Source organism: Streptomyces sp. NPDC127092 (assembly GCF_042722475.1).
GTDB lineage: Bacteria > Actinomycetota > Actinomycetes > Streptomycetales > Streptomycetaceae > Streptomyces.
On sequence record NZ_JBHXFE010000007.1, the window covers coordinates 88,919 to 144,272 of the forward strand.

Annotated in this window: 56 protein-coding genes, 4 tRNA genes and 1 pseudogene (1 of these 61 only partly in view); 27 read left to right on the top strand and 34 right to left on the bottom strand. The window is 70.9% G+C overall.

Translation table 11 applies throughout. The annotated features are described in order from the left end of the window. Window positions 1–921 (bottom strand): annotated as a pseudogene (locus ACFWJO_RS08400) (hypothetical protein); the annotation flags it as partial. A 255-nt stretch (window positions 922–1,176) separates the two neighbouring features. Between ACFWJO_RS08400 and ACFWJO_RS08405 the strand changes: the two are divergent. The 15 genes from ACFWJO_RS08405 to ACFWJO_RS08475 all read left to right on the top strand — a co-directional run bounded on the left by ACFWJO_RS08405 (window position 1,177) and on the right by ACFWJO_RS08475 (window position 13,689). Next, the gene (locus ACFWJO_RS08405) at window positions 1,177–1,371 is read left to right on the top strand and encodes a hypothetical protein (RefSeq protein ID WP_386863988.1); all 195 of its coding nucleotides are present in this window, start codon (window positions 1,177–1,179) and stop codon (window positions 1,369–1,371) included. Window positions 1,372–1,380: 9 nt separating this feature from the next. Further along, complete coding sequence (locus ACFWJO_RS08410) at window positions 1,381–1,782, top strand: hypothetical protein (protein WP_386863989.1); 402 nt, start codon at window positions 1,381–1,383, stop codon at window positions 1,780–1,782. Window positions 1,783–1,909: 127 nt separating this feature from the next. Beyond that, window positions 1,910–2,569 (top strand): hypothetical protein, encoded by a 660-nt coding sequence (locus ACFWJO_RS08415; protein ID WP_386863990.1) that lies wholly within the window; start codon window positions 1,910–1,912, stop codon window positions 2,567–2,569. A gap of 45 nt (window positions 2,570–2,614) precedes the next feature. Next, window positions 2,615–3,817, top strand: coding sequence for a phage tail protein (locus ACFWJO_RS08420; protein WP_386863991.1), 1,203 nt, complete (start codon window positions 2,615–2,617; stop codon window positions 3,815–3,817). Then, window positions 3,814–5,055: a tape-measure protein gene (locus tag ACFWJO_RS08425; RefSeq protein WP_386863992.1), complete on the top strand. Its 1,242-nt coding sequence runs from the start codon at window positions 3,814–3,816 to the stop codon at window positions 5,053–5,055. The genes ACFWJO_RS08420 and ACFWJO_RS08425 overlap by 4 nt, the downstream gene beginning before the upstream one ends. 129 nt (window positions 5,056–5,184) lie before the next feature. After that, a complete protein-coding gene (locus ACFWJO_RS08430) occupies window positions 5,185–6,111 on the top strand; it encodes a phage distal tail protein (protein WP_386863993.1) in 927 nt (308 codons plus the stop codon). Window positions 6,112–6,231: 120 nt separating this feature from the next. Further along, on the top strand, window positions 6,232–7,437 hold the full coding sequence (locus ACFWJO_RS08435) for a hypothetical protein (RefSeq protein ID WP_386863994.1): 1,206 nt from the start codon (window positions 6,232–6,234) through the stop codon (window positions 7,435–7,437). Between the two features lie 161 nt (window positions 7,438–7,598). Next, window positions 7,599–8,780, top strand: coding sequence for a hypothetical protein (locus tag ACFWJO_RS08440; RefSeq protein WP_386863995.1), 1,182 nt, complete (start codon window positions 7,599–7,601; stop codon window positions 8,778–8,780). 31 nt (window positions 8,781–8,811) lie between these two features. Then, window positions 8,812–9,945, top strand: coding sequence for a hypothetical protein (locus tag ACFWJO_RS08445; RefSeq protein WP_386863996.1), 1,134 nt, complete (start codon window positions 8,812–8,814; stop codon window positions 9,943–9,945). An 11-nt stretch (window positions 9,946–9,956) separates the two neighbouring features. After that, window positions 9,957–11,132 (top strand): hypothetical protein, encoded by a 1,176-nt coding sequence (locus ACFWJO_RS08450; protein ID WP_386863997.1) that lies wholly within the window; start codon window positions 9,957–9,959, stop codon window positions 11,130–11,132. After that, window positions 11,132–11,707, top strand: a complete 576-nt coding sequence (locus ACFWJO_RS08455; RefSeq protein WP_386863998.1) for a hypothetical protein — start codon at window positions 11,132–11,134, stop codon at window positions 11,705–11,707. The genes ACFWJO_RS08450 and ACFWJO_RS08455 overlap by 1 nt, the downstream gene beginning before the upstream one ends. Before the next feature lie 31 nt (window positions 11,708–11,738). Next, on the top strand, window positions 11,739–12,131 hold the full coding sequence (locus tag ACFWJO_RS08460) for an ATP-binding protein (protein ID WP_386863999.1): 393 nt from the start codon (window positions 11,739–11,741) through the stop codon (window positions 12,129–12,131). Window positions 12,132–12,225: 94 nt separating this feature from the next. Then, window positions 12,226–13,137 (top strand): peptidoglycan-binding protein, encoded by a 912-nt coding sequence (locus ACFWJO_RS08465; RefSeq protein ID WP_386864000.1) that lies wholly within the window; start codon window positions 12,226–12,228, stop codon window positions 13,135–13,137. A gap of 68 nt (window positions 13,138–13,205) precedes the next feature. Next, entirely contained in the window at window positions 13,206–13,439 is a 234-nt protein-coding gene (locus ACFWJO_RS08470; protein ID WP_386864001.1) for a hypothetical protein, read from the top strand. Further along, complete coding sequence (locus ACFWJO_RS08475; protein WP_384411975.1) at window positions 13,426–13,689, top strand: hypothetical protein; 264 nt, start codon at window positions 13,426–13,428, stop codon at window positions 13,687–13,689. The genes ACFWJO_RS08470 and ACFWJO_RS08475 overlap by 14 nt, the downstream gene beginning before the upstream one ends. A 57-nt stretch (window positions 13,690–13,746) precedes the next feature. Here ACFWJO_RS08475 and ACFWJO_RS08480 read toward each other — a convergent pair whose 3' ends face one another. The 10 genes from ACFWJO_RS08480 to ACFWJO_RS08525 all read right to left on the bottom strand — a co-directional run bounded on the left by ACFWJO_RS08480 (window position 13,747) and on the right by ACFWJO_RS08525 (window position 26,964). Then, the gene (locus ACFWJO_RS08480; protein ID WP_384411977.1) at window positions 13,747–17,646 is read right to left on the bottom strand and encodes a DNA-directed RNA polymerase subunit beta'; all 3,900 of its coding nucleotides are present in this window, start codon (window positions 17,644–17,646) and stop codon (window positions 13,747–13,749) included. A 100-nt stretch (window positions 17,647–17,746) separates the two neighbouring features. Continuing rightward, the gene (gene rpoB / locus ACFWJO_RS08485) at window positions 17,747–21,229 is read right to left on the bottom strand and encodes a DNA-directed RNA polymerase subunit beta (RefSeq protein ID WP_384411979.1); all 3,483 of its coding nucleotides are present in this window, start codon (window positions 21,227–21,229) and stop codon (window positions 17,747–17,749) included. A 545-nt stretch (window positions 21,230–21,774) separates the two neighbouring features. Then, on the bottom strand, window positions 21,775–22,161 hold the full coding sequence (gene rplL, locus ACFWJO_RS08490; protein ID WP_384411981.1) for a 50S ribosomal protein L7/L12: 387 nt from the start codon (window positions 22,159–22,161) through the stop codon (window positions 21,775–21,777). Between the two features lie 119 nt (window positions 22,162–22,280). Then, window positions 22,281–22,811, bottom strand: coding sequence for a 50S ribosomal protein L10 (gene rplJ / locus ACFWJO_RS08495; RefSeq protein WP_386864002.1), 531 nt, complete (start codon window positions 22,809–22,811; stop codon window positions 22,281–22,283). 257 nt (window positions 22,812–23,068) lie between these two features. Then, entirely contained in the window at window positions 23,069–23,995 is a 927-nt protein-coding gene (locus ACFWJO_RS08500) for a hypothetical protein (RefSeq protein WP_386864003.1), read from the bottom strand. Between the two features lie 167 nt (window positions 23,996–24,162). Next, the gene (gene rplA / locus ACFWJO_RS08505) at window positions 24,163–24,891 is read right to left on the bottom strand and encodes a 50S ribosomal protein L1 (protein ID WP_384411987.1); all 729 of its coding nucleotides are present in this window, start codon (window positions 24,889–24,891) and stop codon (window positions 24,163–24,165) included. A gap of 81 nt (window positions 24,892–24,972) precedes the next feature. Beyond that, entirely contained in the window at window positions 24,973–25,407 is a 435-nt protein-coding gene (rplK, locus tag ACFWJO_RS08510; protein ID WP_128980827.1) for a 50S ribosomal protein L11, read from the bottom strand. A gap of 159 nt (window positions 25,408–25,566) precedes the next feature. Then, window positions 25,567–26,454, bottom strand: a complete 888-nt coding sequence (gene nusG / locus ACFWJO_RS08515) for a transcription termination/antitermination protein NusG (RefSeq protein WP_386864004.1) — start codon at window positions 26,452–26,454, stop codon at window positions 25,567–25,569. Window positions 26,455–26,498: 44 nt separating this feature from the next. Continuing rightward, the gene (gene secE / locus ACFWJO_RS08520) at window positions 26,499–26,786 is read right to left on the bottom strand and encodes a preprotein translocase subunit SecE (RefSeq protein WP_382532579.1); all 288 of its coding nucleotides are present in this window, start codon (window positions 26,784–26,786) and stop codon (window positions 26,499–26,501) included. Window positions 26,787–26,891: 105 nt separating this feature from the next. Next, window positions 26,892–26,964 (bottom strand) — tRNA-Trp (locus tag ACFWJO_RS08525). Window positions 26,965–27,202: 238 nt separating this feature from the next. On the opposite strand from ACFWJO_RS08525, the gene ACFWJO_RS08530 reads away from it, so the two are divergent. Together ACFWJO_RS08530 and ACFWJO_RS08535 are read left to right on the top strand one after the other, a co-directional pair. Next, a complete protein-coding gene (locus ACFWJO_RS08530) occupies window positions 27,203–28,429 on the top strand; it encodes a pyridoxal phosphate-dependent aminotransferase (protein WP_386864005.1) in 1,227 nt (408 codons plus the stop codon). Window positions 28,430–28,562: 133 nt separating this feature from the next. After that, window positions 28,563–29,597 carry an adenosine deaminase gene (locus ACFWJO_RS08535; protein WP_386864006.1) on the top strand — a complete coding sequence of 345 codons (1,035 nt, stop codon included), beginning with the start codon at window positions 28,563–28,565 and terminating at the stop codon, window positions 29,595–29,597. A gap of 31 nt (window positions 29,598–29,628) precedes the next feature. Here ACFWJO_RS08535 and ACFWJO_RS08540 read toward each other — a convergent pair whose 3' ends face one another. Further along, window positions 29,629–30,255 (bottom strand): TetR/AcrR family transcriptional regulator, encoded by a 627-nt coding sequence (locus ACFWJO_RS08540; RefSeq protein ID WP_386864007.1) that lies wholly within the window; start codon window positions 30,253–30,255, stop codon window positions 29,629–29,631. A gap of 89 nt (window positions 30,256–30,344) precedes the next feature. Between ACFWJO_RS08540 and ACFWJO_RS08545 the strand changes: the two genes are divergently transcribed. Then, a complete protein-coding gene (locus ACFWJO_RS08545; protein ID WP_386864008.1) occupies window positions 30,345–30,977 on the top strand; it encodes an NAD(P)-dependent oxidoreductase in 633 nt (210 codons plus the stop codon). 41 nt (window positions 30,978–31,018) lie between these two features. On the opposite strand, the gene ACFWJO_RS08550 is transcribed toward ACFWJO_RS08545, so the two are convergent. The 6 genes from ACFWJO_RS08550 to ACFWJO_RS08575 form a co-directional block, all read right to left on the bottom strand. After that, complete coding sequence (locus ACFWJO_RS08550; RefSeq protein ID WP_386864009.1) at window positions 31,019–32,125, bottom strand: UDP-N-acetylmuramate dehydrogenase; 1,107 nt, start codon at window positions 32,123–32,125, stop codon at window positions 31,019–31,021. Window positions 32,126–32,138: 13 nt separating this feature from the next. After that, on the bottom strand, window positions 32,139–32,567 hold the full coding sequence (locus ACFWJO_RS08555; protein WP_386864010.1) for a MaoC family dehydratase: 429 nt from the start codon (window positions 32,565–32,567) through the stop codon (window positions 32,139–32,141). A gap of 2 nt (window positions 32,568–32,569) precedes the next feature. Continuing rightward, window positions 32,570–33,022, bottom strand: coding sequence for a MaoC family dehydratase N-terminal domain-containing protein (locus ACFWJO_RS08560; protein WP_128980841.1), 453 nt, complete (start codon window positions 33,020–33,022; stop codon window positions 32,570–32,572). Between the two features lie 128 nt (window positions 33,023–33,150). Further along, window positions 33,151–33,315 carry a 50S ribosomal protein L33 gene (rpmG, locus tag ACFWJO_RS08565; RefSeq protein WP_003956487.1) on the bottom strand — a complete coding sequence of 55 codons (165 nt, stop codon included), beginning with the start codon at window positions 33,313–33,315 and terminating at the stop codon, window positions 33,151–33,153. Between the two features lie 89 nt (window positions 33,316–33,404). Then, a tRNA-Met gene (locus tag ACFWJO_RS08570) sits at window positions 33,405–33,477 on the bottom strand. A 43-nt stretch (window positions 33,478–33,520) separates the two neighbouring features. Further along, window positions 33,521–33,593: transfer RNA gene (locus ACFWJO_RS08575), tRNA-Thr, on the bottom strand. Between the two features lie 196 nt (window positions 33,594–33,789). Between ACFWJO_RS08575 and ACFWJO_RS08580 the strand changes: the two genes are divergently transcribed. Then, entirely contained in the window at window positions 33,790–35,070 is a 1,281-nt protein-coding gene (locus ACFWJO_RS08580; protein ID WP_386864011.1) for an amidohydrolase family protein, read from the top strand. A gap of 2 nt (window positions 35,071–35,072) precedes the next feature. After that, window positions 35,073–35,729, top strand: coding sequence for an SDR family oxidoreductase (locus ACFWJO_RS08585; protein ID WP_386864012.1), 657 nt, complete (start codon window positions 35,073–35,075; stop codon window positions 35,727–35,729). 51 nt (window positions 35,730–35,780) lie between these two features. Here ACFWJO_RS08585 and ACFWJO_RS08590 read toward each other — a convergent pair whose 3' ends face one another. Together ACFWJO_RS08590 and ACFWJO_RS08595 are read right to left on the bottom strand one after the other, a co-directional pair. Beyond that, window positions 35,781–35,924 carry a hypothetical protein gene (locus ACFWJO_RS08590; RefSeq protein WP_386864013.1) on the bottom strand — a complete coding sequence of 48 codons (144 nt, stop codon included), beginning with the start codon at window positions 35,922–35,924 and terminating at the stop codon, window positions 35,781–35,783. A 121-nt stretch (window positions 35,925–36,045) separates the two neighbouring features. Next, window positions 36,046–36,127 (bottom strand) — tRNA-Tyr (locus tag ACFWJO_RS08595). A gap of 169 nt (window positions 36,128–36,296) precedes the next feature. Here ACFWJO_RS08595 and ACFWJO_RS08600 point away from each other — a divergent pair. The 3 genes from ACFWJO_RS08600 (at window position 36,297) to ACFWJO_RS08610 (ending at window position 38,039) form a co-directional block, all read left to right on the top strand. Then, the gene (locus tag ACFWJO_RS08600) at window positions 36,297–36,788 is read left to right on the top strand and encodes a YajQ family cyclic di-GMP-binding protein (protein WP_386864014.1); all 492 of its coding nucleotides are present in this window, start codon (window positions 36,297–36,299) and stop codon (window positions 36,786–36,788) included. A 66-nt stretch (window positions 36,789–36,854) separates the two neighbouring features. Next, the gene (locus ACFWJO_RS08605) at window positions 36,855–37,358 is read left to right on the top strand and encodes a methylated-DNA--[protein]-cysteine S-methyltransferase (protein ID WP_386864015.1); all 504 of its coding nucleotides are present in this window, start codon (window positions 36,855–36,857) and stop codon (window positions 37,356–37,358) included. 48 nt (window positions 37,359–37,406) lie between these two features. Next, a complete protein-coding gene (locus ACFWJO_RS08610; protein ID WP_386864016.1) occupies window positions 37,407–38,039 on the top strand; it encodes an alpha-ketoglutarate-dependent dioxygenase AlkB family protein in 633 nt (210 codons plus the stop codon). Between the two features lie 4 nt (window positions 38,040–38,043). Here the strand turns inward: ACFWJO_RS08610 and ACFWJO_RS08615 are convergent, their stop codons facing one another. After that, complete coding sequence (locus tag ACFWJO_RS08615; protein WP_386864017.1) at window positions 38,044–38,313, bottom strand: GlsB/YeaQ/YmgE family stress response membrane protein; 270 nt, start codon at window positions 38,311–38,313, stop codon at window positions 38,044–38,046. Between the two features lie 57 nt (window positions 38,314–38,370). Here ACFWJO_RS08615 and ACFWJO_RS08620 point away from each other — a divergent pair, with 57 nt between their 5' ends. Beyond that, window positions 38,371–39,603, top strand: coding sequence for an APC family permease (locus ACFWJO_RS08620; RefSeq protein WP_386864018.1), 1,233 nt, complete (start codon window positions 38,371–38,373; stop codon window positions 39,601–39,603). A 76-nt stretch (window positions 39,604–39,679) separates the two neighbouring features. Here the strand turns inward: ACFWJO_RS08620 and ACFWJO_RS08625 are convergent, their stop codons facing one another. The 13 genes from ACFWJO_RS08625 to ACFWJO_RS08685 form a co-directional block, all read right to left on the bottom strand. Further along, entirely contained in the window at window positions 39,680–40,087 is a 408-nt protein-coding gene (locus ACFWJO_RS08625; protein WP_386864019.1) for a YccF domain-containing protein, read from the bottom strand. Beyond that, window positions 40,084–40,947 carry a zinc metalloprotease HtpX gene (htpX, locus tag ACFWJO_RS08630; protein WP_386864020.1) on the bottom strand — a complete coding sequence of 288 codons (864 nt, stop codon included), beginning with the start codon at window positions 40,945–40,947 and terminating at the stop codon, window positions 40,084–40,086. The genes ACFWJO_RS08625 and htpX overlap by 4 nt, the downstream gene beginning before the upstream one ends. Before the next feature lie 196 nt (window positions 40,948–41,143). Further along, window positions 41,144–41,614, bottom strand: coding sequence for a large conductance mechanosensitive channel protein MscL (mscL, locus tag ACFWJO_RS08635; RefSeq protein ID WP_386864021.1), 471 nt, complete (start codon window positions 41,612–41,614; stop codon window positions 41,144–41,146). Between the two features lie 58 nt (window positions 41,615–41,672). Continuing rightward, the gene (locus ACFWJO_RS08640; protein WP_386864022.1) at window positions 41,673–43,190 is read right to left on the bottom strand and encodes an NADH-quinone oxidoreductase subunit N; all 1,518 of its coding nucleotides are present in this window, start codon (window positions 43,188–43,190) and stop codon (window positions 41,673–41,675) included. Continuing rightward, window positions 43,187–44,740, bottom strand: a complete 1,554-nt coding sequence (locus tag ACFWJO_RS08645) for a NuoM family protein (protein ID WP_386864076.1) — start codon at window positions 44,738–44,740, stop codon at window positions 43,187–43,189. Before ACFWJO_RS08645 ends, ACFWJO_RS08640 begins: the two co-directional genes overlap by 4 nt. Before the next feature lie 27 nt (window positions 44,741–44,767). Next, entirely contained in the window at window positions 44,768–46,792 is a 2,025-nt protein-coding gene (locus ACFWJO_RS08650) for an NADH-quinone oxidoreductase subunit L (protein WP_386864023.1), read from the bottom strand. Beyond that, window positions 46,789–47,148, bottom strand: a complete 360-nt coding sequence (gene nuoK, locus ACFWJO_RS08655; RefSeq protein ID WP_386864024.1) for an NADH-quinone oxidoreductase subunit NuoK — start codon at window positions 47,146–47,148, stop codon at window positions 46,789–46,791. The genes ACFWJO_RS08650 and nuoK overlap by 4 nt, the downstream gene beginning before the upstream one ends. Further along, window positions 47,148–47,699 (bottom strand): NADH-quinone oxidoreductase subunit J, encoded by a 552-nt coding sequence (locus ACFWJO_RS08660; protein WP_384412032.1) that lies wholly within the window; start codon window positions 47,697–47,699, stop codon window positions 47,148–47,150. Before ACFWJO_RS08660 ends, nuoK begins: the two co-directional genes overlap by 1 nt. Continuing rightward, window positions 47,696–48,367, bottom strand: a complete 672-nt coding sequence (locus ACFWJO_RS08665; RefSeq protein ID WP_386864025.1) for a NuoI/complex I 23 kDa subunit family protein — start codon at window positions 48,365–48,367, stop codon at window positions 47,696–47,698. Before ACFWJO_RS08665 ends, ACFWJO_RS08660 begins: the two co-directional genes overlap by 4 nt. Next, window positions 48,367–49,335, bottom strand: coding sequence for an NADH-quinone oxidoreductase subunit H (locus tag ACFWJO_RS08670; protein ID WP_386864026.1), 969 nt, complete (start codon window positions 49,333–49,335; stop codon window positions 48,367–48,369). Before ACFWJO_RS08670 ends, ACFWJO_RS08665 begins: the two co-directional genes overlap by 1 nt. Next, window positions 49,332–50,807 carry an NADH-quinone oxidoreductase subunit C gene (locus ACFWJO_RS08675; RefSeq protein WP_386864027.1) on the bottom strand — a complete coding sequence of 492 codons (1,476 nt, stop codon included), beginning with the start codon at window positions 50,805–50,807 and terminating at the stop codon, window positions 49,332–49,334. The genes ACFWJO_RS08670 and ACFWJO_RS08675 overlap by 4 nt, the downstream gene beginning before the upstream one ends. Continuing rightward, complete coding sequence (locus ACFWJO_RS08680; protein ID WP_386864028.1) at window positions 50,804–51,391, bottom strand: NADH-quinone oxidoreductase subunit B; 588 nt, start codon at window positions 51,389–51,391, stop codon at window positions 50,804–50,806. The genes ACFWJO_RS08675 and ACFWJO_RS08680 overlap by 4 nt, the downstream gene beginning before the upstream one ends. After that, window positions 51,382–51,798, bottom strand: coding sequence for an NADH-quinone oxidoreductase subunit A (locus ACFWJO_RS08685; protein WP_386864029.1), 417 nt, complete (start codon window positions 51,796–51,798; stop codon window positions 51,382–51,384). Before ACFWJO_RS08685 ends, ACFWJO_RS08680 begins: the two co-directional genes overlap by 10 nt. Window positions 51,799–52,011: 213 nt before the next feature. Here ACFWJO_RS08685 and ACFWJO_RS08690 point away from each other — a divergent pair, with 213 nt between their 5' ends. The 3 genes from ACFWJO_RS08690 to ACFWJO_RS08700 form a co-directional block, all read left to right on the top strand. Beyond that, window positions 52,012–53,181 (top strand): sensor histidine kinase, encoded by a 1,170-nt coding sequence (locus ACFWJO_RS08690; RefSeq protein WP_386864030.1) that lies wholly within the window; start codon window positions 52,012–52,014, stop codon window positions 53,179–53,181. A 114-nt stretch (window positions 53,182–53,295) separates the two neighbouring features. Beyond that, window positions 53,296–54,582 (top strand): sensor histidine kinase, encoded by a 1,287-nt coding sequence (locus tag ACFWJO_RS08695; protein ID WP_386864031.1) that lies wholly within the window; start codon window positions 53,296–53,298, stop codon window positions 54,580–54,582. A 218-nt stretch (window positions 54,583–54,800) separates the two neighbouring features. Then, window positions 54,801–55,354: the 5' portion of a LuxR C-terminal-related transcriptional regulator gene (locus ACFWJO_RS08700; protein WP_384412142.1), read on the top strand. It continues 106 nt past the right edge of the window; only the first 554 of its 660 coding nucleotides appear in the window; it begins with the start codon at window positions 54,801–54,803; the stop codon falls past the right edge of the window.

Here is a 55,354-nt window from a genome sequence, read left to right on the forward strand (position 1 = left end):
AAGAGAGAAAGGGTGGTCTTCCCCTTGGTCCCTTCCTTGTTTTTGTGTTGAGTCCTTCCAAACCCCCCCCCTACCCCCGGGACCCCTTCCCCGCAGGGAACGGGCCTCCGGGGGCGCTTCCTGTGCTCGCTCGGCGGCCAGCTCCTCCTCCAGGGCCCTGGCCCGTTCGGAGAGCCGACGCCCACGCGCGCCCGCGCGCGCGTCCGGCTCGCCGGTCTCGGCGCCACGGCGGTCCTGGCCGGCGCCGGGCTGTACGGGGACGCCGTCGAGCGGCGGCACGATGGGGCGGCCGCCCTTGCCGCGGACGACCTTCCGCACCGGCTGGACGTTCCGGCGGGCGCGGCTCTCCTGGGCGGTCAGCAGGACGTCCGCCTCGGGTTCGGCGGCGGATTCGGGTTCGGGTTGCCGTTCCGGCGCCGGCTCCGTCTCGCGTTCCGGTACGGCCGCGGGTTCGGGCTCCGCCGCGTACGTGTGCTCGGACCGCTGCTCGAACATCTCGCGCTCCCGGCGCACGCGCTCCTCGGCCTGCACGACCACGGCCGGTGGTTCGAGGAGCCGGGCGAAGGGCAGCGGGATGACCCGGGCGCCGTCCGGGTTCACGTTCGCATCCGTACGCCGCTGGGGTCGCCGGATTCCACGCGCGTCACCCTGGCCCTGAGCGTAGGCGTCGGCCACGCGCTTCTCGTACTCGCGGCGGATGCGCGGCAGTTCGTCGGAGACGGCTTCGGCCCAGCCGGCGGTGAAGGCGGCGGTCTCGCGGCGGTCCACCTCGGCGCGGGGCATCACGACGAGGTCCTCGGGGGCGTACCCGGTGACGTGGACGAGCTCCGCCAGTCGTGCGAAGAGATGGGGCAGGTCCGGATGGGACTCGAGCCAGTCGATGACTCGCTCCCGCCGGTTACCGCCCGGCTCGGTGTCCATGCGTCAGCACTGCCTTCCAAACCCCCTGGGGTTCCCCCGCGCGCCCCTCGCGCCCCCTCCCTGTTCCCCGAATGTGTCAGGCCCGGGGAACGCGTCTTCCAGAGTACCCCGGTCGAACACACGCTCCGATAGAGGATCAACCCCTGCGCGAACCTGACGAGAAGACACGCCGTCAGGGGGTTCTCGCTCGACAAGTTCGAACCAATGTTCGAGAATGCTTCGCACACCAGTTCGACAGCCGGAAGGCAGGGCACCATGACGTCTCAGACCGGGGGAAGCCGCACCGAGAGCACGCTCCACGACCGCCTCGACGCGTTGCTCCAAGGCCCCGGTCCCCTCGACAAGCGCGCACTGCTCGCCACCCTCGACGCCGAGGTCGCGGCTCGCGAGATCCGCGCGTACAAGGCGGGCTGGAACGACGCCCTGGCCGAGTTCCGTAGCGCTTCGTAGGATGCCGGCGTGAGACATCCGTGGTGGATCGCTGCTGTTGGTGCGATCGCGTTCAGCGCGTTCTTCTGGGCAGTCGGCGGAGCCGTCGACCTGGGTCTCGAGCAGCATGCCCGGGGGCGCTACGGCCTACCCGACGGAGGTCAGCGCTATACCTACGCCTTGTTCGGCGGGGCCGTAGTCGCTCTGGGCTCCACGCTGACCCTCGCGGGTCGGCGCGTACCAGGCTGGAAGACCGCACTGCTTCCCGCTGCCGGCCTTGCGGTCGGCGCCGCCTCGGTCCTCGTCCTCGGGCAGGAACTCCGGCACTGGATCGCCGCGGGTTCGATGGCCCTCGCCGGAGTGGTGGTGGTCCTCGTCGCCGTCAGGCGCGGGTTCGCCGACCCGCGCGGAAGCGAGCGCGCCTCACGCTGACCCGACAGGATCCGATCCCGGCCCGCCGACACACCGAACCGCATGCGAGAAGCCCCTGCCCTTTTCGGCAGGGGCTTCTCGCATGCCTGCCGAGTGCCGAAAGGCGCTCAGAACCGAAGGAGGCCCGATGGCGAAAAGCCTTGAGCAGTTGACCACTGACGTGGGAAACCTACAGGCGGCCCTTGATCCGAAGAATGAGGATTACGTCCTCAAGGGCACGGCCAAGACCGCGGACATCAGCAAGGGCGCCCTCACGTCGACGACGGGCGACGCCCAGTTCGCCACCAAGACCTGGACGAAGGCCCACGTCACGCAGGCGACCGAGACCAAGCTCTTCGACTGGATCAAGACACCGGAATTCCTGGCGCTCCTGACCGCCGGCGCGTTCGCGCAGATCGGAGGCGCGCTCTTCAAGTTCGAGATCATGCCCTTCCTCAACTTCGACCCGGCGATCGAAGCCTGGTTCAAGAAGAAGGGCTTCGAGCGCAATAGGTGGGGCGTCCTGTGGAAGCTGTCGGAGCAGGAGCTCCGCAAGCGGGAGCGCGAGTCTCCCGAGTACGCCATCCGGCGCCTCCAGGACCTCGTCGTGAGCGCGCACACGAAGATCGGGAACTCCAACAAGCGCATCAGTGTGCTGGAGAAGAAGGTCGGACGGCTCACCACCCGAAGCAACACTTCGCGCCAGCAGATCCGTCACATGGAGTCCAACCCCGCGCTGCAGGGCACGACCGACCAGGTCACGCTGCTCCAGCGCCGCGTCGACCTGCTCGCCCAGGCCCTGTCCTGACCTCCGCCCCACAACATCCCCATCCAGTAGCAGAGGTGGACAGCCATGTCCCTCGTCAGTTCACTGAAGAACGCCAACGGATCCCTGCAGCAGTTCAGATCGGCCACGTCCAACGCCGAACGCGCCACGCAGACCCTCGGTCAGCGCGCCTCGTCGGCCGGCAGGAACATCAGCGGCATCAAGGGCGCTGCCCAGGGGTCCGCCAAGGAGCTCAAGAACCTCAAGACCGCTTCCGACCAGGCCGAGCGCTCCATGGCCAAGGCCGGCCAGACCGGCCAGTCCGCCGGCGGCAAGCTCGGCAAGTACGAGTCCGGTGCCGGTAAGGCCGCCAAGGGCCAGGACAAGCTCAACAAGTCCATGAAGGGCAACTTCCTCGCCCGCCTGATCGAACTCTTCATGCCGCTCATCGAGAAGGTCGTCGAGATGGCGACCCGCTCGAAGACCATGCAGAAGATCATGAAGAAGGCCTTCAGTGCCATCAAGACCGTGATCAGCTCGGTCATGAAGGCCGTCGGCCCGATCATGAAGAAGGCTGGCCAGCTGATCAAGACGGTCTGGAACGGCATCAAGAAGGCCATCTCCACCGTCGTCAAGGCGGTAGCCACCGTCATCAAGACCTACGTGAAGATCTGGAAGACGGTCATCACCACGGTCATGAAGGCGATCAAGACGGTCGTCGGCGCCGTCTGGAGGGGCATCAAGGCCGTCATCACCCCGGTGGTGAACTGGATCAAGACCGCGATCCCGAACGCCTTCCGGGCCGTCAAGGACAAGATGTCCTCCATCTGGAACGGCCTCAAGGACATCGCGTCCCGGGCCTTCGAGGGCATCAAGAGCGGTGTGTCCGGCCCGATCAACGCCGTCATCGGCCTGATCAACCGGATGATCCGCGCCGTCAACGGCGTCAAGGTCAGCGTCCCCGGCTGGGTGCCGATCGTCGGCGGCAAGACCTTCGGCGTCAACATCCCGACCATCCCCATGCTCGCCACCGGTGGTGTTGTCATGCCGCGCACCGGCGGTGTCCCGGCGATCCTCGCCGAGGCCGGCGAGGCCGAGGCCGTGCTGCCGCTGTCCAAGCTGGACCGTCTGCTCGCCATGACCGCCCGCCGCGCTCGCATGCAGGCGCAGATGCGGGGCGGCAAGGGCGTGGGGGCAGGGCTGCACATCGAGCACTACCACGCGGCCCGCGGCAGTGACCCGCAGTCCACGGCGGACGCTCTGATGTACCTGGCGAAGGCACGCGGATGAGTGCCCTGGCCCTCAATCCGCTCGCCGGATCGAGACCCGGTTTCAGCGCCCTGGCTGGTGGAGCACGCCAGGCCGCGGACTCGGTACAGCGGGTACTCGGCGCGGTGCGGCGCGCCGCCGCCGGTGTCGACCGCATCAGGGACGGCGCCAGAACGGCCGCGGGCTCCGTAAGCACCTTCGGTCAGAACGCCGGATCCGCTGCCACCGGCGTGGCGAAGATCAGCCAGTCGCGTGCGGCCAAGGGCGTCAAGTCCTTCGGCGACAAGGCCCGCAAGGCCCAGTCGAAATTCGGCAAACTCGCCACCGGCGTGGGCGGCATCCTCGCCATCCTCGTGCCGCTGCTCCCCATCACCGACGTCATCACCGGCCTGATGGGCACCTTCGGCACCGTCATGACCGTCGCCTCCGTCGCCATGACCGGCGTCAACCTCGCCATGCGCGCCAACCCGATCGGCTTCCTCGTCGGCATCCTCGTCCCCGTGGCCGCCTGGTTCATCGAGTACGCGATGCAGACCGAGACCGGCCAGAAGATCATGAAGCAGGTCTTCCAGGCGGCGCTGAAGGGCTTCCAGTCCGTCTGGAAGTTCCTGCAGCCGGTCATCAAGCTCATCGGCAAGGCCGTCGGGACCTACTTCAAGGCGTATCTGGCCCTGTTCAGGGCCGCGTTGAGAGGCATCGGCGCCGCCATCGACGGCATCAGGAAGATCGGCAGCGCCGTCAGCTCCGCCGCCAACGCCATGCGCGGGATCGCCTCCCGCACCATGGGCGCCATCAAGAGCGCGGTGAAGCCGATCCTGACCTTCATCACGGACAAGATCCCCGGCTTCTTCCGGCACGCGAAGGACGCCGTGGCCAAGGCCCTGCGCGGCATGGGCGAGCTGATCAAGGGCGCCCTGAGTGCCGTGCTCGGCGTCGTCAAAGGCCCCATCAACGGCCTCATCGCCTTCGCCAACTGGATCATCGACGGCCTCAACAAACTGAGCGTCAACATCCTCGGCAAGAAGTTCGGCGTCGACATCGACAAGATCCCGATGCTCGCCGAGGGCGGTGTCGTCTTCCCCGGCTCCACCGAAGGCTGGCGCATCGACCCGCTCACCGTCCTGGAGACCCGCAGGGTCCCGGCGATCACCGAGGCCCCCCGGCAGCCGCACCGCATCCGGGACTTCCACGAGGAGCCGGGCGCCGGCCCGCGGGCGACCGCCGAGGACCTGCTCTTCCTCGCGCGCGCCCACGCCTGACGGCAGAACCGCCCGACGGCCCGACCGCGGCCACCGGCCACCCGGCCACCCGACGGCCCGCCCGCCGCCGAGCCCCGCGCACCGACGCCCGCTCACCCGACACCCCCTCAGAAGTGAGGTGACGGCCCCATGGCCGAGACCACAACCGCATACGCCGGAAACAACGGCTTCACCGCAGACCTCGCGCCCGGCTCACTGATCACCCAGGACGGGCAGATCCAGTGGGCCGGGCTTCTCATCGGCCCCGGAACCCCGTTCTCCGTCGACCGGAGCGGCCTCCAGGGCTGGGAGGACCTGCCCGAGTACGACTCCTCCGACGCCGAGCGGCCCACCTCGCACGGCGCCTGGCCCGGCTCCCGTTACGCCAAGCCGCGCAAGATCGGCGGCACCGTCGTCCTGATGCCGGAGTACGACGGCGTCCCCGAGGCCCTGCGCGCCCTGCGCCAGGCGCTCGCGCTGCTCGACCAGGAGCGCTGGCTCACCGTCCGGCTGCACGGCGAACTGCTCGCCGTGCGCGCCCGGATCGCCCAGCGCGTCGTCCCGGCCGACCAGGGCTTCGCCACCCAGGGCAGCTCGAAGATGTCCATCCAGTGGCTGGCCTCCGACCCGCGCCGCTACGCCGTCAACGAGCAGTCCGTGACCACCGGCGCCCCGCAGCCCGAGTCCGGTCTGACCTGGCCGCTGACCTGGCCGCTCGACTGGGGCAAGGCCACCTCCACCGGTGACGCCGTCGCCGAGAACACCGGCTCGGCGTCCACCCACCCGGTGATCACCTTCCGCGGCCCGTGCTCCATGCCGAGCATCACCGACCGCACCAGCCGGCGCCGGCTCCGGTACGCGATCGACCTGACCGCCGGCGACCAGCTGACCGTGGACACCGCCAACGGCACGGTGATGCTCAACAACACCGCCTCCCGCCGCCACACCGCGATGGCGGACTCCAGCCCGGAGGAGCTGTTCACGCTCGACCCCGGCCGCACCGAGCTGTCCTTCCGCCCCGACTCGGCGGCCCCGGAGGCCCAGATGACCGTCTCCTGGCGCAGCGCCGAGTGGTGACCTGACCGGGCGAACAGGTGAACCCACGACCTGACGCCGCGACGCCGCGACGCCGCGGCCCCGTGACCCCGTGACCCCGTCACCCCCGTTCCCTCCGCTTCCCACCGAGAGGTAAGAACCATGACCGTACGGGCCGCCTGGCTCCAGTCCACGGGCCAGACCCGCGAGGACACCCGCCTCACGCTCGCCGCCCTGCTCACGCCCAGCGGACAGAGCGCCGACGAGACCCCGCTGCGCTCCCGCCCGGGCATCCTGCCGGGCGGCTTCCTGCTCACCAGCGCGTCGCCGATGCAGTGCACCATCGGCACCGGCCGCGCGATCGTCCAGGGCAAGGACACCAGCCAGGGCGCCTACCTGGTGGCCGTCACCGCGCCCGAGACGCTGACCGTCGAGGACGGCAACGCCCAGTACGACCGGATCGACCTGATCGAACTGGTCGTCCTGGACGACCAGTACGACAAGACCGGCGTCACCGAGGCCAAGATCCGCCTGGTCAAGGGCACGCCCGCCGCCGTTCCGGCCGCGCCGGTGAGCCCGGACGGCAGCACGCTGCCGCTCTACACCGTCACGGTGAAGAAGGGCACCTCCGCCGGCACCGGCGGCATCGTCTGGACCGGTGCCGGCACCAACGTGACGGCCCAGCACTGGCCGGTCGTCGCGCTCGGCGGCATCCTGCCCACCAGCGGTTTCAAGGGCGCGTACGCCGGCCAGTACCGCGATGCCGGCAGCGTGCTGCAGCGCTGGGACGGCGCCACCTGGGTCTCGTACCCGAAGGCAATCGGAGGCATCGCTCCCAGCGGGACGACCTCCGGCGGCTACGCCGGCCAGTACCGCGACAGCTCCACGGGCCTGCAGCGCTGGGACGGCTCGGCCTGGCAGTACACCGAGGGCGCGGCGAAGATCCTGTTCGGCGCCACCCAGTACCTGTCGACCCAGCAGCAGAGCGTGCCGTCCAACACCTGGACCGCGATCAGCCTGCCGACCGTCGAGATGGACGACGCCGCCGGGTGGAACAGCACCAACAACACCTACGTCATCCCGCGCACCGGCTATTGGCGCCTCGGCGGCCACGTCACCTGGGCGAACGACTCCCAGACCGGCATGCGCGGCGCGCGCATCCTGGTCGGCGGCACCAACCAGCCCCGGCTGACCTGGCTGATTTCGGCCGGCAACGGCGCCATCTCCGTCGGCGGCCAGGGCCTGATGAAGCTCACCGCCGGTGCCACCGTCCAGCTCCAGGGCTACCAGTCGCACACCGCGGCCGTGAAGACGCTCGGCGGCTCCGGCTACGGCTGCACCCTGCACGCCGAGTGGGTCAAGGCCTGACCCGGCGCCCGCCACGGCGCGTACGACCCGGCGCCCAGCGCCGCGCGGGCGCGCCCGGTGCCCAGCACCCCGCGCCCCGCGCACGGCACCCCGCGCCCGACGCCAGGTGCCCCACCCGCCTTCCGCTCCCGCCCCTCCCGTAATCCCGAACGGAGAACCCCATGAACCTGCGCAGCAGCTGGGTCGCCGAGACCGGCCAGACCCGCGAGGACACCCGCCTCAACCAGATCGGCGCGACCACACCCGTCAACCCCGTCCAGGTCCGCTCCGGCATCCTGCCGGGCTCGTACGGCGGCCTCCACCGCCTGTCCGGCTTCTGGACCGAGGGCACGGCGCTCATGTCGGTGACCGTGCACGAGGGCCGCGCCGTCGTCCAGGGCGACATCTCCCAGGGCGTCTACCCGGTGGCCCTCACCAGCCCCGTGGTGCTCAACGTCGCCCCGGGCACCGACCAGCCCCGCCGGGACCTGCTCGTCATCCGGATCTACGACAACCTGTACGACGGCCAGCTCCGCCAGGAGGCGAAGGTCGAGATCATCCAGGGCGTACCAGGCAGCCCGGACCGCCCGGTCGCGCCGCCGCGTTCCCTGCAGCTGTACGAGATCGCCGTCCCGGCCAACGCCAGCGCGGGCACCGGCGGCATCCCGTGGAACTCCGCCCTGAAGGACCTGCGCACCCCGGTCGTCTCGATCGGCGGCATCCTGCCCGTGGAGGGCGAGATCCTGCCGGGCGGCTACCCGGGCCAGTACCAGGACACCGCCAACAACCAGCTGCAGCGCTGGGACGGCGGCAAGTGGGTGGCCTACCCGGAGGCGGTCGGCGGCATCGTCCCGACCAGCGCCGGCAACATCGCGGGCAGCTACGTCGGCCAGTACCGCGACTCCAACGGCCTGCTGCAGCGCTGGGACGGCACCGCGTGGAAGCCCGCCGTGCCGGGGCCGTACTTCAGCGACAACAGCGACTTCGGCGACACCGCGTCGAGCACCTACACCTCGACGCTCGGCGGCCGCGCGAACAACCCGTTCTCGCTCACCTTCGTCGCCCCTCCGTCGAAGAGCGTCCTCGTCACCTTCGGCTCCCGGATCAAGTCCCGCAACGACCTCTACGGGTACATGGCGCTCCGGCTCACCCAGGGCACGACCCTGATCCAGGACCTCGATGACGAGTGGGCGGTGATCGCCGCGAGCGACAACTCCGTCTCCGCCTCCAGCACCCGGCGCCTGTCCGGTCTGACCCCGGGCGCGAGCTACACCCTCACGGCCTTCTTCCGGATCGTCACCAACACCGCCGGCGTCAAGGCCGGATTCGACAACACCTTCATCCGCGTCGACCCGCAGTACTGACCGGCAGTCCACCCCTCTGAGAGGAGACATCATGGCCTTGCGCAGCGGCTGGCTGCAGCCCACCGGTCAGACCCGGGTGACCACCCGCCTCACCGACGTCGGCGCCACCACCCCGACCGGTCCGCTCACGTCCCGCTCCGGCATCCTGCCCGGCTCGCCGGAGGGCACCTACCGGGTCGGCGGCTTCTCGCTGAACTCGAGCGGCCCGATGACGGCCAACCTGGGCCGCGGCCGCGCCGTCCTCCAGGGCCCGGGCGGCCAGGGCGCGTACCCCGTGTGCCTCGACGCGGACATGCCGCTCGCCTTCGGCGACGGCGACCCGCTCAACCCGCGCATCGACCTCGTCGTCCTGCGCGTGTACGACGCGGAGTTCGACGGCCAGACGCGCAGCGAGGCCGCCGTCGAGGTCGTCCCGGGTCAGCCGAAGGCGGTGCCGGAGCCGCCCACGGTCTCCGGCACCTCCCTGACGCTGTTCCAGGTGCGCGTGCCCGCCGCCGCGTCGGCGGGCAACGGCGGCATCCCGTGGGCCTCCGCCCTCACCGACCTGCGCACCACGCTCGTCGGTGTCGGCGGCATCCTGCCGGTCTACAACAACGCCACCGTGCCGGGCTCGTACCCCGGCCAGTACCAGGACAACAACAACGCGCGCCAGCTCCAGCGCTGGGACGGCACCGCCTGGGTCCCGTACCCCAAGGACGTCGGCGGCATCGCCCCCAGCGGAGCGATCTCGGTCGGCAGCTACACCGGCCAGTACCGGGACAGCTCCGGTGTGCTCCAGCGCTGGAACGGCACCGCCTTCGTGAACTACCAGCCGCCGGTCGAGGTGGAGACCATCGCGACCGGCACCACCGCGGCGGCCAACTGGTCGGTCACGTACTTCTACGCCCGCCGGACCCGCGGCATCGCCACCGTCAACGTGAACGTGACCCGGACCGGCGCCGACATCACCGCCCCGGCCAGCGGCAACATCACCGACGAGACGGTCTGCTCGCTGCCCACCGGCTGGCGCACGATCGTCAACCTGGAGACCTCGGCCTCCGACGGCGTGGGCGCCGGCAGCGCCGCCCTGCTCTCCACCGGCGAGGTCATCCTGCGCACCTGGACGCCCAACGGCGTCCTGACCTCGACGCGTCCCATCCGCATCACCGCCACCTACGTGCTGTAAGGAGGCCCGTCATGGCCATCGACACGCCCTACCGGGCCATCTTCTGCGATCTGCTCACCGACCAGACGCTCGACATCCTGCCCCTGCGGGACGTCTCCTTCGACGACTACATCGGCAAGGCCGGCTCGCTGTCCGGCACCATCCCGATCCCCGACAAGGAGATCGCCGACCGGGTCAAGAAGGTCCGCGAGGGCCGCACCGCGGTCTACCTGGAGCGCGGTGGCGACCTGTGGTGGGGCGGCATCGTCTGGACCACCACCCTGCAGTCCAGCGGGCGCGGGGTGCTGACCCTCGGCATCCAGGCGGCGACCTTCGACTCGTACGCCGGTCGGCGCCGGATCCGTACGGACGCCATCAAGTTCACCACGCCCACCGACCAGCTCGACATCGCCCGCCGGCTGTGGCAGGAGCTCGACCTCCAGGAGGACCCGACACCCGAGGACCCGACGGTCCCGGCGGACCCGAACGCGCCCGCGAAGGAGCCGCGCCGGCTCGGGATCACCTTCGGCGACGAGAAGTCCCCCGACAAGGAAACCGCCATGCGGACGGCCGCCTGGCGCGAGGGCGACGAAACCGTCTACCAGGAGGCACTCGACCAGCTCGCCTCGATGAAGGGGGGCTTCGAGTACCAGATCCTGGTCTACCGCGACCCCAACGACGGCAAGCGGGTCCGGCGGCTCCGGCTCGGCTCCCCCAAGATCATCAACGGTGCGGCGGACCTGGTCTTCGACCGGCCCGGCAGCATCCTGTCCTACTCCTTCCCGTACGACGCGACCCGCGGCGGCACCACGGCGCTGGCACGCGGCGCGTCCACCAACACCAACGCGGGCACGGAGTCCCGGCCGATCTTCTCCCGGCAGCAGATCGCCAGCGATCTGCTCGCGGACGGCTGGCCGCTGCTCGACCTGTCCTCGGACCACAACGAGGTCACCGACACCCTCACGCTCGAGTCGCTCGCCAAGCGGACGCTCGACGAGTCCCGGGGCGCCGTCGTGATCCCCGCGATCAGCATCCACCTCGGCGGCATCGTCCCGCCGGCCCTCATCGGCCGCTTCGCCCGCATCCGCATCCGGGACGAGTGGTACTCCGAAGGCCTCGACCACCGCTACCGCATCATCGGCGTCAAGGTCACTCCCCCGGAGCGCGGCCGTCCCGACACCGCCGAGCTCTACCTTGAGGAGGCCTGATGCCCCAGCTGCCCGAGGACATCATCGACCGGCTGAACCAGATGGAACGCCGGCTGAAGGCCCTGTCCACCGCCGTCAACACGCGGCCGGCCGTCAGCGAGATCCGCCCGGCCGCGCCGAGCGGCAGCGTCACCGTCAACCGGCCGCTGTTCCGGATCTTCGACGGCTACGGCCACGAGATCTTCGCCGACGACATCATGACCGGCGGCCTCGCCCGGCCCTGGCTCCAGCTGCTCCCGCCGCAGCCCGTCGACAAGACCAAGTGGCCGTCCACCACCAGCGCCTCCTTCGTCACCATCGCCCGGTCCTTCAACGTGGTCTGGCAGCCCAAGCTGCGCCTGTCCATCCACACGGACGTCTCCTCCACGAGCACCACCGGCCAGATCAAGGTCCTGGTCGACGGACAGCAGTTCGGCCCCACCGTCACCGCCGGCTCGACTTACGACTACACCGGGCTGCTCCCCGTCGACATGAAGACCAAGTTCGGCCAGACGATGGACATCCAGATCCAGGCCTACGCCAACGGCGGCACCGTCTACGCGCAGCCCGTGCTGATGTTCGGCACCCAGACCTGACCGGCCACCCGAACCGTACGAGGAGCACCTCATGAACACCGATCCCACCCAGCCGTGGGGCGTGGCCATCGACTACGCGGGCCGCGCCACGGTCACCGAGAACGGCCACACCCTCACCGTCCGCGTCTACGACAACAGCTACGGCTCCGGCCTGGAGCGCGACCCGGTCACCGGGCAGTACCCGCCGGTGTACGTCAGCGCCGAGTGCGCCGAGAAGGGCACGGGCGACGCCGTCCTGCGCGGCTCCGGCACGGTCACCGTCCTCGCGCAGAACGGCGTCCCCGCCGTCCCCGACCCGACCGCCGTCCAGCGCGCCGTCGCCGCCGCGCTCGCCGACTTCGAGGCCCGCCGGGCCGCCTACGCCGCGCTCTGCGCGACCTGGGCCCCGGCCGCCCCGGCGCCGGACCCCGCCCCCGTGCCGTAACCCCCACCCCGTCCCGTACGCCCCGCCCCGCCCCGCGCCGACGAGAACCGGCCGGGGTTTTCTCATGCCCGGAATCCCTGCCCGGAGGACACACATGGCAGCCCCCCTCTCCGCGGACCGGCTCGTCGCCGCGCTCCGCGCCGAAGGCGTCAAGGTCGTCGAGCACGACGGCTGGCGCACCCACAACCGCAACGGCCACGGCGCCTGGGGGCCCGTGGTCGGTGTGATGATCCACCACACCGTCTCCAGCGGCACCGAGCACACCGTCGGCCTCTGCTACGACGGCTACGCCGGACTGCCCGGGCCGCTGTGCCACGGTGTCATCGCCAAGGACGGCACCGTCCACCTGGTCTCCGCCGGCCGCGCCAACCACGCGGGCGGCGGCGACCCGTCCGTCCTCCAGGCCGTGATCAGCGAGACGTACGGGGTACGGCCGCCGCTGCCGCGCGAGCACCAGGGCAGCGCCGGCGCCGTCGACGGCAACTCCCGCTTCTACGGCTTCGAGTGCGTCAACCTCGGCAACGGCAGCGACCCGTGGCCGGCCGAGCAGCTCGACGCCATCGAGCGGGTGTCGGCGGCGCTCTGCCGTGCGCACGGCTGGGGCGCCAGGTCCGTCATCGGCCACTCCGAGTGGTCCGACTGGAAGAACGACCCGCGCGGCTTCGGCATGCCGGGCATGCGCGACCGGGTGCAGAAGCGGCTCGGCAAGGCCCCCGCGGCGAAGCCGACCGCGCCCGCCCAGCCGGCCGCGCCGCGCTACCAGCCCTTCCCCGGCACCGCCTTCTTCCGCACCACGCCGAGCTCCCCGATCGTCACCGCGATGGGCCGCCGGCTGGTCGCCGAGGGCTGCGGCCGCTACCAGGTCGGTCCGGGCCCGCGCTGGTCCGAGGCCGACCGCCAGTCGTACGCCGCCTGGCAGCGCAAGCTCGGCTTCCGCGGCTCCGACGCCGACGGCTGGCCGGGTGCCGCCTCCTGGAACGCGCTCAAGGTCCCGTACGTGAGGTAGCCCGCCCCGTACGGGAACCGCTCCCCCCTCGCACCGCTCCCCCACGCTCACCGCAAGGAGAACCACCCATGTCCGAAGCCGCCAAGCGCACGATCCGAACGATCGTGCAGACCGCCGTCGGCATCGCCGTCGTGCTGCCGGCGATCGTCGACGCCTCCGGTGTCCCCGAGACCCTCCCCTGGGTCGCGGGGGCCCTCGCCGTCGCCGGCGCCCTCACCCGGGTCATGGCCTTCCCGGCCTTCCAGGCCCTGCTGCCGTCCTGGCTGCGGGTCACCCCGGAGGCGGCCGATGACCGAGCCTGACCCGAACGACCCCGTCGCGGTGGCGCTCGAACTGGAACGGCTGCGCGGGACCCTCGAGGCCGGCTTCGCCCGGGTCGACGGCTCCCTCGCGCTGCTCGTCCAGCGCAGCGACCAGACCGACAAGCAGCTCGCCGACCACGAGTCCCGGCTCGACGCCCTGGAGCGCGCCCGCTGGCCCCTGGCCTCGGTGGCCGCGCTCACGGCGGGCGCCGGAGTGCTGCTCGCGGCCTGGGAGCTCGCCTCCCGCTAGCACGCCGAAGGGCGGCACCCCTCGCGGGGTGCCGCCCTTCTTTCGCGCAGTTGCGCCTTACTGGTTGTACGGACCGTAGTCGTAGTCCTCCAGCGGAACGGCCTGGCCGGAGCCGGTGCCGAACGGCGAGTAGTCGATGTCGTCGTAGCCGACGGCCGAGTACATCGCGGCCTTGGCCTCCTCGGTCGGCTCGACCCGGATGTTGCGGTAACGGGACAGACCCGTACCGGCCGGGATGAGCTTACCGATGATGACGTTCTCCTTGAGGCCGATGAGGCTGTCGGACTTGGCGTTGATCGCCGCGTCCGTCAGAACTCGGGTCGTCTCCTGGAAGGAGGCGGCCGACAGCCAGGACTCCGTCGCCAGCGAGGCCTTGGTGATACCCATCAGCTGCGGACGGCCGGAGGCCGGGTGGCCGCCTTCCTGGACCACGCGACGGTTCTCCTGCTCGAAGCGCGAGCGCTCCACGAGCTCGCCCGGCAGCAGCTCGGCGTCACCGGACTCGATGATCGTCACGCGGCGCAGCATCTGCCGGATGATGATCTCGATGTGCTTGTCGTGGATCGACACGCCCTGCGAGTTGTAGACCTTCTGGACCTCGCCGACCAGGTGGACCTGGACGGCGCGCTGGCCGAGGATGCGCAGCACGTCGTGCGGGTTGGTGGCACCCACGGTGAGCTTCTGGCCCACCTCGACGTGGTCGCCCTCGCCCACCAGGAGACGGGCACGCTTCGAGATCGGGTAGGCCGTCTCGTCGGTGCCGTCGTCCGGGGTGACGACGATCTTCTTGGTCTTCTCGGTCTCCTCGATGCGGACGCGACCGGCCGCCTCGGAGATCGGGGCGACACCCTTGGGCTGACGGGCCTCGAAGAGCTCGACGACACGCGGCAGACCCTGGGTGATGTCGTCACCGGCCACACCACCGGTGTGGAAGGTACGCATCGTCAGCTGGGTACCGGGCTCACCGATGGACTGGGCGGCGATGATGCCGACCGCCTCACCGATGTCGACCAGCTTGCCGGTGGCCAGCGAGCGGCCGTAGCACATGGCGCAGGTGCCGACGGCGGACTCACAGGTCAGGACCGAGCGGGTCTTGACCTCCTCGACGCCCGCGTTGACGAGCTGCTCGATGAGCACGTCACCGAGGTCGACACCGGCCGGGGCCAGCACCTTGCCGTCGACGACGACGTCCTCGGCGAGGCAGCGCGCGTACACGCTGGTCTCGACGTCCTCGGCCTTGCGCAGCACGCCGGCCTCGTCCTTCGCCGCGATCCGCAGCTTCAGACCGCGGTCGGTGCCACAGTCCTCCTCGCGGATGATCACGTCCTGCGAGACGTCCACCAGACGACGGGTCAGGTAACCCGAGTCGGCGGTACGCAGGGCGGTGTCGGCGAGACCCTTACGGGCACCGTGGGTCGAGATGAAGTACTCGAGCACGGAGAGGCCCTCGCGGAACGAGGCCTTGATCGGACGCGGGATGGTCTCGTTCTTCGCGTTCGACACCAGACCACGCATACCGGCGATCTGCCGCATCTGCATCATGTTTCCTCGGGCACCCGAGTCAACCATCATGAAGATGGGGTTGGTCTTGGGGAAGTTCGCGTTCATCGCCTCGGCGACCTCGTTGGTCGCCTTGGTCCAGATCGCGATGAGCTCCTGCGTGCGCTCTTCCTTGGTGATCAGACCGCGCTCGTACTGCTTCTGGACCTTCTCGTCCTGAGCCTCGTACCCGGCGACGATCTCCTTCTTCGCCTCGGGGACGACGACGTCCGAGATGGCGACGGTGACGCCGGAACGGGTGGCCCAGTAGAAGCCGGCCGCCTTCAGGTTGTCGAGCGTCGCCGCCACGATGACCTTGGGGTAGCGCTCGGCGAGGTCGTTGACGATCTCGGAGAGCTGCTTCTTGCCGACCGAGTAGTCGACGAACGGGTAGTCCTCGGGCAGCAGCTCGTTGAAGAGCGCGCGGCCCAGGGTCGTCCGCAGACGGAACGAGTCACCCTGCTGCCACTCCGGCTCGCCCTCCTCGGCGACCGGGGGAACCCAGCCGCGCGGCGGAACGGTGCCGATCGGGAAGCGGATGTCGATCTGCGACTGCAGCGACAGCTCGCCGGCGTCGAACGCCATGATCGCCTCGGCCGTGGAGCCGAACGCGCGGCCCTCGCCCTTGACGTCACGCAGCTCGCCGTCGGTGGTGAGGAAGAACAGACCGAGGACCATGTCCTGGGTCGGCATCGTCACCGGACGGCCGTCGGCGGGCTTGAGGATGTTGTTCGAGGACAGCATCAGGATGCGGGCCTCGGCCTGCGCCTCCGCGGAGAGCGGCAGGTGGACGGCCATCTGGTCACCGTCGAAGTCCGCGTTGAACGCGGTGCAGACGAGCGGGTGGATCTGGATGGCCTTGCCCTCGACCAGCTGCGGCTCGAAGGCCTGGATGCCGAGGCGGTGCAGCGTGGGAGCACGGTTCAGCAGGACCGGGTGCTCGGCGATGACCTCTTCGAGGACGTCGTACACGACCGTGCGGCCGCGCTCGACCATCCGCTTGGCCGACTTGATGTTCTGCGCGTGGTTCAGGTCGACCAGGCGCTTCATCACGAACGGCTTGAAGAGCTCCAGCGCCATGGCCTTCGGCAGACCGCACTGGTGCAGCTTGAGCTGCGGGCCGACGACGATGACGGAACGCGCGGAGTAGTCCACACGCTTGCCGAGCAGGTTCTGACGGAATCGACCCTGCTTACCCTTCAGCATGTCGCTGAGGGACTTCAGCGGACGGTTGCCGGGGCCCGTGACCGGGCGACCACGACGGCCGTTGTCGAAGAGGGCGTCGACCGCCTCCTGGAGCATCCGCTTCTCGTTGTTCACGATGATCTCGGGGGCACCGAGGTCGAGCAGACGCTTCAGACGGTTGTTGCGGTTGATCACACGGCGGTACAGGTCGTTCAGGTCGGAGGTCGCGAAGCGGCCACCGTCGAGCTGCACCATCGGACGGAGGTCCGGCGGGATGACCGGCACGCAGTCGAGAACCATGCCCTTGGGGCTGTTCGCGGTCTGCAGGAACGCGGAGACGACCTTGAGGCGCTTGAGCGCACGGGTCTTCTTCTGGCCCTTGCCGGTACGGATGATCTCGCGGAGCTTCTCGGCCTCCTCCTCGAGGTCGAAGGACTCCAGGCGCTTCTGCAGCGCCGCGGCACCCATCGAGCCGTCGAAGTACGTGCCGAAGCGGTCACGCAGCTCGCGGTAGAGGAGCTCGTCGCCCTCCAGGTCCTGGACCTTGAGGTTCTTGAAGCGGTTCCAGACCTCGTCGAGGCGGTCGATCTCGCGCTGCGCGCGGTCGCGGAGCTGCTTCATCTCGCGCTCGGCGCCCTCGCGCACCTTGCGGCGCACGTCGGCCTTGGCACCCTCGGCCTCGAGCTCGGCCAGGTCGGACTCGAGCTTCTTGGCGCGGGCCTCCAGGTCGGAGTCGCGGCGGTTCTCGATCTGCTGGCGCTCGACGGAGACGTGCGCCTCCAGCGAGGGCAGGTCGCGCGTACGGCGCTCGTCGTCGACGTACGTGATCATGTACGCCGCGAAGTAGATGACCTTCTCCAGGTCCTTCGGGGCGAGGTCGAGCAGGTAGCCCAGACGCGACGGAACGCCCTTGAAGTACCAGATGTGCGTGACGGGGGCGGCCAGCTCGATGTGGCCCATCCGCTCACGGCGCACCTTGGCGCGGGTGACCTCGACGCCACACCGCTCACAGATGATGCCCTTGAAGCGGACGCGCTTGTACTTGCCGCAGTAGCACTCCCAGTCCCGGGTCGGACCGAAGATCTTCTCGCAGAAGAGTCCGTCCTTCTCGGGCTTCAGGGTGCGGTAGTTGATGGTCTCCGGCTTCTTGACCTCGCCGTGGCTCCACTGACGGATGTCGTCAGCGGTGGCCAGACCGATCCGGAGCTCGTCGAAGAAGTTGACGTCGAGCACTATGCGTCAATCCCTCTCAGGGTTGTAAGGCTGTGGGTCTGATACGGGGGTCCTGGGGCCGGCCGGGGGCTCATTGCTGAGCCCCCGTACCGGACTCCCGTCAGACCTCTTCGACGCTGCTCGGCTCGCGCCGGGACAGGTCGATACCGAGCTCCTCCGCAGCGCGGAAGACGTCCTCGTCGGTGTCGCGCATCTCGATGGACATGCCGTCCGAGGACAGCACCTCCACGTTGAGGCACAGGGACTGCATCTCCTTGATGAGCACCTTGAAGGACTCGGGGATGCCGGGCTCAGGGATGTTCTCGCCCTTGACGATGGCCTCGTAGACCTTCACGCGGCCGGTGACGTCGTCGGACTTGATCGTCAGCAGCTCCTGGAGGGCGTAGGCGGCGCCGTAAGCCTCGAGCGCCCACACCTCCATCTCACCGAAGCGCTGACCACCGAACTGGGCCTTACCACCCAGCGGCTGCTGGGTGATCATCGAGTACGGGCCGGTCGAGCGGGCGTGCAGCTTGTCGTCGACCAGGTGGTGGAGCTTGAGGATGTACATGTACCCGACCGAGATCGGGTCCGGGAACGGCTCGCCGGAGCGGCCGTCGAACAGACGCGCCTTGCCGGAGGGGAGCACCATGCGCTCGCCGTCGCGGTTCGGGATGGTGTGCTGGAGCAGACCCGCGAGCTCGTCCTCACGCGCACCGTCGAAGACCGGGGTGGCGACGTTGGTGCCGGGGGCGACCTTGTCGGCACCGATGGCCTGGAGGCGCTGCGCCCACTCGTCGGCGAGGCCGGAGACGTCCCAGCCGCGGCTGGCGAGCCAGCCGAGGTGGATCTCCAGGACCTGTCCCGGGTTCATTCGGGACGGCACACCGAGCGGGTTGAGGATGATGTCGACCGGAGTTCCGTCCTCGAGGAACGGCATGTCCTCGATGGGCAGGATCTTGGAGATGACACCCTTGTTGCCGTGGCGGCCGGCGAGCTTGTCACCGTCGGTGATCTTGCGCTTCTGGGCGACGTAGACGCGGACCAGCTGGTTCACGCCCGGGGGAAGCTCGTCGCCCTCCTCGCGGTCGAAGACGCGGACGCCGATGACCTTGCCGGTCTCGCCGTGCGGGACCTTCAGCGAGGTGTCACGGACCTCACGGGCCTTCTCACCGAAGATCGCGCGGAGCAGGCGCTCCTCCGGGGTCAGCTCGGTCTCACCCTTCGGGGTGACCTTGCCGACCAGGATGTCGCCGGCGACGACCTCGGCACCGATGCGGATGATGCCGCGCTCGTCGAGGTCGGCGAGGACCTCCTCGGAGACGTTCGGGATGTCCCGGGTGATCTCCTCGGGGCCGAGCTTGGTGTCACGGGCGTCGACCTCGTGCTCCTCGATGTGGATCGAGGAGAGGACGTCGTCCTGCACGAGGCGCTGCGACAGGATGATCGCGTCCTCGTAGTTGTGACCCTCCCACGGCATGAACGCGACGAGCAGGTTCTTGCCGAGGGCCATCTCGCCCTCTTCGGTGGCGGGACCGTCGGCCAGGACCTGGCCCTCGATCACGCGGTCGCCCTCGGAGACGACGACCTTCTGGTTGACCGAGGTGCCCTGGTTCGAGCGGGAGAACTTGGCCAGGCGGTACGTGATGTAGGTGCCGTCGTCGTTGGCCACGGTGATGTAGTCCGCGGACAGCTCCTGGATGACACCGTCCTTCTCGGCCTTGAGCACGTCGCCGGCGTCGGTGGCGCAGCGGTACTCCATGCCGGTGCCGACGAGCGGGGCCTCCGCCTTGATGAGCGGAACGGCCTGGCGCATCATGTTCGCGCCCATGAGGGCACGGTTGGCGTCGTCGTGCTCGAGGAAGGGGATCATGGCGGTCGCGACCGACACCATCTGGCGCGGCGAGACGTCCATGTAGTCGACCTCGGACGGCTCGACGTAGTCGACCTCGCCGCCACGCTTGCGGACCAGGACGCGGTTCTCCGTGAAGCGGAGGTTCTCGTCGAGGGTCGCGTTCGCCTGGGCGATGACGAAGCGGTCCTCCTCGTCGGCGGTGACGTAGTCGACCTCGTCGGTGACCTTGCCGTCGACGACCTTGCGGTACGGCGTCTCGATGAAGCCGAACGGGTTGATCCGGCCGTACGAGGCGAGCGAACCGATCAGACCGATGTTCGGGCCTTCGGGGGTCTCGATCGGGCACATGCGTCCGTAGTGGGACGGGTGCACGTCTCGGACCTCGAAGCCGGCCCGCTCACGGGACAGACCACCGGGACCCAGCGCCGAGAGACGACGCTTGTGCGTCAGACCCGACAGCGGGTTGTTCTGGTCCATGAACTGCGACAGCTGGCTGGTGCCGAAGAACTCCTTGATGGAGGCGACGACCGGCCGGATGTTGATCAGGGTCTGCGGCGTGATCGCCTCGACGTCCTGGGTGGTCATGCGCTCGCGCACGACGCGCTCCATACGGGCGAGACCCGTACGGACCTGGTTCTGGATCAGCTCGCCGACGTTGCGCAGACGACGGTTGCCGAAGTGGTCGATGTCGTCGGCCTCGATGACGACCTCGCTGCCGTTGGCGCCGACCGTCTCGGTCTCGCCGGCGTGCAGCTTCACCAGGTACTTGATCGTGGCGATGATGTCGTCGGTGGTGAGGACGCCCGCGTCCAGCGGCTCGTCGGCACCGAGCTTCTTGTTGACCTTGTAGCGGCCGACCTTCGCGAGGTCGTAGCGCTTCGGGTTGAAGTACAGGTTCTCGAGCAGCGTCTGGGCGGCCTCGCGCGTCGGCGGCTCGCCCGGACGGAGCTTGCGGTAGATGTCGAGCAGCGCGTCGTCCTGGCCCTGGGTGTGGTCCTTCTCCAGGGTGGCGCGCATGGACTCGTACTCGCCGAACTCCTGCAGGATCTGCTCGGTGGTCCAGCCGAGCGCCTTGAGGAGGACGGTCACGGACTGCTTGCGCTTGCGGTCGATGCGCACACCGACGAGGTCGCGCTTGTCGATCTCCATCTCCAGCCAGGCACCCCGGGACGGGATGATCTTGGCGGAGAAGATGTCCTTGTCGGACGTCTTGTCGATGGAGGAGTCGAAGTAGACGCCGGGCGAACGGACGAGCTGCGACACGACGACACGCTCGGTGCCGTTGATGACGAAGGTGCCCTTGTTCGTCATGAGCGGGAAGTCGCCCATGAAGACCGTCTGGGACTTGATCTCGCCGGTCTCGTTGTTCGTGAACTCGGCGGTCACGAAGAGCGGGGCACCGTAGGTGAAGTCACGGTCCTTGCACTCGTCGATCGAGTTCTTCGGCGGCTCGAAGCGGTGGTCGCGGAAGGTCAGCGACATCGACCCGGAGAAGTCCTCGATCGGGGAGATCTCCTCGAAGATCTCCTCCAGACCGGACTTCGTGGGGACGTCCTGTCCCGACTCAAGGGCGGCCTCGACGCGAGCCTTCCACGCGGCGTTGCCGAGCAGCCAGTCGAAGCTCTCGGTCTGGAGCGCGAGGAGGTTCGGAACCTCGAGGGGCTCCTTGATCTTTGCAAAGGAGATGCGCAGCGGGGCGGTGCTGGCGCCGTTGTTCGTATTGGTCGAGGCGTTGCGCGAGGCGGCCAAGAGGGGGTCCTTCCGAGGGCTCGGACTCACTGCGCGCGTACCGGTCCCTTGCGGAGCCCCGTGGAGGACGATTCTCGATATGGCCGAAAGGCCAGGTCAGAGTGGGTCGACCAGCGAAGCGGTTGCGAGGGTATGCCCCTTGTGACGGGCAGGGGACAGCTAACAGGCAGCGCAAAGGGTCAGTGTAGCCACTTGGCCCACTGATGTCCAGGGCGTGTTCTTCTCGACCCTCGTTGTTCTCAACTCCGCGGTACCTCGCGCCGTGCGGCGCACCTCGATACTGCCCGTTCGGTCGTCGATCCATGCCTCGGAATCGGATCGTTGTGACGACGCGTCCTGAGAATTGCGCGCTGCGTGCGGTTCGTCAAGGCCCCCGCCCCTGCGCGGCGCACGGCGAAGATCACCTTACTCCGCTTCCGGGGCCCCGTACGACGGCCGCCACGCCGTCCCCGGGGACGCCGAAAGGCGACCACCCAGATGGATGATCGCCTTTCACGCTGCGAGCGTTACACGCTCAACAGAAGAGTCGCTGACGCGACGAGGTGTTACTTGACCTCGACGGCGGCACCGGCGCCCTCGAGCGCCTCCTTGGCCTTGTCAGCGGCCTCCTTGTTGACCTTCTCGAGGACCGGCTTCGGGGTGCCGTCGACGAGGTCCTTGGCCTCCTTCAGACCCAGGGAGGTCAGCTCACGCACGACCTTGATGACCTGGATCTTCTTGTCGCCGGCGCCGGTGAGGATGACGTCGAACTCGTCCTTCTCCTCGACGGCCTCGGTGGCACCGGCACCCGGGGCGCCCGGGGCGGCAACGGCGACGGCCGCGGCGGCGGTGACGTCGAACTTCTCCTCGAAGGCCTTCACGAACTCGGAGAGCTCGATGAGGGTCATCTCCTCGAACTGGGCAAGCAGCTCGTCCTGGGTGAGCTTCGCCATGATGGGCGATCCTTCCACTAATTCGGCAGGTGCCGGATGTTCATGTGAGGCGGGCGTACTGTCGGCCCGCTGTGACCCGTTCCGCCCGTATGGCGGTACGGATCAGTGCGCGAGCCGAATTACTCGGCACCGCCCTGCTCGGCCTGCTTGGCACGAAGCGCCTCCGCGGTGCGGACGAACTTCGACGGCAGAGCCTTGAGGAGCGAGGCAGTCTGGGACTGCTTGCCCTTGAAGGCGCCGGCCAGCTTGCTGAGCAGAACCTCGCGGGACTCGAGGTCCGCAAGCTTCTTGATGTCGTCGGCGGAGAGAGCCTTACCGTCAAGGACACCAGCCTTGATGATGAGGTTCGGGTTCTCCTTGGCGAAGTCACGCAGAGCCTTCGCCGACTCCACCGGGTCACCGGTGACGAAGGCGACCGCCGTCGGACCAGCGAAGTGGTCGTCGAGCGCGGTGATCCCAGCCTCGTTGGCCGCAATCTTGGTCAGCGTGTTCTTCACCACGGCGTACTGGGCGTTCTCACCGAGCGAACGGCGCAGCGTCTTGAGCTGCGCGACGGTGAGACCCCGGTACTCGGTCAGCACGGCGGCGTTGGAGCTCTGGAACGCGTCCTTGAGCTCGGCCACCGATGCAGCCTTGTTGGGCGTCGGCATAGTGCGTCAGCCTCCTTCCGGGTGATGAGGACCGCTCAGAAGGGGCTGAACAAACGAAAACGCCCCGGGCGCAGGCGCACGGGGCTCAGCTCGACCGAACCAGACGAATCCGGTACGGGAACTCCTCCACAGTCACCTGCGCGGGTCGCTCGCATCTCTCAGCGAATCCTTCGGCCGCCACGCCCTTCGGGCGCAGCGACGACCAGCGGTCTTTGGCTTCTGTGGAAGAGTACGCGACGGGGACGGCCAGGGGCAAATCAGCCCTCGGCGGTCCTGCCGGCCTCCTCGAGCATCTTGAACAGGTCGACGGTGTCCTCGGCCGGCGGCACCCGGACGGCGGCCTTGGCGGCCCCGTAGTCGGTGTAGTCCGCCCGCATGTGCACCGTGCCCTGGGCCATGGTCATGCCGACGTCCATACGGGCCGGGTAGCCGTCCTCGGTGACCCAGACCTCGGTGTCGTAGCCCTTGAGGCCGGTCTTCTTCACATTGGCCACGAGCTCGTCGTACTGCTCCTTGGAGAGGAGCTTCGACGACTTGTTGGCCTTGAGCATCTGCTCGAAGGTGAGGGTGCCCTTGTAGTGCTGGGTCTCCATGCCGTTCACCTTCTCGGCACCGACGTGCTTCAGGTTCGGGGAGTCCAGGAGCAGGGCGAGCTGCTGGGCCGGGTCCTGGTTCATGTTCTCCAGGCCGCCGGTCATCTGCTTGCGCAGGTTCTTGTCGCCGGTGGCGTCCGCGGCGGCCTTCATGTCGATCTTCATCCAGCGCTTGCCGTCCATCTTGGCGGCTGCCTGGGCGCCCAGGTCCATGTACATGACGTTGTCGCGCATGATCATGCGGACCTGCTCCGGGGCGTCGGGGTTGCCCGCGCCCAGCAGGGAGCCCTTCATGGTGATGTCCAGCGCCGCCGGGTCCCAGCCCTGGACGCCGGTCATCGTCACGGTGCCGGACCCGGCGCCGACGCCCTCCATGCTCATCGTCATGCTGACCTTGGCCGACTTGGCGGCGGACGTCTTCTCGAAGGCGGCCGTGAGCGCCTTCGTGACGTCCTCCAGGCCCTGCGCGGCCGCCTTGGCGGGCGCCTCCGCCGCGCTCCTGGCGTCGCCGTCCTGACAGCCGGCCAGGCCCGTGACGACGGCCGTGGCCGTCAGTGCGACGCCTGCGCGCTTCCACGCGGACATGCTCATTGAATCCCCACCCCTTGTGGATCGTCTTTTCTTTCCCCACCGCACCGTAACCCAGGCCCCCGACAGCGCCCGCGAAACAAAGCCGCCCCCCGCGCCTCCGGAGAGGCGCGAGGGGCGGCTTCAAGGACGCCGGAGCCCCTGTGAGGGGACTCCTGAGCCGGTCAGGCTCAGACCGCGGCCGGGTCCTCCTCGACGAGGAGGTTGCGGGTGCGGTTCGGGTCGACCGGGATGCCGGGGCCCATCGTGGTGGTGATGGCGGCCTTCTTGATGTAGCGGCCCTTGGCGGCGGACGGCTTCAGACGGAGGATCTCCTCCAGGGCCGCGCCGTAGTTCTCCACCAGCTTGGCGTCGTCGAAGGACACCTTGCCGATGATGAAGTGCAGGTTCGAGTGCTTGTCGACGCGGAACTCGATCTTGCCGCCCTTGATGTCGTTGACAGCCTTGGCGACATCGGGGGTGACGGTGCCGGTCTTCGGGTTCGGCATGAGACCACGCGGGCCGAGGACGCGGCCGAGGCGGCCGACCTTGCCCATGAGGTCCGGGGTGGCGACGACGGCGTCGAACTCGTTCAGGCGGTTGCCCTTGGAGATCTCGTCGATGAGCTCGTCGGAACCGACGATGTCGGCGCCCGCGGCGATCGCGGCCTCGGCACGGTCACCGGTCGCGAAGACCAGGACCCGGGCGGTCTTACCGGTGCCGTGCGGAAGGTTCACGGTGCCACGGACCATCTGGTCGGCCTTGCGCGGGTCGACGCCCAGACGGAAGGCCACCTCGACGGTGCCGTCGAACTTGGTGGTGGAGGTCTCCTTGGCGAGACGGACGGCCTCGAGCGGGGCGTAGAGCTTCTCCCGGTCGACCTTGGCGTCCGCAGCGCGGAGGGACTTGCTGCGCTTCACTTCTGCTCCTGTGTGTTCAGGGTGTGGAGTCGTGGTGCGGGCCAGCGCCTGGCCCTACCACTGAGGTCACGAGGGGGGTGATCAGCCCTCGACCGTGATGCCCATGGAACGGGCGGTGCCGGCGATGATCTTCGCGGCGGCGTCCAGGTCGTTGGCGTTGAGGTCGGGCATCTTGGTGGTGGCGATCTCGCGGACCTGCGCCTCGGTGATCTTGGCGACCTTGGTCTTGTGCGGCTCGCCGGAGCCCTTCTCCACGCCCGCGGCCTTGAGGATCATCTTGGCGGCCGGCGGGGTCTTGGTGATGAAGGTGAAGGAACGGTCCTCGTAGACCGTGATCTCCACCGGGATCACCCAGCCACGCTGCGACTCGGTCGCGGCGTTGTAGGCCTTGCAGAACTCCATGATGTTGACGCCGTGCTGACCCAGCGCGGGGCCGACCGGCGGGGCCGGGTTGGCCGCACCGGCGTTGATCTGGAGCTTGATAAGCCCCGTGACCTTCTTCTTCTTGGGAGGCATAGCTCTCTCCGGGTCCTAGTGAGAGTTTTCAGCCGATCCATCCGGTCATCCGGATGGAGGCATACCGCACAACGATAACGGGTATAGCTGCGCGTCCAAAAACCGAGCAGGTCAGAGCGGCTGCAGCAGCCCCTCTGACCTGTCCGGAAACTTGAGTCGTCAGTTCTTCTGGATCTGGTCGAAGCTGAGCTCGACCGGGGTCTCGCGACCGAAGATCTCGACGAGGCCCTTGACCTTCTTCGAGTCGGCGTTGATCTCGTTGATCGTGGCCTGGAGCGTGGCGAACGGGCCGTCGGTGACGGTGACCGAGTCGCCCACCTCGAAGTCCAGGACCTCGACGGTGACCTTGCGGGCCGGAGCCGGCTTGCCCTCGGCCTCGGCGGCCTCGCGGGCGGCCTTCTCCTCGGCCTCCGGGGCGAGCATCTTCACGATCTCGTCCAGGGTCAGCGGGTACGGGTCGTAGGCGTTGCCCACGAAGCCGGTGACGCCGGGCGTGTTGCGGACGACACCCCAGGACTCGTTCGTCAGGTCCATGCGGACGAGCACGTAACCGGGCAGCTTGTTCTGCCGGACGTTCTTGCGCTCGCCGTTCTTGATCTGGACGATCTCTTCCTCGGGGACCTCGGCCTGGTAGATGAACTCCTCGACGTTCAGCGAGACGGCGCGCTGCTCCAGGTTGGCCTTCACGCGCTTCTCGTAGCCCGCGTAGGTGTGGATCACGTACCACTCGCCGGGCAGCGTGCGCAGCTCCTCGCGGAGCGCGGCGATGGGGTCGACCGGAGCGGCGGGCTCGGCCTCCTCGGCCTCTTCCTCGTCCGCGAGACCGGCCTCGGCCGCCTCGTCGGACTCCTCCGACTCCTCGGCCTCCTCCTCGGCGGCCTCGACGTCGGCGACCTCGGTGCCGTCGTCCTCGGCGTCGGTCTCCTCGACCTCGCCGATTTCGGCGTCAGCAGCGTCCGCCTGCTCCTCGTCGGCCGCCTCGACGATGTCCAGCTCGTCCTCGACGGACTCGGACTCGAAGGCGTCGTTCAGGTTCGCGTCAGACACGGTGGCTGCTTCTTCCTGCGCTACAGATGGGGTGGAACAAAAAGTCAGCCGAAGACGTACTTGACTGCTTCCTGGAAGCCATAGTCAATCACGGTCACGAGGCCGATCATGATGACAACGAAGACAATCACCACAGTGGTGTACGTCGTCAGCTGGCTGCGAGTGGGCCAGACGACCTTGCGGAGTTCCGCGATGACCTGGCGGTAGAACAGCGCGAGGCGGCCCAGAGGGCCCTTCTTACCGCGCTTGCCGCCCTTCCGGGCCTTCTTCTTCGACTCGGGAGCTGCGTCCTCGGCGTCAGGCATGTCGATGGAGCCTACGGCATCCGTCACGATGTCTCACCTGATTCCGGGTCGTGGCCGTGCCGCGCCCGGAATGGAGCCGCACGGCGGTGCAAGGAGTACGTACATGCGCACACAACCTGGCGGTGTGTGTAGCAGGGCCGGAGGGACTTGAACCCCCAACCGCCGGTTTTGGAGACCGGTGCTCTACCAATTGAGCTACGACCCTTTGTGGCTTCCCCAACCTACCGCATCGTGAGATGTGGTCGGTGCGGGGCCAACGAGCAGTGAGTGTACGTGGTCTTGGGCCCCTACGTCGAACAGAAACGGCTCCGACCTGCCACAGGGTCCTCGGAAAGGGCCTCCACAGGGCCTCCACGCCGTGCGTACGACCGGGAATGACCGGTCCTGTCCGCTCAGTGAAACCTGTGTGCCGGGCCAGGACGGGGTCTGGGACGATGGGCCGCATGAGCGCTGCTACCCCTCCCACCGAGCGCCGGGTCTCCGCCCGGATCGGTGCGATCTCCGAGTCCGCCACCCTCGCCGTCGACGCCAAGGCCAAGGCCCTCAAGGCCGCCGGGCGACCGGTCATCGGTTTCGGCGCGGGTGAGCCCGACTTCCCGACGCCGGACTACATCGTCGAGGCGGCCGTCGAGGCCTGCAAGAACCCCAAGTACCACCGCTACACGCCGGCCGGCGGTCTGCCCGAGCTCAAGGCCGCGATCGCCGCGAAGACCCTGCGCGACTCCGGCTACGAGGTCGACGCCTCCCAGGTCCTGGTGACCAACGGCGGCAAGCAGGCCATCTACGAGGCGTTCGCCGCGATCCTCGACCCGGGCGACGAGGTCATCGTCCCCGCGCCGTACTGGACGACCTACCCGGAGTCGATCCGCCTCGCCGGCGGTGTCCCGGTGGAGGTCGTCGCCGACGAGACCACCGGCTACCGGGTGTCGGTGGAGCAGCTGGAGGCCGCGCGCACGGAGCGGACCAAGGTCGTCCTCTTCGTCTCGCCGTCGAACCCGACCGGCGCCGTCTACAGCGAGGCCGAGACCGAGGCGATCGGCCGCTGGGCCGTCGAGCACGGCCTGTGGGTCCTCACCGACGAGATCTACGAGCACCTGGTGTACGGCGGTGCCACCGCCGCGTCCCTGCCGGCGGTCCTGCCGGAGCTGCGCGACAAGTGCATCGTCGTGAACGGTGTCGCCAAGACGTACGCGATGACGGGCTGGCGCGTGGGCTGGATCATCGGCCCGAAGGACGTCGTGAAGGCCGCGACCAACCTGCAGTCGCACGCCACCTCCAACGTCTCCAACGTGGCGCAGGTCGCCGCGCTCGCCGCCGTCTCGGGCGACCTGGAAGCGGTCAAGGAGATGGGCAAGGCCTTCGACCGCCGCCGCCAGACCATCGTGCGGATGCTCAACGAGATCGAGGGCGTGCTCTGCCCGACGCCGGAGGGCGCGTTCTACGTGTACCCGTCGGTGAAGGCGCTGCTGGGCAAGGAGATCCGCGGCAGGCGCCCGCAGGACTCCGTCGAGCTGGCCGCGCTGATCCTGGACGAGGCCGAGGTCGCGGTCGTCCCGGGCGAGGCCTTCGGCACGCCGGGCTACCTGCGGCTGTCGTACGCGCTGGGCGACGAGGACCTGGTGGAGGGCGTGTCCCGGATCCAGAAGCTGCTTGCCGAGGCGCGCGACTGACCGGGTAGGAACGCTCCCACCCGGCCGCGGGCCCCTGGTTCTCCGGAACCGGGGGCCCGTTTTTGCGTTCTAGCAAGGTCCCGATCGGGGAAACGGACTGTATTCGTCCATTCGGGTAAGGCAGGATCGGCCAATGGAGCACCTTCCTCACCGCGACCTCAGTCTGCTGCCCAAGGCGCATCTGCACCTGCACTTCACGGGCTCGATGCGGCCCACGACCCTCCTCGAACTGGCCGACAAGTACGGGGTGCACCTCCCCGAGGCACTGAGCAGCGGCACTCCGCCCAGGCTGCGGGCCACGGACGAGCGGGGCTGGTTCCGCTTCCAGCGGCTCTACGACATCGCCCGCTCCTGCCTGCGCGAGCCCGAGGACATCCGGCGTCTGGTGCGCGAGGCGGCCCAGGAGGACGTGGCGGACGGCTCCGGCTGGCTGGAGATCCAGGTCGACCCGACCTCGTACGCACCGCTGCTCGGCGGTCTGATCCCGGCCCTGGAGATCATCCTCGACGCGGTGGACACGGCTTCGCGCGAGACCGGGCTGGGAATGCGGGTGCTGGTCGCCGCGAACCGCATGAAGCACCCGCTGGAGGCGCGCACCCTCGCCCGCCTCGCCGTGCGGTACGCGGACCGGGGCGTGGTCGGCTTCGGGCTCTCCAACGACGAGCGGCGCGGCATGGCCCGCGACTTCGACCGGGCGTTCGCCATCGCCCGCGAGGGCGGCCTCCTCGCGGCCCCGCACGGCGGCGAGCTGACCGGCCCCTCGTCCGTACGGGACTGCCTGGACGACCTGCGGGCGGCCCGCGTCGGGCACGGCGTACGGGCGGCCGAGGACCCGCGGCTGCTGCGCAGGCTCGCGGAGCGCCAGGTCACCTGCGAGGTGTGCCCCTCGTCCAACGTGGCGCTCGGCGTGTACGAGAAGCCGGAGGACGTGCCGCTGCGCACCCTCTTCGACGCCGGGGTCCCGATGGCCCTGGGTGCGGACGACCCGCTGCTCTTCGGCTCGCGGCTGGCCGCCCAGTACGAGGTCGCCCGCCGGCACCACGGCTTCACGGACGAGGAGCTGGCGGAGCTGGCCCGGCAGTCGGTGCGCGGCTCGGCGGCGCCCGAGGACGTCAGGCAGAAGCTGCTGTCCGGGATCGACGACTGGCTGGCGGCGCCGGCCGGCTGAACCGCGCGGGCGGGGCGCGCCGCCGTGCCCGTCAGCCGAGCCCGCGCATCAGGGTGCGGGCGATCGAGCGCGCGAACGTGTCGAGGTCCTGCGGCGGGCGGCCGTCCGGGGTCATGTCGTACGCGAAGGCGCGCTGGGCGCAGGCCCCGAGGAGGAGGGCGGCGGCGGCCTGCGGGTCGGCGCCGGCGGCGATCCTGCCGCGCCGCTGTTCGGCGCGGAGGTAGTCGGCGAGGCCCTCGATGGGCTTGTGGGGGCCGGTGCCGAGGCGCCGCAGGGCGTCGTCGTGGCGGCGCTTGAGCTGCGGCTCGGCGTAGAGGGAGGCGGCCATCGCGAAGGTCTCCTGGTAGAAGAGCGCGGCCCTGCGGGCGACCTGGACGAGGTTCTCCTCCACTCCGGAGGCTTCGGCTCCGGGGGTCTCGGCGCCGGCGGGCTCTGCGTCGGGGGCGAGGGTGCCGAGGAGGTCGCCGAGCCGCGGCAGCCGTTCGTCCAGGACGGTGACGAACAGCTCCTCCTTGCTCGGGAAGTACTTGTAGAGCGCGGCCTCGGAGCAGCCCGCCGCCTTGGCGATCTGCTTGGTGGTGGTGCGGGCGAGCCCGGCCGTGCGCAGGAGCTCGTGGGCGGCGTCGAGGATCCGGGTGCGGGTCGGCTTCTGTTCCACGAGAACTCCTGGATATCGCTTGACGGGTGAGTGAGCGCACACTCACTCTATAGGTGAGTGAACACTTACCCACCCAGGGAGGGTGCGACATGAAGCTCACCGTCTTCGGTGCGACCGGCGGCATCGGCCAGGAGATCGTCCGTCAGGGGCTGGCCGCGGGCCACGAGGTGACCGCCGTCGTCCGTGACCCGGCCCGGTTCCCCGTCACCGGCGCCCGTCTCGACGTCTTCCGCTCCGACCTCTCCGACCCGGAGTCGCTGCGCGAGGCCGTGGCGGGCCGGGACGTGGTCCTCTCCGGCCTCGGCGCCCGCACCCGCGCGGACGCGGGCGTCGCCGCGCGCCTGACCCGCTCGGTGCTGCGCGCCATGGAGGGCGCCGGGACCCGCCGCCTCCTCGTGGTCAGCGCGGCCCCCATCGGCCCGGTCCCACCGGGGCAGACGGTGCTCGACAGGGCGGTGCTGCCGATCATCAACGGCCTGTACAAGCACGTCTACGCGGACCTGCGGGAGATGGAGGCCGAGCTCGCGGCGAGCGCGACCGACTGGACGTCCGTCCGCCCGCCGAAGCTGACGAACAAGCGCCTCACCGGCCGCTACCGGAAGGCAGTCGGCGGCAACCCGTCACGCGGACGCATGATCGGGCGCGCCGACGTGGCGCACGCGATGCTGGCGATGGTCGACGACCCGGCGACGGTGAAGCAGGGCGTGGGTGTGGCGTACTGAGTACGTGGCGTACTGAGGGTGTGCGTACTGAGGCGGGGGCCTCAGATCTCGACGCCGACGGTCACCGGCTCGTTGACGAGCGTGATCCCGAAGGCGTCCCGGACGCCGGCGACGACCTCGCGGGCGAGGGCGAGCAGGTCCTCGGTGGTCGCCTCGCCGCGGTTGGTGAGGGCGAGGGTGTGCTTGGTGGAGATCCGGGCGGGCCCGGAGCCGTAGCCCTTGGTGAAGCCCGCCTTGTCGATCAGCCAGGCGGCGGAGGTCTTGGTCAGGCCCTCCCCCGCCGGGTAGGCGGGCGGCACGGCGTCGACGCCGAGGCGCTCGGCCACGCGCGCGAGGAAGGCCTCGTGCTGCTCGGCGGTGAGGATCGGGTTGGTGAAGAAGGAGCCGGCCGACCACGTGTCGTGGTCCTCCGGGTCCAGGACCATGCCCTTGCCGGCCCGCAGCTTCAGGACCGTCTCCCGCGCCCGCTCCAGCGGCACCCGGTCGCCCGCCTCGACGCCGAGGGCCCGGGCCGTCTCCGCGTAGGCGATCGGCGCGGAGAGGCCGCCGGCGTCCTCGAGCTCGAAGCGGACGCGGAGCACGACGTAGCGGTCGGGCTGGTCCTTGAAGAGGCTGTGGCGGTACGAGAAGGCGCACTCGGCGTTGGTGAGCGTCACCGTCTCCTCGGCCCGGCGGTCGTAGGCGACGACCTCGGTGACGGTGGCCGAGACGTCCTGCCCGTAGGCGCCCACGTTCTGGATCGGCGTGGCGCCGGCCGAGCCGGGGATCCCGGCCAGGCACTCGATCCCGGCGAGCCCGGCCTCGACGGTCCGGGCGACGGCGTCCGTCCACACCTCGCCCGCGGCGAGCTCCAGACGGGTCCCGTCGAGCGAGAAGCCGCGGGTGGCGATGTGCAGGGCGGTGCCGTCGAAGCCCTTGTCGCCGATGACCAGGTTGGAACCGCCGCCGATGACGAGCAGCGGGGTCCCGGAGGCGTCGGCCTCGCGGACCGCGGCGATCACCTCGTCGTCGGTGGTGGCCGTGACGAGCCGCGTGGCGGGGCCGCCGAGCCGGAAGGTGGTCAGGGGCGCGAGAGGGGCGTCGTGGAGAAGCTGCACGGGCACAAGGGTACGGGCCCCTCCCGTACGGAAGGGGCCCGTGCCGCTCATGGGTGGGGCGGGCTCAGGCGAGCCTGACCACGGCCCGGCTCATGCCGAGGACCTTCTGCCCGGCGCTGGTGGCGGTGAGGTCGACGCGCACCCGGCCGTCGTCCAGCTTCGCGGCGACCTTCGCGGTGACCTCGATCACGGCGCCCTCGTCGTCGTTGGGCACGACGACCGGCTTGGTGAAGCGGACGCCGTACTCGACGACGGCGGCCGGGTCGCCGGCCCAGTCGGTGACGACGCGGATCGCCTCGGCCATGGTGAACATGCCGTGGGCGATGACGTCGGGCAGGCCGACCTCCTTGGCGAACTTCTCGTTCCAGTGGATCGGGTTGAAGTCACCCGAGGCACCGGCGTACCGCACGAGCGTGGCGCGGGTCACAGGGAAGGTCTGCGCGGGCAGCTCGGTGCCGACCTCGACCTCGTCGTAGGCGATCTTCGCGGTCACGGTCAGGCCTCCTCGGGGGCGCGGGCGACGAGCTTGGTCCAGGCGGTCACGACGTGCTCGCCGCTCTCGTCGTGGACCTCGCCGCGGATGTCCAGGATGTCGTTGCCCGCGAGGGACTTGATCGCCTCGATGGTGCTGGTGACCGAGAGCCGGTCGCCGGCGCGCACCGGCCGGGTGTAGGCGAACTTCTGGTCGCCGTGCACGACGCGGCTGTAGTCGAGGCCCAGCTGCGGGTCCTCGACGACCTGGCCGGCGGCCTTGAAGGTGATCGCGAAGACGAAGGTCGGCGGGGCGACGACGTCGGGGTGACCGAGGGCCTTGGCGGCCTCCTGGTCGGTGTACGCGGGATTGGCGTCCCCGATCGCCTCGGCGAACTCGCGGATCTTCTCGCGGCCGACCTCGTACGGCGCGGTGGGCGGATAGGTCCGGCCCACGAAGGACTGGTCGAGCGCCATGGCCTCGGTACCTCCTGCTGGTCCTGCTTGCTGGTCCTGCTGAGAATGGTGCGGAATGCGGTGCGGAATGCGCGGGTAAACGACACGAGGCCGTCCCCGGCTGGGGACGGCCTCGTGTACGAGCCTGTTTAGCGCGTCTCGCGGTGCGCGGTGTGCGAGTTGCAGCGAGGGCAGTGCTTCTTCATCTCAAGACGGTCCGGGTTGTTGCGCCGGTTCTTCTTGGTGATGTAGTTCCGCTCCTTGCACTCCACGCAGGCCAGCGTGATCTTCGGGCGGACGTCGGTGGCAGCCACGTGAGTGCTCCTTGACGGACGGATGGGATGGATGAACGCATGAAAGAGTAGCCGATCGCAGGACCGACCCCACAATCGGCTACCGTGTGTAGCGGTGACCGGACTTGAACCGGTGACACAGCGATTATGAGCCGCTTGCTCTACCGACTGAGCTACACCGCTTTGATGATCCGGATCCCGCCCGAAGGCGGGTCCTTCTCACCAGAGCCCCAATACGGAATCGAACCGTAGACCTTCTCCTTACCATGGAGACGCTCTGCCGACTGAGCTATTGGGGCGAGCGAGGAAGACATTACACGGTCTCCGGCCCGACACCCAAATCCGTTTCCCGGGCACCCGCCGCAGGCACCCCCTAGGCCACTCGTGCACTCACCAGTACGACTATTGCGCTCCTCCTCGAAGGCTGCTGCGGGCGCCCCTAGGCTCGGGGCCCACGCTGCGTGATCTTGGTCTTGGCGAGCCGTGAGGAGCCCGATGTCCGCCGACAGCAAGCAGCCCCAGCCACAGCCCGACGACCGGGCCGCGGCCACCGCCGACGCCGTGTCGCTGCTGCTCTCGAACGCGCGGCTCACCGACGGCCGCACCGTCGACGTACGGCTCGGCGGCGGCCGGATCGAGGCCGTCGGCACGGCCGGCAGCCTCACCGCCGTCGGCGCCCGCGTCGACCTGGCCGGCTACCTGCTGCTGCCCGCGCCCGCCGAGCCCCACGCGCACATCGACACCGCGCTCACCGCCGACTCCCCCGGCCCCGTCTCGTACGCCCCGGACGAGGTCCAGCGCCGGGCGACCGAGGCCGCCCTGCTCCAGCTCGGACACGGCGCGACCGCGCTGCGCGCCCACGTCCGGATCGGGGACATGCACGGCCTCGGCCCGCTCGAGGCCGTGCTGCAGGCCCGGCGCTCGCTGCGCGGCCTGGCCGAGCTGTCGACCGTGGCGACGCCCCGGCTGCTGACCGGCGCGGCGGGCGCCGACGGGCTCGCGATGCTGCGGGACGCGGTGAAGATGGGCGCCGGCGTGGTCGGCGGCTGCCCGGACCTCGACCCGGATCCCACCGGCTACGTGGAGGCGCTCCTGGAGGTCGCGGCCGAGCACGGCTGCCCGGTGGACCTGCACACCGACGGCGACGACCCGGCGCGCCTGGCCCGGCTCGCGGCGATGGCCGGCGGCCTGCGCCCCGGCGTGACGATCGGCCCGTGCGCGGGGCTCGCGCGTCTCCCCGCCGACCAGGCCCGCCGGGCGGCGGACCAGCTGGCGGCGGCCGGGGTGACGGTGGTGTGCCTGCCGCAGGGCGGCTGCGGCGCCACCGAGCAGCGCGGCACGGCGCCCGTGCGGCTGCTCCGAGCCGCCGGGGTGCGGGTCGCCGCGGGCGGCGGGGCGCTGCGTGACGTGTCGAACCCGGTGGGCCGCGGTGACCCGCTGGAGGCCGCCTATCTGACGGCCTCACTGGGCGGGCTCCCGGCAGCGGAGGCGTACGGGTCGGTGAGCACCGACGCGCGGGCCGCGATGGGCCTTCCCGAGGTACGGGTGGAGGCCGGCTTCCCGGCGGAGCTGCTCGCGGTGCGGGGCGAACGGCTCGCGGGCGTGCTGTCCCTCGCGTACAGCCGGATCGTGGTGCACCGCGGCCGGGTGGTGGCCCGGACGAGCGCGGTGCGGGAGTACTGCGACTCGGCGGCGGCCCTCGACCTGCCCCGGCAGACGCGGCCCGAGCGGCCGGATTCGGGAGGCCCGGCGGGGCCGGGCGCCGTACGGTCGTGAGTATGCGCGTAGTCATCGCTGGTGGACACGGACAGATCGCCCTGCGACTCGAGCGGCTGCTGGCCGCGGGCGGGCACGAACCGGTGGGGATCATCCGCCGCCCCGAACAGGAGGCGGACCTGCGGGCGGCCGGCGCCGAGGCGGTGGTCCTGGACCTGGAGTCGGCCTCCGTCGACGAGGTCGTCGCGGCCCTAGAGGGCGCCGACGCGGCCGTGTTCGCGGCCGGCGCCGGCCCGGGCAGCGGCGCGCAGCGCAAGGAGACGGTGGACCACGGCGCGGCGGTCCTGCTCGCCGACGCGGCGGAACGGGCGGGCGTACGGCGCTTCCTGGTCGTCTCGTCCATGGGCGCCCAGTCGGGTCACGAGGGCGACGCCGTCTTCGACGCGTACCTGCGCGCCAAGGGCGCGGCGGACGACGACGTCCGCGCCCGCGAGGGCCTCGACTGGACGATCCTGCGCCCCGGCATGCTCACCGACGACGCGGGCACCGGCATGGTCCGCCTGGAGGCCTCCACGGGCCGCGGCCCGATCCCCCGCGACGACGTGGCGGCGGTCCTCGCCGAACTCCTCGACACCCCGGCCACGGCGGGCCTGACCCTGGAACTGATCTCGGGCTCGACCCCGGTCGCGGTCGCGGTCCGCGACATCGCGGGCAACTGAGCCGCCCGGCCGCAGCCGCAGCGACAGCCGCAGCCCGAACCGCGCGGACGGCTAGCCGAACACGAGGTCGCCCAGCTCGTCCAGCCAGTAGCGCACCCGGTGCCAGCGGCTGCAGAACCGCTTCGGGCGCCCCCGGCGGCGCTCGTCCAACCGCCGGTGGCAGTGCCGGCAGAGTCGCGTCTTCTGTTCCCCCATGGCCGCGACTCTAGCCGCCGCGCCCCCGCCGATCGCCCGCTCGGCGTGAACGGCCCCACATGCGCACAGCAGAACGGCCCCTGCCCTGCGTTTCCGCAGTTCAGGGGCCGTTCTCATCGCGTGGCGGCGCCAGGATTCGAACCTGGGTAGGCTAAGCCGACGGATTTACAGTCCGCTCCCATTGGCCACTCGGGCACACCGCCATGGGATCGCTGCCTCGGAGCCGCTTTTCGGCGGTGCTCCCTGGCAACGACGTAAACAATACCTGATCCCCAGGGGTGCTTCGCCACCGGATTGATCTCGGGTTCGCGGCCGTCCCGGTGGCTACGCTTTGTGCCGTACCCAATGCATCCGAGCAAGGAGCCTCACCTCATGGCCGACTCCAGTTTCGACATCGTCTCCAAGGTCGAGCGGCAGGAGGTCGACAACGCCCTCAACCAGGCCGCGAAGGAGATCACGCAGCGCTACGACTTCAAGGGCACCAACGCCTCGATCTCCTGGTCGGGCGAGAAGATCCTGATGCAGGCGAACGGCGAGGAGCGGGTCAAGGCGATCCTCGACATCTTCCAGTCCAAGCTGATCAAGCGGGGCATCTCGCTGAAGTCGCTGGACGTGGAGGGCGACCCGCAGCTGTCCGGCAAGGAGTACAAGCTCTTCGCCTCCATCCAGGAGGGCATCTCCCAGGAGAACGCGAAGAAGGTCGCCAAGGTCATCCGCGACGAGGGCCCCAAGGGCGTCAAGGCGCAGGTGCAGGGCGACGAGCTGCGGGTCAGCTCGAAGAGCCGGGACGACCTGCAGGCCGTCATCGCGCTGCTCAAGGGCAAGGACTTCGACTTCGCCCTGCAGTTCGTGAACTACCGGTAGGACTGTCCGAGTGCCGTGTCCGAAAACCGCCAGCCCCGCTGCGGGTGGGGCTCGCACACTGGACGCATGACGACGAACAGCACTCTCTACGCCCACGTCGACGGCCCCCTCGGCACGATGCTCCTGGTGGGGCGGGTCGCCGACGGGGGTTCCCTCGTGCTGCGGTCGCTGTCGCTGGAGGGCCAGAAGGGCGGCGTCCTCGTCGAGGACGGATGGACGTGTGACCCGGCGGCGTTCGAGGAGGTCGCGGGGCAGCTCGACGCGTACTTCGCCGGGCGGCGCGAGGGCTTCGACATCCCGTACGAGGAGTCCGGGACCGATTTCCAGCGCGCCGTCTGGAAGGCCCTGGAGGAGATCCCGTACGGCGCGACCGTCTCGTACGGGGACATCGCCCGCCGGGTCGGCTCGTCCGGCGCCGGCGTGCGGGCCGTGGGCACCGCGATCGGGCGCAATCCACTGCTCGTGGTGCGGCCCTGCCACCGGGTGATCGGGGCCGACGGCAGCCTGCGCGGCTACGCGGCCGGGCTGGACCGCAAGGAGCGGCTGCTGCACCTGGAGAGCGGTGTCTGACGGACTGTTCCCGCGCAGCGGAGCGAACCGGCGCCGGGCGCGGTGCACGTGCCGGGCTGGCTGCCGTTCGAGCGACAGCGGGAACTGGTCGCCGCCTGCCGGGAGTTCGGGCGGGGGCCGGCCGCGTACGAGCACACGGTCCTGCCCGGCGGCGGGGTGATGTCCGTGCGCTCGCTCTGCCTCGGGCGGCGCTGGGTGCCGTACCGCTATCTCGGCCCCGAGGAGAACCTCCTCCCCCTGCCGGACTGGCTCGTCGAGCTGGGACGCGAGGCGCTGGCCGACGCGTACGGGACGCACGGGGCGGCGGGCACGGACGGCGGTCCGCACGGCCTTTTCTCGCCGGACACCGCGCTCGTGAACTTCTACGCCGACGGCGCGAAGATGGGCATGCACCAGGACAGGGAGGAGCGATCGCCCGCTCCCGTCGTGTCGTTGAGCCTCGGCGACACCTGCGTGTTCCGGCTCGGCAACGCCGAGAACCGCGGACGGCCCTGGACCGACGTGGAGTTGGCCTCCGGCGACCTGCTCGTCTTCGGCGGGCCGTCCCGCCTCGCGTACCACGGCGTCCCCAAGGTGTACGCGGGCAGCGCCGATCCCGCCCTGGGGCTCGCCGGACGGCTCAACATCACGCTGAGGGAGACGGGGCTCCAGGGCGGGACACGCCCCGGAGCTCCGACATGAGGCCCTAGCGCTCGCGCGAGTGGCCGAAGAGGATCCGGTAGCCGATCAGCAACACCAGCGAGCCGCCGATCGCCGACAGCCAGGTCGCCCCGTCGTAGAAGTCCTGGGCGACGGGCCGGTCCAGGAAGCGGGCCGACAGCCACCCGCCGAGGAACGCGCCGACCACGCCGATGACCGTCGTGCCGATCAGGCCGCCCGGATCGCGGCCCGGCAGCAGGACCTTGGCGATGACCCCGGCGATCAGTCCGAGAACTATCCAGCTGACGATGCTCATGCCCAGGAGGACGCCCGGCGGTCCCGAGCGGTTGCCGCACCCTCTAGTGTGCGGGGCATGACACAGGAACTGCGCCGCACTCTCGGAGTCTTCGACGCCGTCGTGATCGGGCTCGGCTCGATGGTCGGCGCCGGGATCTTCGCGGCGCTCGGGCCCGCGGCACGCGCGGCCGGCCCCGGACTGCTGCCGGCGCTCGGCGTCGCCGCCGTCGTCGCCTACTGCAACGCCATGGCGTCGGCCCGGCTCGCCGCCCGCTACCCCGCGTCCGGCGGCACCTACGTGTACGGCCGCGAACGGCTCGGCCCGTTCTGGGGCCACCTCGCGGGCTGGGCCTTCGTCGTCGGCAAGACCGCCTCCTGCGCGGCGATGGCGCTCACCGTCGGCGCGTACGTGTGGCCCGGGCACGCCCACGCGGTGGCCGTCGCCGCCGTGGTCGCCCTGACCGCCGTCAACTACACCGGCGTGCAGAAGTCCGCGCTGCTCACCCGGGTGATCGTCGCGATCGTGCTCGCCGTCCTCGCGGCGGTCGTCGTGGCCGCCGCCGGGGCCGGGGAGGCCGGACGGCTCGCGCTCGACGGGGACATTCCCGCGGGCGGCGTGCTCCAGGCCGCCGGGCTGCTGTTCTTCGCCTTCGCCGGGTACGCGCGGATCGCGACGCTCGGCGAGGAGGTCCGCGACCCGGAGCGGACCATCCCGCGGGCCGTGCCGCTCGCCCTCGGCATCGCGCTCGCCGTCTACGCGGCCGTCGCCGTGACCGTGCTCGGCGTCCTCGGACCGGAGGGCCTGGCCGCCTCCCCCGCGCCGCTCGCGGACGCGGCGCGGGCGGCCGGGGCGGACTGGCTGGTGCCCGTGGTCACCGTGGGCGCGGCGGTCGCCGCCCTGGGCTCGCTGCTCTCGCTGATCCTCGGCGTGTCGCGGACGACCCTCGCCATGGCCAGGGACGGCCACCTGCCGGCCACGCTCGCCGCCGTCCATCCGCGCTTCGCGGTGCCGCACCACGCGGAGCTCGCGGTGGGCGCGGTGGTGGCCGTGGTGGCGGCCACGGCGGACGTGCGCGGCGCGATCGGCTTCTCGTCGTTCGCCGTGCTGGTCTACTACGGGATCGCCAACGCCTCCGCCTGGACCCTGGGGCACCGCGAGCGGCCGCTGGCCGTGCTCGGCCTGGCCGGCTGCGCGGCGCTCGCGTTCTCCCTGCCGCCGGCCGCCGTCCTGGCGGGTCTCGGCGTGCTCGCGGTCGGGGTGGTGGCCCACGCGGTCAGCCGCGGCCGGCACGAGCCGCCGCGAACCTGACCCTGACGCCGACCCCTCACCCCTGACCCTGCCCGTACGGGGTGTGACCCGTACGGGGCCTGGCCCGGACCGGCCCCTAGCGGCCCTGGTAGCCCCACGCCCCGTACGCCTGGTCCGTGGGAACGATCTCCTTGCCCAGCGGCAGCAGCGATACGGGGATGAGCTTGAAGTTGGCGATGCCCAGCGGGATGCCGATGATCGTGAGGCAGAGGGCGATGCCGGTGGTGATGTGGCCGAGCGCCAGCCACCAGCCGGCCAGGATCAGCCACAGCACGTTGCCTACGCAGGACGGGGCACCGGCGTCACGGCGGTCGACGACCGTGTGGCCGAAGGGCCACAGGGCGTAGAGGCCGATGCGGAACGCGGCGAGTCCGAAGGGGATGCCGATGATCGTGATGCAGAGCAGGACGCCGGCCAGTACGTAGCCGAGGAACATCCAGAATCCGCACAGGATCAGCCATATGACGTTCAGGATCGTCTTCACGGGCGGTGACCTGCCATCTGTTCGAGCCGGGCGATGCGCTCCGCCATCGGCGGATGGGTGGAGAACATCTTGGACAGCCCCTGTCCCGGACGGAAGGGGTTCGCGATCATCATGTGGCTTGCGGTCTCGATCCTGGGCTCGGGGGGCAGCGGGAGCTGCTTGGTGCCCGCCTCCAGCTTGCGCAGGGCGCCGGCCAGGGCCAGCGGGTCGCCGGTGAGCTGGGCGCCGGAGGCGTCCGCCTCGTACTCGCGGGAGCGGGAGATGGCCAGCTGGATGACCGAGGCGGCGATCGGGCCCAGGATCATGATCAGCAGCATCCCGAGGAGCCCGGGGCCCTCGTCGTCGTCGGAGCGGCCGATCGGGATCAGCCAGGCGAAGTTCACCAGGAAGAGGATCACGGAGGCGAGGGCTCCGGCGACCGACGAGATGAGGATGTCCCGGTTGTAGACGTGGCTCAGCTCGTGGCCGATCACTCCGCGCAGCTCGCGCTCGTCGAGGATCGCGAGGATGCCCTCGGTGCAGCACACGGCCGCGTTGCGCGGGTTGCGGCCGGTCGCGAAGGCGTTGGGCGCCTGGGTGGGCGAGATGTAGAGCCTGGGCATGGGCTGCCGGGCCTGCGTGGAGAGCTCACGGACCATCCGGTAGAGGGCCGGGGCCTCGAACTCGCTCACCGGGCGGGCACGCATGGCGCGCAGCGCCAGCTTGTCGCTGTTCCAGTACGCGTACGCGTTGGTGCCGAGCGCCACGACGAGCGCGACGATCAGGCCCGTACGCCCGAAGAAGCTGCCGATGACGATGATGAGGGCGGAGAGCCCTCCGAGGAGTACGGCGGTCCTCAGCCCGTTGTGCCGGCGGTGCACGGTACGCCCTCCAAGTGGTGCGGCAGGGGAACCCTTCTGTCCAGTGGACCCTCCCTTCCTGGTCAACGCCACGCGGGAGGTACGGGTTCCCCGGCCGCACCGGGGCCGCGCCGGGCCACGCCGTACGCCGTACGGGTGAGACGGCGGCCGGGCGTACGGGGAGACGGCGGCCGGGCTCTGGTCCGCCCGGGAGGACCTAGCGGGCGGCGGGGACGCTGATCGAGTCCAGGCCGGCCTTCAGGAGGGCCTCGGCGACCGGCTCGACCTCGCTGGTGCAGTGGGCGCAGCGGGAGGCGATGGCCGGGATCTCGGCGAAGCAGCGGGGGCAGTCGCGCTTCTCCGCCTTCGGGTCCTTCGCCTCCTCCTTGGCGAACCGTTCCTGGATCTTCGTCATGGGGACGACGATCAGGAAGTAGAGCACGGCCGCGGTGATGACGAAGGCTATGGCGGCGGCGATCGCCAGGCCGTAGGGGAACTCGGTCCTGCCGACGGTGAACTTCGCCTCGCTGAAGTCGCCGACCGAGCCGGTGGCCAGACCGATGAGCGGGGTGATGAACGCCTTGCTGAAGCCGGTCACGACGGCCGTGAACGCCGAGCCGACGGCCAGACCGATGGCCATCGACACGACGTTGCCGCGAAGTATGAAGTCCTTGAAACCGTTCAGCACGGGGTCCTGCTCCTTGGAGTGTTCTGCCTGTGGGGGATGCGGGGGTCTGCTCGTGGCCTCAGAAGAGGCTGGTCGCCGCGAAGCGGAGCGCGAACTGCGGGTAGCCCGACAGCACGACGCCCGCGAGGGCGGTCAGCGCGACGGCCAGCGTGACCGGGGCGGGCGCCCGGTGCCGTACGGTCTCGCCCTCCGGCCCGCGGAACAGCAGAGCCGTCCACCGCAGGTAGTAGTAGAGGCCGATCACGACGTTGATGCCCATGATCACGGCGAGCCAGCCGAGGCCCGCGTCGACGGCCGCCGAGAAGACGGTCACCTTGGCGAAGAGGCCGATGATACCCGGGGGCAGTCCGGCCAGGTTCAGGAGGAAGAAGCCGAGCGCGAGGGCGGCGGCGGGACTCGCCGCGTACAGGCCCCGGTAGTCCGCGATCCGGTTCTCAGGGTGCGTACGGGCGACGACGGCGACGACCGCGAAGGCGCCGAGGTTCACGACGGCGTACATGAGGGCGTACGCGACGGTCGCGCCGATCTGGTCGTCGCCGGAGTACGCGGCGGCGGCGACCGGCACCAGGAGGTAGCCGGCCTGGGCGACGGACGACCAGGCGAGCAGCCGTACCGCGCTCCACGCGCGCGTGGAGACCTGGCGCAGGGCGGCGACGTTGCCGACGGTCATGGTGAGCGCGGCGAGCACGGCGAGCGCCGGGCCCCACACGTCCGCGTACGACGGGAAGGCGACGACGGTCACCAGGATGAGGCCGGTGAAGCCGACGGCCTTGCCGACCACCGAGAGGTAGGCGGCGACGGGCAGGGGGGCGCCGACGTAGGTGTCCGGCACCCAGAAGTGGAACGGCACGGCGGCCGTCTTGAAGGCGAAGCCGACCAGGGTGAGGATGACACCGGTCTGGGCGAGCGTCTGCAGCTGTCCCGGCACGTCGCCGAGGCGCTGGGCGACCTCGGTGAGGTGGAGGGTGCCCGTCGCCGCGTAGACGAAGCTGACGCCGAGCAGGGTCACGGCGGTGGCGGTGACGGAGGACAGGAAGAACTTGAGCGCGGACTCGCTGGACATCCGGTCGCCGCGGCGCAGGCCGACGAGGGCGAACGCGGGCAGCGAGGCCACTTCGAGGGCGACGACGAGGGTCGCCAGGTCGCGGGAGGCGGGCAGCAGCGCGGCGCCGGCCGCGGAGGACAGCAGCAGGAACCAGTACTCGCCGGCCGGGAGCCTGTCGCGGGTGTCGGCGATCGAGAGCAGCGCGGTGACGAGCGCGCCGCCGAGCACCAGGAACTGGATCACCAGGGTGAACTGGTCGGCGGTGTAGCTGCAGGCGCGCAGCTGGGTGTCGGCGGTCAGGCAGAAGGTCGAGCGGTCACCCGCGCGCAGCGGCGCGAGCAGGGCGAGCGCGGCGACGAGCCCGGCGACGGAGGTCCAGCCGAGGAGCTGCTTGCGGGCCTCCGGGACGAACAGGTCGGCGACGAGGACGACGAGCGCGACCAGGGCGGTGAGGGTGGGCGGCGCGATCGCCAGCCAGTCGACGGACTGGACGAGGCTCGGCGCCGCGGCCGTGACGGTCACTGGGCTCACTTGGTGCCTCCCGCGAGGAGCTGCTGGACGGCCGGGTCGGTGAGGCCGAGGAGGACCGCGGGCCAGAGTCCGGCGAGGACGGTGAGGGCGACGAGCGGGGTCCAGGCGGCGAGCTCGTAGCCCTGGACGTCGGTGAGGGCGGTCTCGCCGGCCGGGCGGGGGCCGCCCATGCAGACGCGCCGGACGACGACGAGGAGGTAGGCGGCGGTGAGGAGGGTGCCGAACGCGCCGATCGCCGTGAAGGTGAGGAAGGCGGGCCGGCTGAGGCCCGCGGCCGGGTCGAAGGCGCCGAACAGGGCGAGCATCTCGCCCCAGAACCCGGCGAGCCCGGGCAGGCCGAGCGAGGCGACGGCGGCGAAGGAGAGCAGGGCGCCGAGGCGCGGGGCGCGGCCGTAGAGGGCGGCGCCGGTCGCGCCGGCGAGGGTGTCGAGGTCGGCGGTGCCGTAGCGGTCCTTGAGGGCCCCGACCAGGAAGAAGAGGAGGCCGGTGATGAGGCCGTGGGCGATGTTGGCGAACAGGGCGCCGTTGACGCCGGTGGGCGTCATGGTGGCGATGCCGAGCAGCACGAAGCCCATGTGGCCGACGGAGGAGTAGGCGATGAGCCGCTTGAGGTCGCCCTTGTTGCCGGGCTTCGCGAGGGCGAGGCAGGCCAGGGATCCGTAGATGATGCCGGCGACGGCGAAGGCGGCGAGGTACGGGGCGAAGGTCCGCATGCCGTCGGGGGCGATCGGCAGCACGATGCGGACGAACCCGTACGTGCCCATCTTGAGGAGCACGCCGGCGAGGAGCACGGAGCCGACGGTCGGCGCGGCGGTGTGGGCGTCGGGCAGCCAGCTGTGCAGCGGCCACATCGGGGTCTTCACCGCGAGCCCGAGACCGATCGCCAGAACGGCGATGACCTGCACCGACGCGGTCAGTCCGCGGCCGTTGTCAGTGGCGAGTGCCACCATGTCGAACGTGCCCGCCTTCACGCCGATGAGGAGCAGGCCGAGCAGCATGACGACGGAGCCGAGCAGCGTGTAGAGGATGAACTTCCAGGCGGCGGCCTGCCTGCCCTCGCCGCCCCAGCGGGCGATGAGGAAGTACATCGGGATGAGGACCATCTCGAAGGCCAGGAAGAACAGGACGAGGTCGAGGACGGCGAAGGTCGCCAGGGTGCCGGACTCGAGGACGAGGAGCAGGGCGACGAAGGCCTTGGGCGCGGGGCCTGTGGGGGGCTTGAAGTAGCTGTAGAGCGCGCAGAGGAAGGTCAGCAGCGCGGTCAGGAGCAGGAGGGGGAGGCTGATGCCGTCGACACCGAGGTGGATGCGCACGTCGAGTGCCCTGATCCAGCTGATGTCGGTCGTGGCCTGCATCGTCGAGGGGTGGTCGTGGTCGAAGCCGAGCGTGAGGACGATCGCGGCCAGCAGGATCACGCCGGTGACGGTGACGCCGTGGCGGAGCACGGCCTGGTCCGGTGACGTGCCCTTCAGTCCGGGCGGGGCCGGCAGGAGGGCGGCCGCGGCGCCGAGGAGCGGGCCGACGACGATCAATGCGAGAAGGAACTGCATCACGGATTCGCTGATATCGATCACGGCTCACGCTCCGGCGGCGACGTTGGCGAGGACGACGGCGACGATCGCCAGGACGACGGAGCCGGCGAGCAGCGCGCTGAGGTAGGTCTGCACGTTGCCGGTCTGGGCGCGGCGGACGAGCCAGCCGAGGCCCTTGGCGCCGTCGCCCGCGCCGCGTACGTAGGTGTCGACGACCTCGCGGTCCAGGAAGCGGACCAGGGAGGCGGCGGCGAGCACGGGGCGGACGAAGGCGGCGCGGTAGACGGCGTCGAGGCGGAAGCCGTCGGCGGCGGGCCGGTGCAGCGGACCGAGCAGGGCGCGGCCGGGGTCGGCCGGGTCGGTCGCGGGGTGCGGCAGGTCCAGGGCCTCGGCCTCGACCTGGCCCGCGTCGGCGTCGGGGTGGGCGACCGTGGGCGCCGCGGCGGGGCCGGCGGCGGGGACGGGCGTGGCGCCGACGGGGGCGGCCGGGGGCGGTGCGGTGCGCGCGAGGAGCGTGCGGCGTACGGCGTAGGTGACGGCGGCGCCGACGACGGCGAGTCCGGTGCCGAGGACGGCGGTGGTGACGGTCGGGGTCAGCGCGTTCCCGTCGAACCAGTCGTCGAGGTAGGCGGCCGTGAGGCCGAAACCGAGGGAGGGGACGGCGAGCACCCACAGGACGGTGGTCATGGCGATCGGCTGGCGCCCGTGCGCGGGGGCTTCGGCACCGCGGCCGCGGAAGGCGAGCAGCCACAGGCGCGTCGCGTACGCGGCGGTGAGCAGCGCGGTCAGGAGCCCGGAGACGAGGACGATCCAGCCGGCGCCGGCCGGGGCGACCGTGTGGTCGCCGGTGGCGGTGTGCTCGGCGGCGACGAGGACGGCCTCCTTGGAGAAGAAGCCGGCGAAGGGCGGGATCGCGGCCAGCGCGAGCAGGCCGACGGTCATCGTCCAGTAGGCGTCCGGGATGCGCCTGGTGAGTCCGCTCATGCGGGACATCGCCGTCAGCGAGTTGGTGCCGGCGGCGTGGATGACGGCGCCGGCGGCGAGGAAGAGCAGCGCCTTGAAGGCGCCGTGCGACAGGAGGTGGAAGACGGCGGCCCCGCGGTCGCCGACGGCGAGGGCGCCCGACATGTAGCCGAGCTGGCCGATCGTCGAGTAGGCGAGGACCCGCTTGATGTCGTCCTGGGCGAGCGCGGCGAGCGCCGAGCCGACCATGGTGAGGGCGGCCATGACGGCGAGCACGGTCAGCGCGGCGGCGGAGGCGGCGAAGACGGGGAGGAGCCGGGCCACGAAGTAGATGCCGGCGGCGACCATGGTGGCCGCGTGGATCAGCGCGGAGACGGGCGTGGGGCCGGCCATCGCGTCGGGAAGCCAGGTGTGCAGCGGGAACTGCGCGGACTTTCCGGCGACGCCCGCGAGGAGCAGCAGCGCCACGAGGGTGGGGTGGTCGAGTGCGCCGCTCGCGACGGCACCGAGCACGCCGGTGATCCGGAAGGTGCCCGCGTCGGCGGCCAGCGCGAACAGGCCGATCAGGAAGGGCACGTCACCGAGCTTGGTGACGAGGAAGGCCTTGAGGGAGGCCGAGCGGGCCTCCGGCGTCTCCCAGTAGTGCCCGACGAGGAAGTACGAGCAGATGCCCATGATCTCCCAGCCGACCAGGAGGACCATCAGGTCGCCGGAGTAGACGACCAGCAGCATCGCGGCGGTGAAGAGGGAGACCAGCGCCGCGTACGAGGGGTAGCGCGGGTCGTCGCGGAGATAGCCGGTCGAGTAGATCTGCACGCAGGTGGCGACGACGCCGACCAGGACGGCGACGACGGCGGCGAAGCCGTCGATGTGCAGGGCGAGGTCGATCGGGACCGAGCCGGTGGGGGTGAGCTGGGTGGCCGCGTCGACGGCCTTGCCCCCGCCCTGGCGGGCGGCGACGAGCACGGCGAGCACGGCGGCGGCGAGCGTCGGCAGCACGGCGAGCGGGCGGACGAAGCCGGGCGCGGTGCGTCCCAGGAACAGGCCGGCGGCGGAGCCGAGGAGGGGAAGGAGGGGGACGAGGACGGCGAGGGTCGTGGTGGTCACGCGGTGGCCTCGGCCTTCTCGTCGGCGGACGGCGTCTCGTCGGCGGAGACCGCTTCCCTGGTGTCGCGGAGGTGGTCGACGTCCGAGGTGCCGCGGTTGCGGTAGACCATCAGGACGATCGCGAGACCGATGCCGATCTCCGCGGCGGCGATGGCGATGGTGAAGAGGGTGAGCGCCTGGCCCGCGTGCAGGGTGTCGCGGAGCCAGACGTCGAAGGCGACCAGGTTGAGGTTGACGGCGTTGAGCATGAGCTCGACGGACATCAGGACCAGGATCGCGTTGCGGCGGGCGAGGACTCCGTACAGGCCGACGGAGAAGAGCAGCGCGGCGAGGACGGCCGGGTAGGCGAGGTGCATCAGCCCTCCTCTCCGTTCTTCTTCCGGGACAGGACGATGGCGCCGACGAGGGCGGCGAGCAGCAGCACGGACAGCGCTTCGAAGGGCAGCACCCAGTGCCGGAAGAGGATCTCGCCGGACACCTGGGTGGAGCCCTGGGCGGGCCCGTCGAGGTCGATCCACGTCGTGCGGAACGCGTCCAGGACCACCCAGACGAGGGCCGCGGCGGCGGCGAGCGCCACGGCGACGGCGACGGGCCGGTTGCCGGAGTCGGCGTCCGGGGAGCGGCCGATGGGCGCCTTGGTGAGCATGAGTCCGAAGAGGAGGAGGACGACGACGGAGCCGACGTAGATCAGCACCTGTACCCAGGCGATGAACTCGGCGGTGAGGAGCAGGTACTCGACGGCGAGGCCGCCGAGCGTCACAACCAGCCACAGGGCGGCGTGGACGAGCTGCCGGGTGGTGACGGTGACGAGGGCCGCGCCGAGGGTGACGAGGCCGACGAGGAGGAAGGCGATCTCGACGCCGGTGGGCGAGAGGAAGCCGTGGCTGGTCTGCGCTGCCAGGATCACTGCGGCCCCTCCTGCTGCGGGTCCTGCGGGCCTGCCTGGGTGTCGGGCTGCGGGCCGGCCTGGGCGTCGGCTTCCGCCTCGGCGTCGCCCCGGGCTTCGGCCTGGGCTGCGGCCTGAGCTTCCGCCTGGGCTGCGGCTTCCGCCTCGGCGGCGGCCTGGGCCTTCTCCGCCGCCTTGCGCGCGGCGGCGATCTCCTTCGGCTCCTCCGCGCGCGGGTCGAGCGCGGGCGGCTCCGGCACCGTCCACATCCACTCGCGGAGCTTGTCGCGCTCGTGCGTCAGCTCGTGGATGTCGGTCTCCGCGTACTCGAACTCGGGCGACCAGAACAGCGCGTCGAACGGGCACACCTCGATGCAGATCCCGCAGTACATGCAGAGCGAGAAGTCGATGGCGAAGCGGTCGAGCACGTTACGGCTGCGCTCGCGCCCGCCGGGCACGGCGGCCGGGACCGTCTCCTTGTGGGAGTCGATGTAGATGCACCAGTCGGGGCACTCACGGGCGCACAGCATGCACACCGTGCAGTTCTCCTCGAACAGCCCGATGACGCCGCGGGTGCGGGGCGGCAGCTCGGGCTGCACGTCCGGGTACTGCGCGGTGACGGACTTGCGCGTCATCGTGCGCAGGGTGACGGCGAGCCCCTTGGCGAGGCCGGAACCGGGGATGGGCATTACTGGATCGCCACCTTCACGATGCCGGTGAGCGCGATCTGCGCGAGGGCGAGCGGGACGAGCGTCGTCCAGGCCAGCTTCTGCAGCTGGTCCTCGCGCAGGCGGGGGTAGGACACCCGGAGCCAGATCACGACGAAGGCCAGGACGGCGGTCTTGAGCAAGGTCCAGACCCAGCCGAGGCCGTCGGCGCCGCCGGGGCCGTGCCAGCCGCCGAGGAAGAGGACGGTGGTGAGACCGCAGAGGACGACGATGCCGGCGTACTCGGCCAGCAGGAACAGTGCGAAGCGGAGGCCGGTGTACTCGGTGTACGCGCCGAAGATGATCTCCGAGTCGGCGACGGGCATGTCGAACGGCGGCCGCTGGAGCTCGGCGAGACCGGCCGTGAAGAAGACCAGCGCGCCGACGATCTGCCAGGGCACCCACCACCACTCGAAGGCGTTCAGGATGCCGGGCAGGGAGACGGTGCCGGCCGCCATCGCGACGGACGCGGCGGCGAGGAGCATCGGCAGCTCGTACGCGAGGAGCTGGGCGGCGGTGCGGAGCGCGCCGAGGAGGCTGAACTTGTTGGCGGAGGCCCAGCCGGCCATCAGGCTGCCGAGCACGCCGACGCCCATGACCGCGAGCACGAAGAAGATGCCCGCGTCGACGGCCCGCCCGACGGCGCCCGCGCTGGGGCCGATGGGGATGGCGATCAGGACGAGGAGGTACGGGAGGAGGGCGACGGCCGGCGCGAGCTGGAACACCCGCCGGTCGGCGTCCTTCGGGACGACGTCCTCCTTCTGCGCGAACTTCACCCCGTCCGCGACCAGCTGCGCCCACCCGTGGAAACCACCGGCGTACATGGGCCCGAGCCGGCCCTGCATGTGGGCCATGACCTTGTGCTCGGTCTGCCCGACGACAAGCGGGAGCACGAGGAACACACCGAAGACGACGAGCAGCCGGAGGGCGACGTCGAGTACGTCGTTCACGCGGATTCGCCTCCGTCGGGGTTGGGGGTGGGGTCGGGGTCGGGGTCGGGGTGGGGGTGGGTGGCCGGTCCGCCCTGGGCGGGGGCGGCACCGGCGGCCGGGGCCTCGCCCGGGGCTTCGCCTTCGCGAGCCGGGGCCTCGGCCTCGGCCTCGGAGGCCCGGGTGGGCGCGCCCTCGCCCTCGGCGGCCGGGGCCGGCGCGGGCTCGCTCTCGGCGGGAGGCTCCTCGTCGAAGGCCGGGCGGGCGTGGTGCCACGGGGCGTCGGAGCTGCGGGTACGGGGCGGCGGCGCGGGGCGCTCGGCAGTCGCGTCGGCGCCCGCCGCGCGCTGGCTGGCGGAGCCGCCGCTGGCGCTCCGGCTGCGGCGCGGGCCTGCCGGAGCCGGCTGGGCGCCCTCCTCGGCGGGCGCCGCCGGAGGCTCGGGCGTCGCGGAGGCCTGGGCCTCCGTGCGCTGGCTCGCCGAGCCGCCGCTTGCCGTGCGGCTGCGGCGCGGGCCCGCCGGGGTGGGCTCTGTGCCGCCCTCGGCGGGCGTGGCGGCGGGCTCGGTCTCGGCGCGCTGGCTCGCCGAGCCCGCGGTCGCGCTGCGGGTGCGGCGCGGGGCCGTCGGGGTCGGCTCGGTGCCGGCCTCGACGGATGCGGCGGTGGGCTCGGTCTCGGCGCGCTGGCTTGCCGAGCCCGCGGTCGCGCTGCGGGTGCGGCGCGGGGCCGTCGGGATCGGCTCCGGGGCCGTCTCGGCGGGGTCGGGCTGCTGGCTGGCCGAGCCCTCGCCTGCCGTTCGGGCGCGGCGGGGCGGGGCGCCTTCGGCGGTCGGGCGGGGGCGGCGGGCCGGGCGGTCGCCGGCCGCGGCCGCGCCGCGGGCCGGGCGGGCCGGGGCGGGCGGGAGCTGGCCCTTGAGGGGGCCCCAGTCGTTGGGGTCCGGGACGCCCGGGGGAAGCATCTGGCGGCGCTTCGGGGCGTTCGGGTCGTGCGACTCGCCCGGCTCCTTGGCGCCGGGCCACGCCTTGGCGACGCGTGCGGCGAGGACGAAGTCCTTGCGCAGCGGGTGGCCCTCGAAGTTCTCCGGGAGGAGGAGGTGGACCAGGTGCGGGTGGTCCGTGAAGGTCACGCCGAACATCTCGTACGTCTCGCGCTCGTGCCACGCCGCGCCCGCGTACACCTCCACCGCCGAGGGGAGGGAGGGGGCGGCGTGGGGGACGGTCGTGCGGACGAGGAGGCGGCGGACGTTGCCCCGGTCCACCGAGGCGACGTGCGCGGACACGCGGAAGCCGGTGCCGGGCTCGTCGACCGCGCTCAGCCAGTCGAAGTACGTCAGGCCCAGCTTGTCCCGCGCGATCTCCAGCGCCGCGATCCACGACGCCGTCGGGACGTCGACCGTCAGCAGGTCGTACGCGCGCTCCGCCGTCGCCTCCTCGCCGAAGACCTCGGTCACGGAGTCGGGCAGGGCGTCGTACGCGTTGGTGTCGTACTCGTTCACCGCGCCTCGCCTCCCGCCGGCTTCGCCGGCTTCGGCGGCTCGACCAGGCCGCTGGTCAGCTGGGCGACCGAGGCCGCGCCCGCGCCGTACCGCTCGCCGAGGCTCTCCTTGGCGATCTTCTCCTGGAGCTTGAGGATGCCCTGGAGCAGGGCTTCCGGGCGCGGCGGGCAGCCCGGCACGTAGACGTCGACCGGGATGATCTGGTCCACGCCCTTCGTCACCGAGTACGAGTCCCAGTACGGGCCGCCGCAGTTCGAGCAGGCGCCGAAGGAGATGACGTACTTCGGTTCCGGCATCTGCTCGTACAGGCGCCTGACCGCCGGCGCCATCTTGTCCGTCACCGTGCCGGAGACGATCATCAGGTCGGCCTGGCGCGGGCCGGGCGCGAAGGGGATCACGCCGAGCCGGATGAAGTCGTGCCGGGCCATCGACGCGGCGATGAACTCGATCGCGCAGCAGGCGAGGCCGAAGTTGAAGACCCACAGGCTGTAGCGGCGGCCCCAGTTCAGGACCACCTTCATCGGCTCGGGTGCCAGCCGGGCAAGCGGGCCGAGCGTGGGGGCGGGCAGGGGTGTCACATCCATGCCAGGACGCCCTTCTTGTACGCGTAGAGCAGTCCCACGGCCAGGAAGCCGAGGAACACGAACATCTCGACCAGCGTCGTCGCCCCGTATCCGGGCGCGGCGAAGACCGTCGCCCAGGGGAAGAGGAAGATCGAGTCGACGGCGAAGATCACGTAGAGGAAGGCGTACACGTAGTAGCGGACCTGCGTGTGCGCCCAGCCCTCTCCGACCGGGTCGACACCGCACTCGTACGTGAGGAGCTTCTCGGGCGTCGGGACCACGGGCCGCAGCAGCCGGCCGGCGCCGAAGGCGACGGCGACGAAGAGCACGCCGAGGACGGCGAGCAGTCCGACGACGGAATACGTCTCGAAGTAGTCCGCCGCGTACGTCTCGATGCGGCTCGCGTGATCAGCCACGTGATCAGCCATGTGATCAGTCACGTGACCGGTCGCGTGACCCGCCGCGGCTACGGTCGGTTCGCGCACGTCCGCCCCTCGGTCTCGGTGTCTCATTCCTGTGTACGGACGCGAGTCTAGGCCCTGCTAAAGGCGGCGTAAGCAGTCGCGGGTGGGGTTATCCCCCCTGCGCTCCGGCCACCTCCCCCATGGCGTGTCGGGGCCCGCGACCGGCAGCCTTGATCCATGAGCAGCCACACCGACACCCCGCCGCCGCCCGCACGCCTCGCCTACGGCCGGCACACCTGGAAGGAGGTCGCGCACCTCCTCGCGAACCTGCCGTGCGCGCTCGCCGGTTTCGTGTACGCGGTGGTGACGATCGCCCTCGGGGTGGGCCTGTCGGTGACCGTCGTCGGTCTGCCGCTGCTCGCCCTCGGGCTGGCCGGGGCGCGCGGGATGGGCCGCTCGGAGCGGGCCCGGGCGCGGGCGCTGCTCGGGGTGCACGTGGACGCGCCGAGCCGGCTGCCGCACCGGGACGGCTTCCTGCCCTGGCTGTGGGCGCAGCTGAAGGACCCGGTGGCGTGGCGCAGCCAGCTGTACGGCTTCGTCCGGCTGCCGTGGGGCGTCCTCACCTTCACCCTGACGCTGGTGTCGCTGATCGTGCTGTGGCCGGTGCTGCCGTTCGTGGCGCGCGGTCTCGCCAACGCCGACCGGGCCATGGTGCGCGGGCTGCTCTCGCCCTCGGACGAGCTGGAGCGGCGGATCGCCGAGCTGGAGTCGGACCGGGGCGTGGTCGTGGACACCGCCGCCGCCGACCTGCGCCGCATCGAGCGCGACCTGCACGACGGCGCCCAGGCCCGGCTGGTGGCCCTGGCCATGGGTCTCGGGCTCGCGAAGGAGAAGCTGCTCGACGACCCGGAGGCCGCGGCGGCGATGGTCGACGAGGCGCACGGCGAGGTCAAGCTCGCCCTCCAGGAGCTGCGCGACCTGGCGCGCGGCATCCACCCGGCGGTCCTCACCGACCGGGGCCTGGACGCCGCCCTGTCGGCGGTCGCCGCGCGCTGCACGGTGCCGGTGAAGGTCTCGGTCGACCTGGCGGAGCGGCCGGCGGAGGCGATCGAGGGCATCGCGTACTTCACGGTCTCGGAGCTGCTGCAGAACGTCTCCAAGCACTCGCGGGGGCGGTCGGCCTCGGTGGAGGTGTGGCGGGCGAAGGAGCGGCTGATGCTCCAGGTCCGCGACGACGGCGTGGGCGGGGCCGACCCGGCGACCGGCAGCGGCCTCGCGGGCCTGGCCGAACGCCTCGGCGCCGTCGACGGCGTCCTCGCCGTCGACTCCCCCACCGGCGGCCCGACGACCGTCACCGCCGAACTGCCCTGGCGGGACCGCGACGGGTCCCGTGGCGCCGGGCGGTAGGGAAAACCCCCGGCCGCAGACGCCGACCCGCCTCATGGTGCCGGGCCCTTCCCTCCCGGAAGGGTGGAAGGCGACAGACCGAACGACCACCCCCGCCTGAGAAACGGATCTCCGATGGCCTCCCACCGCCTGCCCGCCGGCCTCCGCGCGCCCTTCGAGGGACGCACCTGGCGCGAGCTGGGCTACGTCCTGACCGGCTTCCCGCTGAGCGTCGTCGCCTTCTGCCTCGCCGTCACCCTGGTCTCGGCCGGTGCCGGGCTGCTCGTCACGTTCCTCGGGATCCCGGTGCTCGCCGGGGCGCTCGCCGTGTGCCGGGGCTTCGGCGCGGTGGAGCGGGCGAGGGCGCGCGGGATGCTGGGCCTGGAGGTACGGGCGCCGGAGCCGGCCCGGGGCCGTACGGGCGGGGCGCTGTCGTGGATGGGCGCGACGCTGAAGAGCGGGGCGTCGTGGCGGCACCTGCTCTACGCGCTGCTGCACTTCCCGTGGGCGGTGTTCTCCTTCTCCGTGGCGGTGGCGCTGTGGGCGTGGGGCTGGGGCCTGTTCACGTATCCGCTGTGGCAGTGGGTGTTCCCGATGTACGCGGGCCAGGACGGCCTGCAGGTCTACGGCGACGAGACGCACAGCGTCTACCTCGACTCGCCCTTCGAGATCGGCGTGACCTGCGGCGTGGGTCTGCTCTTCGTGCTCCTCGGGCCGTGGGTGCTGCGCGGTCTGGTGGCGGTCGACCGGCTGATGGTGTCGGGGCTGCTGGGCCCGTCCCGGCTGGCGAGCCGGGTGACGGAGCTGGAGTCGGACCGGGGCGTGGTCGTGGACACCGCCGCCGCCGACCTGCGCCGCATCGAGCGGGACCTGCACGACGGGGCGCAGGCCCGGCTGGTGGCCCTGGCGATGGACCTGGGTCTGGCGAAGGAGAAGCTGGCGGGGGATCCGCTGGCCGCGGCGGCGATGGTCGACGAGGCGCACGGCGAGGTCAAGCTCGCCCTCCAGGAGCTGCGCGACCTGGCGCGCGGCATCCACCCGGCGGTCCTCACCGACCGGGGCCTGGACGCCGCCCTGTCGGCGCTCGCGGCCCGCGGCACGGTGCCGGTGTCGGTGGACGTGGACCTGCCGGGCCGGCCGGCCGCGGCGATCGAGGGCATCGCGTACTTCACGGTCTCGGAGCTGCTGCAGAACGTCTCCAAGCACTCCCGGGCCCGCCGGGCCTGGGTGGACGTGTGGCGGACGGACGACCGGCTGATGCTCCAGGTCCGCGACGACGGCGTGGGCGGCGCCGACCCGGCGACCGGCAGCGGCCTCGCGGGCCTGGCCGAACGCCTCGGCGCCGTCGACGGCGTCCTCGCCGTCGACTCCCCCACCGGCGGCCCGACCACCGTCACCGCCGAACTGCCCTGGCGCGCCTGAGGCCGCCCGGCCCGGGGTCAGCCGGACGGGCCCCCAGCCCGCCGGACGGGCCCCTCAGCCCGCCGCACGCGGCCGGAACCCCCGCACCCCGGCCGGAAACCCCCGCACCCCGGCCGGAAACCGTGGGTTGAACCTCCGCGGCGCCCGTCGCGTCCCTTCTGCTGCGATGCTGGGGCACCCAGCCAGGCGGCAGAAAGGCAGAAACCGTGACGGACAGCGTGCGCGTGGTCATCGCCGAGGATTCGGTGCTGCTGCGCGAGGGCCTGACCCGGCTCCTCACCGATCTGGGCCACGAGGTGGTCGCCAAGGTGGGCGACGGTGAGGCGCTCGTGCAGACCGTGGCCGGTCTCGCGGGCGAGGGAGCGCTGCCGGACGTGGTCGTGGCCGACGTGCGGATGCCTCCGACGCACACCGACGAGGGCGTGCGGGCGGCGGTGCGGCTGAGGAAGGAGCACCCGGGGATCGGGGTGCTCGTCCTGTCGCAGTACGTGGAGGAGCAGTACGCCACGGAGCTGCTCGCCGGCTCCAGCACGGGCGTCGGCTACCTCCTGAAGGACCGGGTGGCCGAGGTCCGCGAGTTCGTGGACGCGGTGGTGCGGGTGGCCAGGGGCGGCACGGCGCTCGACCCGGAGGTGGTGGCGCAGCTGCTGGGCCGGAGCCGCAAGCAGGACGTCCTCGCGGCGCTGACGCCGCGCGAGCGGGAGGTCCTGGGTCTGATGGCGGAAGGGCGGACGAATTCGGCCATCGCGAAGCAGCTGGTGGTGAGCGACGG

Excerpts from the sequence above, each read along its gene's own strand:
- ACFWJO_RS08445 (WP_386863996.1), top strand. The coding sequence starts at position 8,812 with ATGGCCTTGCGCAGCGGCTGGCTGCAGCCCACCGGTCAGACCCGGGTG.
- ACFWJO_RS08600 (WP_386864014.1), top strand. The coding sequence starts at position 36,297 with ATGGCCGACTCCAGTTTCGACATCGTCTCCAAGGTCGAGCGGCAGGAG.
- ACFWJO_RS08560 (WP_128980841.1), bottom strand. The coding sequence starts at position 33,022 with ATGGCGCTCGACCAGTCCTTCGTGGGCCGGACCTATCCGCCCACCGCG.
- ACFWJO_RS08590 (WP_386864013.1), bottom strand. The coding sequence starts at position 35,924 with ATGGGGGAACAGAAGACGCGACTCTGCCGGCACTGCCACCGGCGGTTG.
- ACFWJO_RS08680 (WP_386864028.1), bottom strand. The coding sequence starts at position 51,391 with ATGGATGTGACACCCCTGCCCGCCCCCACGCTCGGCCCGCTTGCCCGG.
- ACFWJO_RS08665 (WP_386864025.1), bottom strand. The coding sequence starts at position 48,367 with ATGCCCATCCCCGGTTCCGGCCTCGCCAAGGGGCTCGCCGTCACCCTG.
- rplJ (WP_386864002.1), bottom strand. The coding sequence starts at position 22,811 with ATGCCGACGCCCAACAAGGCTGCATCGGTGGCCGAGCTCAAGGACGCG.
- ACFWJO_RS08460 (WP_386863999.1), top strand. The coding sequence starts at position 11,739 with ATGAACACCGATCCCACCCAGCCGTGGGGCGTGGCCATCGACTACGCG.
- ACFWJO_RS08475 (WP_384411975.1), top strand. The coding sequence starts at position 13,426 with ATGACCGAGCCTGACCCGAACGACCCCGTCGCGGTGGCGCTCGAACTG.
- ACFWJO_RS08405 (WP_386863988.1), top strand. The coding sequence starts at position 1,177 with ATGACGTCTCAGACCGGGGGAAGCCGCACCGAGAGCACGCTCCACGAC.
- ACFWJO_RS08450 (WP_386863997.1), top strand. The coding sequence starts at position 9,957 with ATGGCCATCGACACGCCCTACCGGGCCATCTTCTGCGATCTGCTCACC.
- ACFWJO_RS08695 (WP_386864031.1), top strand. The coding sequence starts at position 53,296 with ATGGCCTCCCACCGCCTGCCCGCCGGCCTCCGCGCGCCCTTCGAGGGA.
- ACFWJO_RS08455 (WP_386863998.1), top strand. The coding sequence starts at position 11,132 with ATGCCCCAGCTGCCCGAGGACATCATCGACCGGCTGAACCAGATGGAA.
- ACFWJO_RS08690 (WP_386864030.1), top strand. The coding sequence starts at position 52,012 with ATGAGCAGCCACACCGACACCCCGCCGCCGCCCGCACGCCTCGCCTAC.
- ACFWJO_RS08465 (WP_386864000.1), top strand. The coding sequence starts at position 12,226 with ATGGCAGCCCCCCTCTCCGCGGACCGGCTCGTCGCCGCGCTCCGCGCC.
- rplK (WP_128980827.1), bottom strand. The coding sequence starts at position 25,407 with ATGCCTCCCAAGAAGAAGAAGGTCACGGGGCTTATCAAGCTCCAGATC.
- ACFWJO_RS08580 (WP_386864011.1), top strand. The coding sequence starts at position 33,790 with ATGTCCGCCGACAGCAAGCAGCCCCAGCCACAGCCCGACGACCGGGCC.
- ACFWJO_RS08620 (WP_386864018.1), top strand. The coding sequence starts at position 38,371 with ATGACACAGGAACTGCGCCGCACTCTCGGAGTCTTCGACGCCGTCGTG.
- ACFWJO_RS08585 (WP_386864012.1), top strand. The coding sequence starts at position 35,073 with ATGCGCGTAGTCATCGCTGGTGGACACGGACAGATCGCCCTGCGACTC.
- ACFWJO_RS08435 (WP_386863994.1), top strand. The coding sequence starts at position 6,232 with ATGACCGTACGGGCCGCCTGGCTCCAGTCCACGGGCCAGACCCGCGAG.
- ACFWJO_RS08685 (WP_386864029.1), bottom strand. The coding sequence starts at position 51,798 with ATGGCTGATCACGTGGCTGATCACGCGAGCCGCATCGAGACGTACGCG.
- ACFWJO_RS08425 (WP_386863992.1), top strand. The coding sequence starts at position 3,814 with ATGAGTGCCCTGGCCCTCAATCCGCTCGCCGGATCGAGACCCGGTTTC.
- ACFWJO_RS08500 (WP_386864003.1), bottom strand. The coding sequence starts at position 23,995 with ATGAGCATGTCCGCGTGGAAGCGCGCAGGCGTCGCACTGACGGCCACG.
- ACFWJO_RS08545 (WP_386864008.1), top strand. The coding sequence starts at position 30,345 with ATGAAGCTCACCGTCTTCGGTGCGACCGGCGGCATCGGCCAGGAGATC.
- ACFWJO_RS08615 (WP_386864017.1), bottom strand. The coding sequence starts at position 38,313 with ATGAGCATCGTCAGCTGGATAGTTCTCGGACTGATCGCCGGGGTCATC.
- ACFWJO_RS08415 (WP_386863990.1), top strand. The coding sequence starts at position 1,910 with ATGGCGAAAAGCCTTGAGCAGTTGACCACTGACGTGGGAAACCTACAG.
- rplL (WP_384411981.1), bottom strand. The coding sequence starts at position 22,161 with ATGGCGAAGCTCACCCAGGACGAGCTGCTTGCCCAGTTCGAGGAGATG.
- ACFWJO_RS08470 (WP_386864001.1), top strand. The coding sequence starts at position 13,206 with ATGTCCGAAGCCGCCAAGCGCACGATCCGAACGATCGTGCAGACCGCC.
- ACFWJO_RS08440 (WP_386863995.1), top strand. The coding sequence starts at position 7,599 with ATGAACCTGCGCAGCAGCTGGGTCGCCGAGACCGGCCAGACCCGCGAG.
- ACFWJO_RS08530 (WP_386864005.1), top strand. The coding sequence starts at position 27,203 with ATGAGCGCTGCTACCCCTCCCACCGAGCGCCGGGTCTCCGCCCGGATC.
- ACFWJO_RS08550 (WP_386864009.1), bottom strand. The coding sequence starts at position 32,125 with ATGAGCGGCACGGGCCCCTTCCGTACGGGAGGGGCCCGTACCCTTGTG.
- ACFWJO_RS08535 (WP_386864006.1), top strand. The coding sequence starts at position 28,563 with ATGGAGCACCTTCCTCACCGCGACCTCAGTCTGCTGCCCAAGGCGCAT.
- ACFWJO_RS08645 (WP_386864076.1), bottom strand. The coding sequence starts at position 44,740 with ATGCAGTTCCTTCTCGCATTGATCGTCGTCGGCCCGCTCCTCGGCGCC.
- ACFWJO_RS08605 (WP_386864015.1), top strand. The coding sequence starts at position 36,855 with ATGACGACGAACAGCACTCTCTACGCCCACGTCGACGGCCCCCTCGGC.
- ACFWJO_RS08430 (WP_386863993.1), top strand. The coding sequence starts at position 5,185 with ATGGCCGAGACCACAACCGCATACGCCGGAAACAACGGCTTCACCGCA.
- nuoK (WP_386864024.1), bottom strand. The coding sequence starts at position 47,148 with ATGCACCTCGCCTACCCGGCCGTCCTCGCCGCGCTGCTCTTCTCCGTC.
- ACFWJO_RS08420 (WP_386863991.1), top strand. The coding sequence starts at position 2,615 with ATGTCCCTCGTCAGTTCACTGAAGAACGCCAACGGATCCCTGCAGCAG.